Source organism: Neptuniibacter sp. UBA6509 (genome assembly GCA_002435145.1).
Lineage (GTDB): Bacteria > Pseudomonadota > Gammaproteobacteria > Pseudomonadales > Balneatricaceae > Neptuniibacter.
In genome coordinates this window covers 1-57,671 of the sequence record DJLT01000119.1, presented here as the reverse complement: position 1 = coordinate 57,671, position 57,671 = coordinate 1, and the positions used below count along the sequence as shown (strand labels likewise).

Here is a 57,671-nt window from a genome sequence, read left to right as displayed (position 1 = left end):
ACCGAAGGCACCGCTTGAGCGATCATCATCCGCTCCGTCAGGTTACGCGCCAAATAAGCCGTTTGATGCATTTCACCCGGTGATAAGCGCGTCACAACCGTTTTAGGTTTAAACTCCCAAGGCATCGTTTCATTATTGACGGCTACCAGCTGTAACTTAATCTGCCGTGATTCATCTATCACGCTAGATGGTTGAGCGGGTATTAAATCAACTTTGCCATTTAAGCCTGTGATACGACAAAACACGTCATAGATAGGCACTAACGCAAAACCAAACCCGAACATCAGGACACAGCTAGCAACAAGCCACTTAACCGTTCGTGTTTTTTTGTGGATGATTGACATAGCATCCACTCCTCTTTTGAATTATTTAATCTGCGGCGCTTCACTAAAGCTGTGATATGGCGCTGGCGAAGGCAAGGTCCATTCAAGACCATGAGAACCTTCCCAAACCTCATCTGACGCTTTACGCCCCTTACGTATGCAATGGAGAACGTTATAAAGAAAAATTAGCTGAGAGAATCCAAATATGAATGCGCCAACAGTAGCTACCGCATTAAAGTCTGCAAATTGAAGTGCATAATCGGGTATACGTCTGGGCATACCCGCGAGTCCAATAAAATGCATTGGGAAGAAGGTTATATTCACTCCAATAAAGCTACACCAGAAATGCACCTTTCCCATCGTCTCGCTATAGTAATTACCGCACCATTTAGGTAGCCAATAATAAGCACCTGCCATAATTGCAAACACTGCACCCGGCACTAAGACATAATGGAAATGAGCGACAACAAAATAGGTATCGTGATATTGAAAATCAGCGGGAGCTATCGCCAACATAAGTCCTGAAAAGCCACCTATTGTGAACAACACAACAAAAGCCAAGGCAAACAGCATAGGCGTTTCAAAAGTCAGCGAGCCTCTAAACATTGTTGCGACCCAGTTAAATACTTTTACACCTGTAGGCACCGCAATCAGCATCGTAGCGAACATAAAAAAGACTTCGCCAACCAAAGGCATCCCCACCGTAAACATATGATGCGCCCATACAATAAAAGATAAAAAAGCGATCGAGGCGGTGGCATAAACCATCGATGGATAACCAAATAATTTCTTCCGAGCGAACGTAGGTATAATTTCACTGACGATCCCGAAAGCGGGTAAAATCATGATGTAAACTTCAGGATGACCAAAAAACCAGAAAACATGCTGAAACAATACGGGATCTCCACCACCCGCGGCATTAAAGAAACTGGTCCCAAAATGAATATCCATCAACATCATAGTCACCACACCTGCCAACACAGGCATGACAGCAATTAGCAAAAATGCAGTAATCAGCCACGTCCAGACAAATAGAGGTAACTTCATCATATTCATGCCTGGGGCGCGTAAATTTAGGATCGTCGCAATAATGTTGATAGCCCCCATAATCGAGCTAATCCCCATCATATGTACTGCAAAGATAAAAAAAGTCACGCTGGGCGGAGCATAGGTTGTTGAAAGTGGCGCATAAAAAGTCCAACCAAAATTTGGCGCGCCACCCTCCATAAAGAGAGTCGATAACATCATGCTAAAAGCAAATGGCAGTATCCAAAAGCTCCAATTATTCATTCGCGGCAGAGCCATATCCGGAGCCCCGACCATCATCGGAATCATCCAATTTGCCAAGCCTACAAATGCCGGCATAACGGCACCAAACACCATTATTAGGCCGTGCATAGTCGTCATTTGATTGAAGAATTCGGGTTGAATAAGCTGTAAACCGGGCTGAAAAAGCTCTGCACGAATCAGCAAAGCCATACAACCGCCTGTCAAAAACATAACAAAACTAAACCACAGATATAATGTGCCTATATCTTTGTGATTCGTTGTATAGAGCCAACGGCTCAGACCTGAAGCAGGACCGTGATGAGTTGTTGCAACAGAACTATTCATAACCACTCCTACTTTTTAAGCTCAGCAATTTGAGCCGGGGTAACAATATCACCGGTTTTATTTCCCCAAGCATTTCGTTCGTAAGTAATCACAGCCGCTAATTCGACAGCACTGAGTTGGTCTTTAAAAGCTTGCATTGCTGTACCGGATACACCATTGAGGACAACATCAATATGTAACGCTTCATCACCTAAAGCGACAGCGCTATTTTTCAGAGCAGGAAAAATACTTGGCACGCCCTCCCCATTGGCTTGATGACAGGCAAGGCAAGCTTTGCTGTAGACCTGTTCGCCTGTAGCCATCAAGTCAGCCAAATTCCAACTTTTTTCAGCCGCTTGCGATTTAAGCGCATCAGCCTTTTTAAATTCAGCTAACCACTGCTCATAGTCTTCTTGAGATTTAACTTCGACAACAATCGGCATAAAGCCGTGGTCTTTACCACACAACTCTGCGCATTGACCTCGGTAAACCCCCGGCTTATCCACAATCACCCAAGCCTCATTAATAAAACCGGGTATCGCATCTTTCTTAACCGCAAATTCAGGCACCCACCATGAATGGATAACATCATTAGCGGTTAATAAAAAACGTACTTTCTTGCCCACAGGGATGACCAATGGGTTATCCACTTCCAATAGATAATCCGTGCTTTTTTCTTGCGTGTTATTTATCTGTTCGCGAGGAGTAGAGAGGCTTGAGAAAAAATCGATATCTTCTGCAAGATACTGATAACGCCATTTCCACTGATAACCGGTCACTTGAATATCAAGATCAGCTTCAGTGTTATCATACATTTTGATCAGTGTAGCGGTGGCAGGAACAGCCATTGCAATGAGTATAATGAAGGGAACAACAGTCCAAGCGATTTCTACCACTAAGCTTTCGTGGAAATTATGCGCTTTCGCACCTCTGGACTTGCGATGGTAAACAACTGACCAAAGCATAACCCCAAAGACAATAAAACCGATGACTACGCAAATCCAAAAAATGACCATATGCAAGTCATAGATTTCACGGCTGATCTCAGTTACCCCTTTAGTTAGGTTAACTGTCCAATCAGCATGAGCACGTCCAGAAAACAAAAACAGCCCGGACACTCCTAGCAGTAATTTTTCCATTGCAGGCCCCTCGTGTTTTGCACACAAAAAAAACCTGTCTAAATCCTCTCACTATTGGCGTTGTAATACTTATTTCAACGTCGGTAGCGACAGGATTCGGGCAGGCTCTCTTGTGCCAAGACTCCGTCCTATCATTTCCGACCAATCCACTTGGTTGTTAACAGCAAGTATAGCAGTGAAAAATAATATGCAAGAAAAGAACGCTTAGAGATAAGCTAAAGTAAGTTTGACTAAGAGGTAGATCACAGCAATAAAGGCAAGCAATAACACAAGGCCTATAACTATGTATCGCCAATAACTATCCGTCATAGAATCACGTTCATGATTACGCTTTGTTTGAACCCCGAAGAAAGCTGCCAACACACTCAATATGACATCAATCCAGCGAGGCTCATTTTGTATCCGGGACACTAATCAGATCTCGGTGAGCATAAATATTGAGCTCATTAACAACATGATAGAAAGCAAAAAAATAACGGTTAAAAATAAAATCCGTGACGCTCTTTTTACTTCGAGAGAGAACTTCATCAATACGGCCCTCCTAATATGTAATCTACATAAAGGTATAGGACAAAATTGATGAAGGTGTGGGAAATAAAAAAACGGCCTTCATATGAAGGCCGTTTTTTAAAAATTATGCACTCGGCTTCTGCTTGGTTTTCCGCATCACCCATAACAAGGGACCTGATACGGCATAAGCCAGAAAGATTATCCAAAGAATAACGGGAGGACTTATAGAAATAACCGCTAATGCCAAAACAATTCCAGCTAAAATAAGGAAAGGTACCTTTTCTTTTAAGCTTACATCCTTAAAACTGTAATAAAGGACATTACTCACCATCAATACACCGACTAAAGCAACATAACCTGCCACTAAATAAGCATATGGAGCACCATCAACTTCATATTCCGTTGCAGCCCAAACCAAACCGGCAACGGCCGCTGCCGCTGCCGGACTCGGCAAACCAATAAAATAACGTTTATCTGTTGAGCCAATTTGGGTATTAAAGCGAGCCAACCTCAGTGCGGCACCCGCTACATATAAAAATGCGGCAAACCAGCCTAACTTGCCAATATCATCTAATACCCAATTAAATACGACTAACGAGGGCGCGACACCAAAAGACACCATATCCGCTAATGAATCATACTCTGCACCAAAAGCACTGGATGTATTAGTCATACGCGCAACTCGGCCATCCAGACCATCCAGAACCATTGCCACAAAAATAGCCACTGCTGCATTTTCAAAATGGCCATTCATGCTCGCAACAACGGCGTAAAAACCAGAAAATAGTGCACCCGTTGTAAACAAATTGGGCAGTAAATAAATGCCTCGACTACGGGGCTTTATCGGTTCCTGATTATCATTATTCTGAGATTCACTCATTGCTATTTAAGTCATCCAGTTAGCAAGAAAAAGGGTATTCTACTGCGCACTGCGCTAGGAAGCTATTTTCATCAAAAAAATTCAACTTTCAAGGTGCTCTTGATCAATTAGAATCCGCTGAACAAACTTTCCTAACAGAGCATTAGATTGCGGTGTTTCCTCAGCAGTAGCAAGCACTAACTCTAGGTGATTATCATTTTCAGTATATTTATTTTTGTAGAACGTTAATCGCTCCACCAAGGTTTTTTTATCAACCTCTGGATGAAACTGAAATCCCCAAAAAGGCTTCCCTTCCACTTTAAATGCATGGATACACTGGTCGGTGTACGCCAGAGATATACAAGATTTAGGTAATCTTGCTGCGTACTGTTTATGTACGGAGACGGCGTAGAAGTTATCCGGAGTGTCTCGAAAGATGGAGTCTTGCCATACACTATATTCTAGCGAAATAGGCACTGTACCCATTTCATAATCATTCTCTTTATGCTGAATTTCGCCACCGAGTGCTAAAACAGCTAATTGAAATCCAAAACAAGATGCAAACACCGGCTTAGCCTGTTCTGCACAATGGGCTAATAATAACTGGCAATCCATCACAAACGGATACTTCTCAGGCATTAGAACATTTGCATCACTGGCACCACCGACAAGTAGGCCATCATATTCATCTGCTACGTACTCAGAGAAATTCGGTGTCTCAAATACGTTTAACACATCTATTTGCTCTATATTCACATCACAGAAACGCGCGAAGCTTGCCAGTTCCTCATTACAAACTTGCTCATCATTGCGTATTTGAAGCAATAGGAGCTTCAACATATGACGCTTTGTTGCCATCTATACACCCTATATAATAAAACTGGTTATCTATAAAAAAAGTGACTTAAGATCACAAGTCGAGCGCTGTCCGATATCTCGCCAGTTACTGTCGATCCAATGCTCTGCTTTCAAGCGTCCAAAGGCTTTCAATTCCTGCAGAAATGCCTGACGAGTATCGTATTTACTTGACTGCTCCAATGAAGATAACACCTCATCTGATTCAATCAAATGAAAGCGTAGGCGCCTAAAGCGTCGTTCTATTCCACTTAACGCAAAATACTGCTCTTTCGCTTGCTCTACGGTATAGCTAATTGCACGCATCTCACGTAAAAAAGTACTATGGAAACCTAATTCAGTTATGCGCTGATTAATAGCATGTGAGCTAGTCGGTAACTCCCTTCCTTGTATTGGCTGTAATAAAACCATCAAAATATCATCTTCATGACAGTCATAGATGAGAGGATAAACCGCTGGATTTCCCGAAAAGCCACCATCCCAATAGTGCTTTCCATCGATTTCTATTGCCTGATGCAATGTAGGTAAACACGCAGAAGCTAAAGCGTGCTCTACTGTTAATTCATGCTCTCGAAACAATCTGATTTTGCCACTGGCAACATCTGTGGCAGCAATAAATAACTTAATAGCATTACTTTCTCTAAGCGCTTCAAAATCAACAATCTCATCAAGTAAGTAACGTAATGGGTTTATATCCAATGGGTTCAGGTCATAGGGAGATATGTAACGTAAAACATCCATTACCCAACCTGTCATAGAGGTCACTTGCGCATCAGGAAGTTGTGATCCAAGCAACTCTGAAGGTGAGTTCAGAGACACCTCTAACCAAAACTTATCTAATAATGCCTTGGCGCCTAGAGCTCCTCCATTTTGCCACCCCTGAGCTAAGAGAATTGCATTCATAGCGCCTGCACTTGTTCCTGAAATCGCCTTAGGTTTAAAATCCTCTTCTAATAGACGATCTAATACACCCCAAGCAAATGCACCATGAGCCCCGCCACCTTGTAATGCTAAGTTCAATGATTTAGCCATCCTAAGCCCCCATTAAGTTATTGTGCACTGCACAACACTAGCATAACAAAACACAAAAGCTGTATAAAAAACACACAATTAATAATTTAAAACGCCAAGATCCCGATAATCAGCATAAACCATGACTTATATTTCGTTATACGCAATAATAGATAGATGGATATCAAACAACTACGCCAGTTCATTCAATTAGCTGACACCCTGCACTTTGGCCGTGCAAGCGAAGCTTCTCATATCAGCCCGTCAGCTCTAAGTCGCAGCATCAAACAGCTTGAAGAGGAAGCTGGCTCTTGCTTATTTGAAAGAGATAACAGAAGCGTAGCTTTAACGCCTGAAGGAGAGATTTTTTTAACCTATGCACGCGACTCTCTTGCTCAATGGGACACTTTACGCACCCAGCTGATGGAACGGACCGGTGAACTGCAAGGTGAAATCAGCATGTATTGCTCAGTCACTGCTAGCTACAGCTTCCTATTTAATATATTGAGTGAATTCAGACGAAACTATCCAAAAATCGAAATCAAACTCCATACAGGAGATCCTGATCCAGCCATTAACCGCGTTATTTCAGGTGATGAAGATTTTGCAATTGCAGCAAAACCCGATACATTGCCTACAGGCTTGGCCTTCAAAAGCATTGCACTCTCCCCTTTACTCTTTATCGCACCTAAACAAGGAATCGAGGGTAAGCACTCAACTTTACCTATACTCGATGACAAAACACCCATGATTTTGTCAGAAGAGGGGGTCGCACGAAAACGAGTCGATCGCTGGTTTAAAGAACAAAACTGCAAGCCTTTAATTTACGCTCAAGTAGCAGGCAACGAGGCGATTGTTAGTATGGTCAGTCTAGGTTTCGGAGTGGGTGTTGTACCGAAAATAGTCTTAGAAAATAGTCCGCTTGCGAATACAGTCGAAGTCCTAGATATAACGCCATCACTCAAACCTTATGAGGTAGGCATCGTTACTTTAGAAAAGAAACTAAAAAGCCCTCTCATTAGGGCTTTCTGGGCACAACTCAAATCGGAACTGTAAAAAATCATTTTGAAGGACGTTTAAACGGTAGGATTAACATACCCCTAAGTGAACAAATAGACTCTGGGGCTTGTAATTCAGTTAAACCGATCTTCATTCCTAGCTGCCCATCTTCCGGGTAAGGCCTGTAGGTTTTAAAAATCCGATCCCAGCAAGACAAAGAAAAACCATAATTACTATCTGTTTCATACCTTTTCTGCGAATGATGAACTCGGTGCATATCAGGGGTTACAAATAGAATACGAACAAACTTATCCACAAGAGTAGGTAAACTAATATTACTATGATTGAACATTGCAGATCCGTTTAACAATATCTCAAACACTATCACTGCAACCGCTGAAGGACCCAATGCAACAATGGCCAGCATCTTAATCAGCATCGATAGAATGATTTCGATCGGATGAAAGCGTGCCCCCGTCGTTACATCATAATCAGGGTCCGCATGATGAACCTTATGCAGCGCCCATAATATCGGAACTTTATGGAACAACACATGTTGAGCGTAAATCAAAAAATCTAATAGAATGACAGCTACGAAAACACTAATCACCAACGGCAGTTCAAATTGATTCAATAACCCATACCCTTGCCGCTCCATTGAGAGAGCAACACCCGCTGCCGCAACAGGGAAGAGAAGCCTGAGTATCAAACTATTAACAAACACTAATGCCAGATTATTACGCCATCGATACCAACGCGAATAGTGCAACTCGCGACAAGGTTTAAGCCCTTCCCAAGTCGCCATCAAACATAAGATGCCAAAGAAAAAAAACAAGCGCACACTCAATTCATTTTCTAATAACCAAGCATCCCAGCTAAGCATTAATCTACAGCCCCTATCATCGTCTCTATCTCCGGCAGAATAAAAGGCCTGCCTCTCTCATTCAGAGCGGTACCAATAACAAGTGCCTGCAATGCAACCTTTCCATCACTTAGTCGAATCACCTCTTGCCTAAAACCAAATTTCACTTTGCTCACACGCTCAACAGATACGCGAACTTCAAAACGATCACCACTTGTAAGTGACTGCTTATAATCCATCTCAGAACGCACCACGACTAAATGAATTTTTTTAGCCGTCAACTCCGCAAAATCAATTCCTTGCGCCAACAGATACTCATGACGAGCATGTTCCAAATAATTAAAATAAACACCATTATTAACAATACCTTGCAGATCACATTCGTAATCACGTACCTTAAATTCTAGACAAAATGACATCTGCTACCCCTAAATTATTACTATTTAACTATTCACAGAGCTTCAACAAAACATAAATATATAAATATTTTCACATTATGGAGCCTTTATTCTATTTTCTTGTAAGCGAAATAAGTAAAAAACAGCTATAACTATTATCTATATCAGGGAAACGATACTGTTTAATGTGCAAACTTACGTTTTTCCCAACTGTTCATTTATTACATTTATACAATATTCGCCTAGCTGACAATTAAGGACTTAATCTATGAAAAAAATGCCGGTCACTGGACGTGAAGTTATTTTGCCTGAAGGCCAACGAATTATATCAACAACAGACCTTAAAGGCCGTATCACCTACGTCAACCAAGTATTTTGTGACATATCGGGGTTTGTAGAAGAGGAACTTATAGGCAAAGCACATAATATTGTCCGCCATCCCGATGTCCCGCCTGCTGCATTTGGCAACCTATGGGATTCCTTAAAAGGTGATCAAGCTTGGCGAGGCATTGTAAAGAATCGCTGCAAAAACGGAGATCACTATTGGGTTGACGCATATGTCACCCCTCTTTATGAAAAAGGCCAAAAAGTAGGCTATCAATCTGTACGCTTTAAACCCAGTGCGGCTCAAGTTGCCAAAGCAGAAGTAATTTACGCAGTCGCTAATGCAGGTAAAGCGGGCAAGGCTTTGAAGCTTAGATCCACCAGTTCACAAACCTTAATGCTTTTTGCCCTTATCTGCATACTTAGCTTAGTAGGAGCATGGACTGCAGGCGCTAGCTTAACTGTACTAGGAATTGTGGCTGCAACAGAAGTACTTCTATCAGGTTTACTGTTTCGCCTTATTTCGCCTATTAACGAACTCTCTTCACGAGCGAGATCTAGATTCAGCAACCCCCTTATCCAATTAATGTATTGCCCACGCCAAGATGAATTTGGTGAAGTTGATCTTGCTCTACAGATGAATGAAGCACGTAATACAACCGTTCTTACCCGTTTAGGCGATGTAAGCCACACAATAGATCAAGCCATTAATGTAACAGAAAGCGCTATTCGCCAAACAAACGAAGGCATCAGTCAGCAAGATAAAGAGAGTGATATGGTAGCGGCAGCCGTTCACCAAATGGCCTGCGCTTCACAAGAAATTGCAGGCAATACCAATGACATGTCGACGAAAACCCAAGAGGCAAGACAAACCTCTGAAGAGGGAAGAGAATCCCTATTTAATACAATCAATCACATAAAAGACCTATCCTCAGAAGTTAAAGCCGCCACAGAAGCAACGACTGAACTTAAACAACACACGGATACAATCGGAAATGTTGTCACTGTTATCAATGAGATTGCAGAACAAACTAACCTATTAGCCCTTAATGCAGCGATTGAAGCAGCAAGAGCAGGTGATTCAGGGCGAGGGTTTGCCGTTGTAGCGGATGAAGTACGTACACTTGCAACACGTACTCAAAATTCAACTCAAGAGATCGAAGCTTCAATTGACCGAGTTCAATCGGCGGTGAGTAAAACCGTACAGATAATGGAACAAAGCAGGGACCATGCACAACAAAGTGTTGAAGTCGCTAATGATGCAGATGAAGCTTTCCAAAAATTGCAAAATTCAATGAATGATATTTCTGATCGCTGTATACAAGTCGCAAGCAGCTCTGAGGAACAATCATCTGTTGTCGATGAGATACAAGCAAACATTGTTGCAATCCGAGATTTAGCCCGCCGTAATAGCGAAGCCTCTGACGAAACAGCTGCCGCGAGCCAAGAACTGCATGAGCTGGTTAAACAACTGGATTCAATGGTCGCAGCCTTTGACAGATAAAAAAAACAGGGCGATACCTGAACAAGAAAACTATCATGGGAGCTGTTTATGCGACAGCGTTCATTATGAGATTCGCCCTCCCTACTTTACTTTTCAATATTGTCACTGCTCCCGCTGCCGAAAAGCAACGGGAAGCTCACATGCCAGCAATATAATTTTACCTCCAAAACAGTTTAGCTGGACACAAGGGGAAAACCTGGTCGCGCGTTATGAACCCGCATCTAGCAAACACTTCGCAACATCATTTTGCAAAAACTGCGGTTCGACACTGCCTTGGTTAGCCAAAACTGGCAAGGCTATTGTCATTCCAGCAGGAACCCTAGATGAGCACCCAAATATAACACCAAAACAGAATATATTTTGGGCAAGCCGTGCTCCATGGTTTGAATTACCACACAAACTCAAGGCCTTCCCGACCTTACCGGGGAAAAGTAACGCCTGTTTATTGGACGATGATTAATCTCTATTCTCTAAAAGTAATGAACTCTTCAAACATGTACGAGTCCTAAAAAGATCCATAGGAGTACATGATGAACTGTCGAATAGCACAAACTCTCACATTGCTTGGCTCATTATCTCTAGCATTACCCACTTTTGCAGATCAAGTTTTCCAGCATCAAGGCAAGCCTCCTCAGCTAATTGAGCTATACACATCAGAGGGTTGCTCTAGCTGCCCACCAGCAGATCAGTTTTTAGGAAACTTCTTAAATAACCCAAACTTATGGACTGATTTTGTACCTTTAGCTTTTCATGTCGATTATTGGGATTACTTGGGTTGGAAAGACCCTTTTGCTCAAACTAAATTTAAAGAACAGCAATACAATTACCGACGTAATGGAAATATTAAAAGTGTATACACGCCAGGATGGTTAGTGGATGGAAAGGAATGGAGAGGTTTTTTTCAAAGCCGAAAACTCCCTACTAATACACAAAAAAATGGAGGCCTTCTTCAGGCAACCCTTAGCAATAAGATTAAAAATCAAGAACTGAAAGTAAGTTACCAGCCACCTCAAGAACAACATAAATTGACCGCTCACGTTGCCGTAATAGGTTTTGATCAATACAGTGAAGTAACTGCGGGGGAAAATCGTGGACGAAGTTTTTTGCATCAATTTGTTGTTCTTCACCACCAAAGCAAACAACAAGAAAGCTATGACTGGCAGTTCACACTTCCATCATTACAAGAGAAGCAGCGCTATGCCCTCGCCGTATGGATCACAACAGCTAATAAAGCCCCACTTCAAGCGACTGCTAATTGGATAGAATAAAAAAAGGCGACTAAATTAGTCGCCTATAAAAGCCCACAAGGGGTTATCACAAGTGCATAGCTAAATGATTCAGTCCTCGCCTCCTAGAAACCCTAGAAGGTGTAATAAGCTGGTAAATAAATTGTAGATTGATACATAAAGCGACACCGTTGCCATGATGTAATTAGTCTCGCCACCGTGAAGGATATTGCTGGTTTCATAAAGAATGAAACCAGACATCAGCACAACAAACATCGCTGAAATGGCTAAAGATAGTGCAGGAATTTGAAAAAATATGGCTGCCAAACTACCCACAACACCTAAGATAAGGCCGACCATCAAGAACCCACCCATAAAACTAAAATTCTTCTTGGTCGTTAGTACGTAAGCGGATAAAGATAGAAAGATAATCCCTGTCATGGCAAAGGCATTCATGACGATGGAGGTGCCACCCGGCATAGCTAAGTAATGCCCAACGATTGGCCCTAGCGTGTACCCCATAAACCCAGTCAGTGCGAACACAGATGGAAGAGCCCAAATACTATTTCTCAACTTAGCCGTTAAGAAATACAATCCGATAAAGCCAACTAAAGAGATGATGATGCCGGGGTGAGGTAGCTGCAATAGTAAAGAACCAGCAGCAGTCATAGCACTAAACAGCAGAGTCAGGGATAACAATGCATAGGTATTGCGTAGTACTTTATTTGACTCGAGCGCCGATGATTGCGACCGAGCAGCTGTTGAATTCATAGATGTTTGCATAACACCTCTCCTAAGATAAAAAACAAACAAAAAGCCTAAGCGGCTTTCCGACACCAACAGCACAAAATTTAACCGCCTTTCAAAATTAACTAAAGTCGATTATTCTTAACTAAAGAATCGCTTTTTACGAGCTTATATGATTAATTACAAACATCTACATTATTTCTGGATGGTTGCTAAAGAAGGCAGCATTGTCGCAGCAGCCGAACGCTTAAATGTTACCCCGCATACGATAAGTGCTCAGTTAAGCTTATTGGATGATTACCTTGGCTGCTCTCTGTTCACAAAAGTGGGTCGCCAATTAGAACTGACGGAAACAGGCCATATGGTCCTGAGCTATGCCAGCGATATTTTTTCATTGGGTGGCGAGTTAGAGGAGCGCGTTCGCAACTTAGATAAAGTACGGCCGCTTGTGTTCAAGGTGGGCGTCGTAGATGTTGTTCCTAAATCCATCGCCTATCACCTACTTACACCGGCCATTGACGACCTGAATAATGTCCGAATGATCTGTCATGAAGGCGATATTAATGAGTTACTCGCCGAACTCGCACTTCATCGGCTTGATCTAGTGATTTCCGAATCACCCATCCCTTCCGATGTCAGCGTTAATGGTTTTAGCCATAGCTTAGGGCGCTGTGGAAGTAGCTTTCTTGCTCATCCAGACGTTGTGGATAAGTTATCAGGAGAGTTTCCGCACAACCTAAATGGCGGCCCAATGCTACTCCCTGGCGAAACAACCGTTGTTCGCCGTCAATTATTGCAGTGGTTCAATAAAAACCGAATCCACCCTAGAGTGGTAGGAGAGTTCGATGACAGTGCTCTGATTAAGGCATTTGCGAATGCTGGAAAGGGTATTATGGTCGCTCCAACCCCCATTAAAGATGAAGTCGCTCGCCAGATGAATTTAATCCACCTTGGCGATACAAATGAAATTATCAATAATTTCTATGCTATATCCATTGAGCGGAAGATATCTCATACAGCCGTTGAGAAAATAACAACCTCGGCAAGAGATTGGCTAGATGGGTCAGTCTAAACAAAAAAGCCGCCAAAAATGGCGGCTTTTTTAAGAAACAATCGTATTAAACGATTTTAGGATCCAAAGAACCTGTTTCATATTGATCAGCCATATCTTCTAAAGAGATCGCTGTCATTTTAGATGCATTACCTTCAGTACCGAACGCTTCATAACGCGCGATACAGATATCAGTCATCGCTTCCATCGTTTTCTTCAGGTACTTACGTGGGTCAAACTCAGCCGGGTTTTCAGCAAGGAATTTGCGGATCGCGCCAGTTGATGCCAAACGTAGATCAGTATCAATGTTCACTTTACGAACACCGTACTTAATACCTTCTACGATCTGCTCAACCGGAACACCGTAAGTTTCTGGGATTTCACCACCAAACTCATTGATGATAGCCAACCACTCCTGAGGAACCGAAGATGAGCCGTGCATCACTAAGTGGGTACCAGGGATTCGATCATGGATCGCTTTGATACGATCAATCGCTAAAATGTCGTCTGTAGGTGGGCGTGTGAATTTGTAAGCACCATGAGAAGTACCACAAGCAATCGCCAATGCATCTACACCGGTCTTCTTAACAAAATCAGCTGCTTCATCTGGGTTAGTTAACATCTGCTCTTGTGACAAGATACCTTCTGCACCAACGCCATCTTCTTCACCCGCCTGACCTGTTTCTAATGAACCTAAGCAACCAAGTTCTCCTTCAACAGAAACACCACATGCATGAGCCATTTCAACCGTACGACGCGTAACGTCTACGTTGTACTCATAGCTTGATGGTGTCTTGCCATCGGACATCAATGAACCATCCATCATGACAGATGAAAAGCCCATAGCGATTGAACGCTGGCAGATCGCAGGGGACGTACCGTGATCCTGATGCATACAAACAGGGATATGAGGAAATTCAGCAATCGCTGCTTCGATCATATGACGCAGGAAGTTAGAACCTGCATATTTACGTGCACCTGCAGATGCCTGAACAATCACTGGAGAGTTTGTTTTGTTTGCGGCTTCCATAATAGCCCGCATCTGTTCCAGATTGTTCACATTGAAGGCTGGAATGCCGTAGTTATATTCAGCAGCATGATCCAGCAGTTGACGCATGGAAATTAAAGCCATTTTGTCACCCTTAAAATAATCGTTAACTTTGCCTTACGGCATGAGATGGGCGCAGTGTAGCACCCATCACCCATTAATCCTTAGAATTATGAATTCTTTGCTTCTAATGCAGCAACAGCAGGTAAAACTTTACCTTCAACGAATTCAAGAAACGCACCGCCACCTGTTGAGATGTAAGATACCTTATCAGCGATATCGTACTTATCAACTGCAGCCAACGTATCTCCGCCACCCGCAATAGAGAAACCTTGGTTATCCGCAATAGCAAGAGACAGTGTTTTAGTACCTTCGCCAAACTGATCGAACTCGAAAACACCCACAGGGCCGTTCCAAATAATGGTGCCGGCATCTTTCAATAGCGTAGCTAGTTGTTGTGCAGATTGAGGCCCAATGTCCAAAATCATGTCATCTTCAGCAACATCATCAACCAACTTAATAGTAGCTTCTGCAGTTTCTGAAAAGTCAGTCGCTACAACCACATCTACAGGCAGTGGAATAGATGCTTTTTCCATTAATGCTTGCGCAACAGGAATCAGATCATGTTCGCATAATGACTTACCTACAGGTTTACCCGCCGCAGCTAAGAATGTATTTGCGATACCACCACCGACAATAAGCTGATCCACGCTATCAGACAATGCTGTAAGCACTTCCAACTTTGTAGACACTTTAGATCCACCCACGATCGCTGCTAATGGACGTGCAGGCTTATCTAATGCCTTACCTAACGCATCAAGCTCTCCCGCAAGAAGAGGTCCAGCACAGGCTACAGGTGCAAATTTAGCAACACCATGAGTCGACGCTTGTGCTCGATGAGCTGTACCAAAAGCATCCATTACATAAACGTCACAAAGTGCTGCCATCTGTTTAGACAACGCTTCATTATCTTTTTTCTCGCCGACATTGAAACGTACATTTTCAAGTAAAACCAATTCGCCTTCAGCAACGTCAAAACCGCCGTCTAACCACTCTTTTATAAGCGGCACTTCACGATTTAGTAATTGCCCTAAGTGGTTTGCAACCGGCAGTAGAGAGAACTCTTCGTTATACTCACCTTCCGTTGGACGACCTAGGTGAGACATAATCATCACCTTAGCTCCTGCTTCTAACGCCAGTTTAATGGTTGGCAAAGATGCACGAATACGCGCATCTGATGTTACTTCACCGTTTTTCACTGGTACATTTAGGTCTTCTCGGATCAATACACGTTTACCGCGAAGATCCAGTTCACTCATTTTCAGTACGCTCATTGACGTGCCCTACTTATGTTTTCAAATTAAAATTTAAAGAATTCTGTACTCAAGAAGCTGACTAAATCCCCAGCTTCTTCTATTTATTCTGTTTCTGCTCCAACCAATACAGAGCAACATCTAGCATGCGATTAGCAAAGCCCCATTCATTATCAAACCAACAAACGACTTTAACTAAGTTGCCTTCAGATACCTTTGTCTGCGTTCCATCAACCACGGCTGAACGAGAATCGCGGTTAAAGTCTACCGAAGCATGGGGTTCCTCGGTATAACCTAATAGTCCTTTTAAGGCGCCTTCCTGTGCAGCTCTTTGCAATAGACGATTAATCTCTTCAACTGTCGTTTCCTTCTCCACATTAATTGACATATCCATCATAGATACATTAATTGTGGGTACTCGCACATGCGTACATTGAAACTTCCCTTCTAGATGAGGCAATAGACGATCAATACCTTTATCTAACCCGGTATCAACCGGCACTATAGAGTGCATCGCGCTACGTGTCAGACGCAGATCCGTCTGATGATAGCTATCAATAACCGGCTGATCATTCATCGCCGAATGGATAGTCGTCGTGACACCGCTGATAATGCCCAGCTCTCTATCCAAAAGGTCTAATACGGGAATAACGCAATTCGTTGTGCAGGAAGCAGCTGAGACAACTTTATGTTCTGCTTTTAAAAGTGTCTCATTTAAGCCAAAAACAATCGTTGAATCGACCTCAGGCGTTGCAGGCTGAGAAAATAGCAGCCTTTTTGCACCTTGCTCTATATGAAGGTCAGCCTGTTCTCTTGAATTAAACGAGCCTGAACATTCAAAGATAAGGTCGATATCTAACTCGCCCCACGGCAACGCATTGATATCAGGCTCACTAATCACCTGAATATCATCACCATTAATCAGTAATCGACTTCCATCATGCTCTACTGGCACAGGAAAACGACCATGTGTGGTGTCATATCGCGTTAAATAGGTGACGGTTTCAAGATCTGAAAGCTCGTTAATAGCCACTACCCGAAACTGGTCCTGTAGACCATTTTCATAGATCGCACGTAAAACACTTTGACCTATACGGCCATAGCCGTTAATAGCAACCCGGTAACTCAATCTATTTAACCATCATCTATTTGCAATTAAAGATACTATTCATTAGGTGCCTAGCTAGACTAGACACCTAATGACGATCTTAAAGTACGGACTTCACAGTGCTAACAACATTTTCAGTTGTAAAGCCAAAGTGCTTGAACAAATCGCCAGCCGGTGCAGATTCACCGAAAGAACGCATGCCCACAATTGCCCCATTCAAACCTACATACTTGTACCAGAAATCAGCTTGCAGTGCTTCGACAGCAACACGCGCAGTCACAGCAGCAGGTAGAACCGATTCACGGTACTCTGCAGATTGCTGATCAAAAACGCCAGTTTCAGGCATAGAAACAACACGTACTTTAGTGCCTTCAGCTGTTAGAACATCAGCCGCATCCATTGCCAAACCAACTTCCGAACCTGTAGCAATAAGAATGGCATCTGGCTGGCCATCAGTATCTCGAAGGATATAACCACCTTTTGCGATATTCGCTAGCTGATCAGCACTACGCTGCTGATGAGGTAAACCCTGACGAGAGAATACCATTGCCGTAGGCCCATCAGTACGCTCAAGCGCAGCTTTCCAAGCAACCGCTGATTCAACAGCATCACATGGACGCCAGCAGCTCATATTTGGCGTGTGGCGCAAGTTTGAAACTTGTTCAACTGGCTGATGGGTAGGACCATCTTCACCTAGACCAATAGAGTCATGGGTATAAACATGAATCGCACGCTGCTTCATTAGAGCAGCCATACGTAGAGCATTACGCGCATATTCCATAAATACTAGGAATGTTGCACCGTAAGGAATGAAACCGCCATGAAGGGCAATACCATTCATAATGGCTGACATACCAAACTCACGTACACCGTAGAAAAGATAGTTACCAGAAGCATCATCTGCTGTAACACCCTTACAGTCTGACCATAACGTCAAGTTAGAACCCGCAAGGTCAGCAGAACCACCTAGCAATTCAGGTAGCATTGGACCGTATGCGTTCAATGCATTCTGGGATGCTTTACGAGAAGCAATCGTCTCGCCTTTCTCGTTGATTTCATTAATCCAAGCATCCGCTTTTTCAGCAAAATCTGCAGGTAGATCACCAGAGATACGGCGTAAAAGCTCTGCAGCTTCTTCAGGGAATTCAGCACGGTAAGCAGCGAAACGGTCGTTCCACTCATTTTCAGCATGAACACCCGCTTCTTTAGCATCCCAATCAGATGCAATCTCTTCAGGAATTTCAAAAGCAGGATGAGTCCAGCCTAAACGCTCACGCGTTAGTGCGATTTCATCATCACCTAGTGGAGCACCGTGGCAATCTTCTTTACCTTCTTTATTTGGCGAACCAAAACCAATCACTGTTTTACAGCAGATGAGTGTAGGTTGATCCGTATTTTCCTGCGCCTGTGTAATTGCAGCACGAATCTGATCAGCATCATGACCATCAACCGCTGGAATAACCTGCCAGCCGTAAGATTCAAAACGCTTAACGTTATCGTCGGTATACCAACCTTCAACTTCACCGTCGATTGAGATGCCATTGTCATCCCAAAACGCGATCAACTTACCTAGACCTAGCGTACCCGCTAAAGAACAAGCTTCATGGGAGATACCTTCCATCAAACAACCATCGCCCATAAATACATACGTATTATGATCAACGATGTTGTGCCCCTCACGGTTGAACTGTGCAGCTAACGTTTTTTCAGCAATTGCAAAACCTACAGCATTAGTTACACCCTGCCCCAGAGGGCCTGTTGTTGTTTCAACACCTGGGCAGTAACCATATTCAGGATGACCTGCAGTTTTAGAATGCAGTTGACGGAAACTCTTTAGATCTTCAATAGAAACATCATAACCGGTCAAATGAAGTAGGCTATAGATCAACATAGAGCCATGTCCGTTAGACAGGATAAAACGGTCACGATCAAACCACTGAGGGTTAGATGGGTTATGTGTCATGAAATCGTTCCATAACACTTCGGCGATATCCGCCATACCCATAGGGGCACCCGGGTGACCAGATTTTGCTTTCTGTACGGCATCCATGCTCAGCGCGCGAATCGCGTTGGCAAGTTCTCTACGAGAAGACATTAACTAAGCTCCTGGGCAGATGGCCCAAATTGAAGATTCAGGAAAATTTGGGCGCAATTTTCTCCCAGATAGCGATTCGCATCAAATAAGAATTGGCATTTATCGCTAAAAATGAGTGATTTTCATGCAAAAAGTTAAAATTCTCACCTTAATAGTGCGCTATTGATATGCATTTAACGAAAGTCGCGAGTAGAATACGCCCTTAATTTTTTAGATTGCTCATCCCTGCTAAACTTTTACCCACCATTTACACGTAAATTTAGTGTCAATACGAGCATAACCAGATCATTTGTTCACAATAAGGTATTAAAACCATGAGCGAATACAGCTTATTTACTTCAGAGTCCGTTTCCGAAGGTCACCCGGACAAAATTGCTGACCAGATTTCAGATGCCGTACTTGACGCAATCATTGCTGAAGACAAGTATGCGCGCGTAGCTTGTGAAACGATGGTAAAAACCGGCGTTGCCGTTGTATCAGGTGAAATTAGCACCTCCGCTTGGGTCGATCTCGAAGATCTAGTTCGTAAAGTGATTTGTGATATAGGCTATACATCTTCTGACGTTGGCTACGACGGTGATACTTGTGGTGTTATCAACATTATCGGCAAACAATCGATCGACATTGCTCAAGGTGTTGATCGTTCCAAGCCAGAAGATCAAGGTGCAGGCGACCAGGGTTTAATGTTTGGCTACGCCTCTAACGAAACTGACGTCCTAATGCCTGCACCTATTACATATGCTCATCGTTTGGTTGAACGTCAAGCAGAAGCACGCAAATCAGGTTTATTACCTTGGTTACGTCCGGATGCTAAATCGCAGTTAACTTTCCGTTACGAAAACGGTAAACCGGTTGCTGTAGATGCGCTTGTTCTTTCGACGCAACATAACCCAGAAGTATCCCAAGCAGATCTTCGTGAAGCGGTTATGGAATTGATTGTTAAACACGTTATTCCTGCTGAATGGATCACGAAAGAGACTAAATTCCATATCAACCCAACTGGCAATTTTGTGATCGGCGGCCCTGTGGGTGATTGTGGTCTAACGGGTCGTAAGATTATCGTTGATACATACGGCGGTATGGCACGTCACGGTGGTGGAGCATTCTCAGGTAAAGATCCATCAAAAGTTGACCGTTCAGCTGCTTACGCGGGTCGCTATGTAGCCAAGAACATTGTTGCTGCGGGCTTAGCTGATCGCTGTGAGATTCAAATCTCTTATGCGATAGGAGTTGCACAGCCTACCTCAGTTGCTATCAATACATTTGGAACGGGTAAGATTTCCGACGAAAAAATAATTCAATTGGTTAACGAACATTTTGACCTACGCCCATATGCGATTACAACGATGCTTGATCTATTGCATCCGATGTATCAAGCGACAGCAGCTTATGGTCACTTCGGACGTAACCCATTTGAAATGGAACACAAAGGCGAAACTTTTACCGCCTTCACTTGGGAAAGAACGGACAAAGCCGAAGCTTTACGCCAATCAGCAGGAATTTAACTCTTCCATTACCCGTTATTCGTTAATAAAAAAGCACCTTATGGTGCTTTTTTATTGCCTCTAAGTTGTTATCTGTCAATAATGTGAATCCTATTCAGCTATTGTTAAAAAACATGTCTCTAAGCAATTTTAGTATCAGACAAAAACTAATTGGTCTTGTGTGCCTCCTAACCTTAGGCATTATCACAACATCTTGCTTAGCTTTTTATTTTTCTTATCAAGACACTTTGGCTGGAAAAAAAGAACAAATTCGCAGCGTTATTCAATCAGCTAGTTCACAAGTCCAACTGTTGCGTCAAAAAAACAGTTCCTACGAAATTACTGATGACGAATACCAAGAACGGCTACATGATCTGATTTATGGAACATCCTATGCTGAAGATGGCTACATTTACCTTATTCAACAGGAAACACGTATATCCCTACATCCCAAGCGCCCAGATTTAGAGGGCACTTACTTAGAAAATATCGATAACTCAGCGAACATTGAGCAGATGATTAAAGGTTTCATGCAAGTGAAGCTTAACCCTGACAAAGCTCATTACTGGTTATTTCGCTGGCCCAAGCCTGATGGCGGTCCAGCCATTGAAAAGCTAACCTATGCTCAACTCGTTCCAGATTCAGATCTAATCATTGGTACAGGGATCTATTTAGACGACCTAACCCCTTTGTATACCCAAAGAGCATTAAGCTATGTTGCGATTACCCTCGTAGTGCTATTAGCAGCGCTCAGTGCTGCTCTTTTAATTTCAAAAAATATCGTCCGCCCCATCATCTCTCTTTCCTCTCATATGAAGAGGTTATCTAATGAGGATTTTGATCAAACCATTGAGTTTACTGATCATAAAGATGAGATTGGACAGATGGCTAGGACGCTTGAACTCTTTAGAGAGCACCTTATAGAAAATAAGCGCCTGCGCCACATCCAAGAACATGTACAGTTTTTAGAAAGATTTGATCCAGTAACGAGGCTATACAATCGCCGATCTATGGGAGAGTCTTTAGAGCGTGAAATTATTCGTAACTTTGAAAGCCAAGAGAAAGTTTATTTTCTTTTCATTCGCTTAGATCTACTAAGAAATTTGACCATTGAATTGGGCGATGAGCAACGAGATCAAATCTTAGTAGAAACGGCAAACCGCTTACGTAATTTATTATCCCTGAACCACCGATTAGCCAAGCTTTCTGAAGGTTGTTTTGGCCTCATGCTAATCAATAAGCCTCACGATATTGAAATTGATACGCTTATCGATTCGATCCTAGATTCGATTGTGCAACCGATACAACTTGACCATATTCAGGTGCAAATTGTTGCCCGCATTGGTGTTACCTCTTTCCCCGAAGATGGAGACCAGCAATTTGAACTCATAGGGCGAGCAGAAATTGCAGCAAAAACAGCACGAAAACATGAACAGAGCTGGCTGTATTTCAATCGTATCAAAGGACAACAAACGGAACCCAAAATGGAACTATGGCAAGATCTATCTACCGCGATGGATCAGGATCAGTTCTATCTCGTATTCCAGCCCCTATTTGATTTAAACAAAAACACACCTCTTTCTGCTGAAACCTTATTACGCTGGAATCACCCTGAGTTAGGCCCTATATCCCCAGCAGTTTTTGTACCTTTAGCAGAAAAAAGCGGTTTAATTTCTCGTTTAGATAACTGGGTATTAAATGCAGTCGCTAAACAATGTCGTCAATGGATAGACCAAGGAATCAGCTTCCCTCGTGTCGCTATCAACCTTTCGGGTATCAGCTTTTTAAGAAACGAATTTGAGACTAAAATTTATGAGATTTTTGAACGCTATGCAGTACCTCTTCATTACATAGAACTAGAGCTCACGGAGGGCGTCCTGATTGAGGATTTAGCTCGAATTCAAGATAAGCTAAAACGCGTTAGGGAGACCGGCATTAGTATATCAATTGATGATTTCGGGACGGGGTATTCATCCCTAAGCCGCATCAAAAATTTACCGGTTGATCATATTAAAATTGATAAATCATTTATCGATGATCTTGATACAAACAATCAAGATCTTAAAATTGTGCAAGCAATCATATTAATGGCACAAGGGCTACACCTAAAAGTAGTGGCGGAAGGGGTGGAAACAGAACATCAACTTTCCATACTACGCGAGGCCAAATGCGATATTGTGCAAGGTTACCTTCTTAGCCGCCCGCTTTCTGTAATAGATTATGAAGCTCTTCTCGATGAAGACCTCATTATTGAAGGCGAATAAGCAATCATGACTTACAATCGCCACCGAATTAAAGAACATTATGAGAATACCTAGATTTTACGAAGCTCAAGCATTAGCAGAAGGTCTAGAAATAGATTTAAGCGATAATGTTGTTCAACACGTTTCGCGCGCTTTACGCATGAAGGCCGGTGAAGAGATCATTCTCTTCAATGGTGATAGCTTTGACTATAAAGTCATACTTACCCAAGTAGAAAAAAGAGCGGCTAAATGCATTGTTAAAGAAGCACTAATCAGCCAATCGGAAAGCCCTTTAAAAGTATCTATCGGGCAAAGTCTATCGCGTGGCGAACGCATGGACTTTGCCGTTCAAAAGAGCACTGAGATGGGTGTGCAGCATATTACACCGTTATTTTCTGAGCGCTGCGAAGTAAAGCTCCCCAAAGAGAGACAAGAAAAGCGTATTAATCATTGGAAGCAGATCTCTATCAGTGCATGTGAACAATGCGGCAGAACATCCCCCCCTGACATTTTTCCACCCTCTTCTTTGGAAAATTGGCTAAGCTCACAACAAGCTGAACTAAAACTGGTTTTACATCATCACAGTGAGCAACCTTTACAAGAGATCGCTCAGCCTTGCTCTGTTGCGCTATTAATCGGCCCGGAGGGTGGATTAACTGAAGACGAAGTGGAACTTGCAGTAAGCTATGGGTTCAAACCTTTAGCACTGGGACCCAGAGTTATGCGCACAGAGACGGCTCCGGTCGCCGCACTAACGCTATTGAACTATCTTTGGGGCGACTTAAAATAAGTATATTTTAAGTTATTTATCATTTATCAAACTGTTGCGAACAGCAACGAATAGGACTGAATAAAAATGGCAATTAAGCTAGGCATCGTGATGGACCCCATTGATGATATCGCATTTAAAAAAGATAGCTCGTTAGCCATGCTTTGGGCGGCCCAACAAAAGGGTTGGGAGCTATGGTACATGGAGCAACAAGACCTTTTTTCCCTAAACGGTAAAGCTCAAGCGAAAATGGCCCCTTTATCTGTTGCGATGAATGAAGACGACTGGTTTACACGTGATGAGTACCAAACCCGAGACCTGTCTGACCTTGATGTCATTTTAATGCGCAAAGACCCTCCTTTTGACAATGAGTTTATCTACACCACCTACCTTCTGGAACAAGCAGAAAAAGAGGGTACTTTAATAGTCAATAAGCCTCAGAGCCTCAGGGACTACAATGAGAAACTTTTCGCGACTCACTTCCCTGAATGTTGTCCACCGGTCCTAGTAAGCAAGCATGAAGACTTACTACGTGAATTCCATAAAGAGCAAGGCGACGTAATATTTAAGCCACTTGATGGTATGGGGGGCTCCCAGATCTATAGAATCAAAGAGGATGGGCTAAATTTAGGTGTCATCATTGAGACACTGACCAATCATGGCCAGCAAACAATCATGGCACAGAAATACATCCCTGAAATCGTCGATGGGGATAAGCGCATTTTGATGATTGATGGCGAACCTGTTCCTTATGGCCTAGCTCGCATTCCGACCAACGGAGAGACTCGTGGCAACTTAGCCGCAGGCGGCAGAGGTGAAGGTAGAGAGCTTACTGATCGAGAATATTGGATCTGTGAGCAAATAGCTCCTACCCTAAAAGCTAAAGGGTTATTATTTGTAGGACTTGATGTTATCGGTGATTATTTAACCGAGATCAATGTGACAAGCCCAACCTGTATTCGTGAAATTGACAATCAATATGGGCTCGACATTGGTATGCAATTAATGGACGCTATCGAAGCTAAACTTCATTAAGATAGATCAGCGTTCATCCTAATATCATTTAGATAGGGCTATATAAAGAGTGAATACCATTGCGACACAAACCGTCTCAGCTGTAGAGCGCTTCGGTTTCACTCTATTTTTTGCCACAGCACTGCACGCCGTTGCCATTATAGGTATTACTTTTAGCTCAGAAATGGAACGCCCTCCGCAAAAGACAATAGAGATCACACTTGCTCAGCACCAGCAAAAAGAAGCCCCCCTGAACGCGGACTTCATTGCACAAGCCAATCAAACCGGTAGCGGCCAAAGCAGCAAAAAGCATCTCCCTGCGACGAACCAGCAAGCGGCGTTTCAAGACAAGAAAATCAAACCGCAAGCGGCTCAAACAACAACGATAGCCACAGCGACACCCAAACCAATACCAGAATTAGATCGACCACCAAAACCATCCACGAAAAAAAATGATAGTAATAGCGATGGGAAGCTGAACAAAAAAATCGTAACGACAACAGCAACAAAAAATCAAAAATCGATTTCATCGCCAAAAAAGCAAAAAGAAAAAACCGTCACAGCACCTGCAGGCAGTTCGACATCACTGCTAGCGCGCAGTTTGGATATTGCTAGCCTACAAGCGGAAATAGACAACCACCGTGAACTAAGAGCCAAGCAACCCCGGGTTACACGACTCACTTCTGCCTCAACTCAAAAACGTGAAGATGCTCTTTATCTAGACAACTGGCGAAAGAAGATTGAAACCATAGGCAACCTTCATTATCCAGAAGAAGCTAGGCGCAAGAAAATGTATGGCAGCCTTCGCTTATTAGTCGCCATCAAGCCTGATGGCTCAGTTAAAACTATTGAAATTTTAGAATCTTCCGGACGAACGGTTCTTGATGATGCCGCTATCCGAATTGTTCGACTCGGAGCACCCTTCCAACCGTTCCCTGTTGAGATGAGAAAAAGTACAGATATTCTTGAGATTATTAGGACCTGGAAGTTTGAGAAAAGAGCCTATGTAGACTAATCCTTAATACAGTGCATTTAATATAGGCCACTGTTATGACGCCATCATTTTCCTGTTTGCGTAATCACTTCCTCATATCTATGCCGCATCTTCACGACCAAAATTTTTCACAAACGGTCACTTACCTATGTGATCACAGCGAATACGGTGCAATGGGGCTTGTTGTTAATCGTCCCGTAGGCATTGCGCTATCCGAACTCTGTGATCACCTAAACCTACCCTGCTCATCAGTCGCTAATCAACAACAAGAGATTTATAGCGGCGGCCCAATTCACGGCGATCGAGGCTATGTATTACATAAGGCCATTTCACCAATAGAATGGCCATCAAGCCATTGTATTGCTGATGATATTTACATCACCACCTCAATCGATGCGATAGAAGCAGCCGCTGAAGGCCACTTTAATCACAACTATTTAATTGCGCTTGGCTGCGCATGCTGGAGCCCCGGCCAACTAGAACAAGAGATGGCTGACAATGTATGGTTAAGCTGTCTCGCAAATTCAGATATACTCTTCGGCATTCCGGCTGGAGATCGTTTACAGGCAGCCGCTTCCACTTTGGGTGTCAACCTTGATCTGCTCACCGCCCACACCGGACATGCTTAAGAGTTATAGTAATTAATGAGCGATACAGTTAAACAAGCCTTGGCTTTTGACTTTGGTACATCCCGAATAGGCATCGCCTCCGGGCAATCTATCACCGGCACCGCAACTCCATTAGAGCCCATTAAGGCACGCGATGGAATTCCAAATTGGGATCAATTAGGAAAAATCATTTCTGAATGGCAACCTGACGCTCTTATTGTGGGAATCCCTCTCAATTACGATGGCACGATTAGTGACATGGCACACCGTGCTCGCAAGTTTGCCAATCGTTTAAATGAGCGGTATAAAACTCCTTGTTTCCTAATGGATGAGCGACTTTCTACTGCAGAAGCTAAAGAGATACACTTTGCAGCAGGAGGAAGTGACAACTTCAAAGAAGAATCTGTCGATGGAATCGCAGCTCAACTCATACTCGAAAGTTGGTTTAACTGCGATATCCGAATCCCTAGCCACACACGATTGGAAGATGTATATGAGCTCAAACACACCTAACGCAACAGAGCTTTTAGCTAAGACGCAACAAGAGCTTAATGCACTTATTGCCGAAGGAAACCGCCCCAACCCTTTAATGGTAGGTATACATACGGGAGGGGCATGGCTAGCAGAACATCTCTATAATGAGCTATCCATAGATAGCCCATTAGGCTCATTGGACATCTCGTTTCACCGTGATGATTTTGACCAAAGCGGCCTAAACCCAAAAGTCCAACCATCTAATTTGCCATGCTCCACTGAAGGCCGGCATATATTCCTTGTTGATGATGTCATTATGACTGGCAGAACCATCAGAGCCGCAATGAATGAGCTTTTTGATTATGGTCGCCCAGCCTCCATAACCCTCATTGCTCTACTTGATCTGCAGCAAAGAGAGCTGCCAGTACAAGCTGATATTGTAGGCGGAACCTTATCTATCTCTCCAGATCAAACTGTAAAACTTACTGGTCCAGCGCCTCTAGCACTGGAAATCCGAAACAGATCAGAAGATTGAGTACTATCATGTTCGAACAAACTGATCCTAGTCAGGTCCAGCTCACACCCAACGGTGAGCTCAAGCATTTCATAACAACAGAACACCTTAGCCGTGAGATTCTAACTGAGATTTTAGATACGGCAGATTCATTCGTAGATATGAGTGCCAAGCAGGTCAAAAAAGTGCCTTTGCTACGCGGTAAAACCGTTGTTAACCTTTTCTTTGAAGCCAGTACGCGAACACTATCCACTTTTGAATTAGCCGCTAAACGCTTATCTGCAGATGTGCTAAACCTCAACATTAGCACCTCTTCCACCTCCAAAGGTGAAACACTAAAAGATACGCTTATGACGTTACATGCGATGCATTCAGATATGTTTGTCGTACGTCACTCAAGCAGTGGCGCCGCGCACTTTATTGCTGAGCATGTCACCCCTGACGTCGCAGTCATCAATGCAGGTGATGGACGCCACGCCCATCCAACGCAAGCAATGCTAGACATGCTGACCATCCGACAAGCCAAAGGCGAGTTTGCACCCTTATCCGTTGCGATTGTTGGCGACATATTGCATTCGCGCGTAGCCCGCTCACAAATTCATGCACTGCGCACACTGGGGGTTACAGATATTCGCGTTATCGCTCCGAATACCCTACTACCAAGTCATATCGAGAGTTTAGGGGTTAAGGTCTATACCAACATGCAGCAAGGCATCAAAGATGTTGATGTTGTAATGATGCTCCGCCTACAAAAAGAGCGAATGAATAGTGCACTTCTCCCTAGTGAGAGTGAGTTTTATAGGCTCTACGGCCTCACTATGGATAAATTAGCATTAGCTAAGCCTGATGCTATCGTCATGCACCCTGGCCCAATTAATAGGGGCGTAGAGATTGCTTCATCTGTAGCTGACTGCGAACGATCACTTATTCTAGATCAAGTTACAAACGGCATCGCTGTTCGAATGGCCGTTATGTCTATGGCAATGAGTGGACAAGCTAAAAGTCGCCCAATTTTGACTGGCGAGGAACTATAAGAACCATGAACATTCTTATTAAAAACGGTCGTGTTATTGACCCAGCCAACAATGTTGATGCCAACACCAACCTGTTTATATCTAATGGCACTATTGCAGGTATAGGGGAAGCCTTAGATGACTTTACGGCCGATCAAATTATCGATGCGAGCAATCAAATCGTTTGCCCAGGCCTGGTTGATATATGTGCCCATGCTCGAGAGCCCGGCCCTTCACAAAAAGGGTCTATCAAAACGGAATCTATGGCGGCTATTGCAGGGGGGATAACAACATTTATTACCCCTCCAACTACCAGCCCTATTGTAGATACCCCTGCCGTGGCCGAATTAATCAAAGACCGCTGCGCTGAAGCTGGGAAAATGACCATTCGCCCGATGGGTGCTCTCACAAAAGGACTTAAAGGCGAACAACTAGCGCCTATGGCAGCATTGGCTTCGTCTGGCTGTATCGCATTTACCAATACCCGAAAGGCCTTCGCTAACTCGCTCGTCATGATGCGCTGCCTCGAGTACGCAGCCACCCATGACCTACTCGTTATCTTCCAAGCTCAGGATGAATCTTTAGCCGATGGCGGCTGCATGCATGACGGCAGCACTTGTACCCATCTTGGCTTAAACGGTATACCGGAGTCCGCAGAAACCATTGAAGTGGCTCGCTGCTTACTGCTCACAGAACAAACCGGTGTTCGCGCACACTTTGGTCAATTATCTTGTGAACGCTCTGTACGCATGATTACTGAAGCACAGGATAAAGGGCTCCCAGTCACCGCTGATGTTTCAATACAGAACCTATTACTCACCGATGAAAACCTTAACGGTTTCAATAACGACTTTCATCTTATTCCGCCTCTGCGCAGCCAACTTGACCGAGCGGGGCTGATTCAAGGTCTATTAAGTGGCTGCATACAAGCTATTTGCTCAGACCACCAACCTCATGAGCGCGCGGCGAAAGAAGCACCGTTCGCTGATACAGAATCAGGAATGATCGGGTTAGAAACTCTGCTACCACTCTCATTGTTGCTGGTTGAACAGAAGATGCTTGATCTGCCACAGTTGATTGCAAAACTCACCTCGGCCCCAGCCAAAATTTTAGGCTTACCAGAGGGATGTTTAACCGTTGGCAGCACGGCTAATGTTTGTATTTTCAATACGGAAGAAGAGTGGAGTTTAACAGCTGATACAAGTCACTCCCGTGGGAAAAACACGCCATTTATGGATTACCCACTTAAAGGCCGTGTGACTCACACTGTGCACAAAGGCGAAGTGGTTTACAGCCCATCTTAATTAGAGAGTTATATTCAACAACAAAAAAGCCGTAGTAATCACTACGGCTTTTTTATTATCTAAATTTATAATTAAGGCCACTACATCCCTTTGATGTTTGCGTCGCCCTCATTGTGCAAATAATCTTCCTCCTCCTGAAGGTGGAACGCTTGAGATTCCTCCTCAACCGCTAACTCAGGGTTAGTATCCGCATTAAGCTTAATCATTAAGCGAAGATCGTTAGGGGAATCAGCATGAGCAAGGGCTACATCGTAAGTAATCTCGCCATCTTTATAAAGCGTAAACAGCGCTTGGTCGAAGGTCTGCATACCCAAGTTTGTAGACTTTTTAACAACCTCTTTAATTTCATGTACCTCACCCTTACGGATCAGATCTTGAATCAATGGGGTGTTAATCAAAACCTCAATGGCAGCACGACGCCCTTTACCATCTTTTGTCGGTAACAACTGCTGTGCGATGATTGCCTTAAGGTTCAGTGATAGATCCATCCACAGTTGATCATGGTGCTCTGGGGGGAAGAAGCTAATTACACGGTCTAACGCTTGGTTAGCATTGTTCGCATGCAAGGTTGCTAAGGTAAGATGGCCCGTTTCCGCAAACACGATACCGTGCTGCATCGTTTCTCGAGTTCGAATCTCACCCATCAAAATAACATCAGGCGCCTGACGTAATGTATTCTTCAAAGCCGTATCAAAAGAATCCGTATCGATACCCACTTCACGCTGAGTAATAATGCTCTGCTTATGCTCATGGATATACTCAATAGGGTCCTCAATGGTAATGATATGCCCACGATGATTGGTATTACGATAATCAATCATCGACGCTAACGAAGTTGATTTACCCGTAGAGGTCCCACCAACAAAAAGAATCAGCCCTCGCTTTGTCATTGATAAATCGCGAAGAATAGGCGGTAAATTCAGCTCTTCTAAACTCGGAATATAGTTATTGATCTTTCGAAGAACCATACCTGCAGAGTTACGCTGAAAGAACGCAGAAACACGAAAACGTCCTAAGCCTGGCGCACTGATAGCGAAATTACACTCATGAGACCCTTCAAATTCAGCCAACTGCTTATCATTCATCGTGCTATAAACAAGTGCACGTGCCTGCGAAGGCTTTAACGTATCTTTAGTTAATGGCTTTAATGTGCCATCAACTTTAATCGTAGGACGAGCCCCTGCGGTGACAAAAAGATCCGAAGCATCCCTCTCCACCATTACTTTCAGTAATTGCGTAAAATCCACGCCTATCTCCTAGATAACAAATTAGAACTGCTGCGGATTTGCTGCACGTTCCCTTGCAGTTTCACGTGATATCATACCTTTTTGCACTAATTCTTGTAGCGATTGATCCAGTGTTTTCATACCGTATGAAGCCCCCGTCTGAATAGCTGAATACATCTGCGCAACTTTGGCTTCACGGATAAGGTTACGGATAGCTGGCGTACCAATCATAATTTCATGGGCTGCTACACGACCACCTTTAGGCATTTTCAGTAACGTTTGAGAAATTACTCCCATCAACGACTCAGAAAGCATTGAACGCACCATATCTTTCTCAGCTGCTGGGAACACATCGATTACACGGTCAATAGTTTTAGCCGCTGATGTGGTGTGCAATGTGCCAAAGACCAAGTGTCCAGTCTCCGCTGCGGTCAACGCTAGGCGAATAGTTTCTAGGTCACGCATCTCACCGACCAATATAATATCTGGATCTTCACGCAATGCTGAACGCAGCGCATGCGAGAAGCTATGGGTATCACGATGAACTTCACGCTGGTTAACAAGACATTTTTTACTTTCGTGTACAAACTCAATCGGATCCTCAATGGTAAGGATATGATCTGCTCGCGTATCATTCACATAATCGATCATTGCCGCAAGCGTAGTACTTTTACCAGAGCCCGTTGGCCCAGTTACAAGCACAAGTCCGCGCGGTAGCTCAGAAAGATCTTGGAATACTTTACCCATGCCTAGATCATCTAATGTAAGCACTTTACTTGGGATAGTACGGAAAACAGCACCCGCACCTCTATTCTGGTTAAAAGCGTTAACACGAAAACGCGCTAGGCCTGGAACCTCAAAAGAGAAATCGGTTTCTAAAACATCTTCATACTCTTTACGCTGCTTATCATTCATAATGTCATAAATCAGCGTATGTACCTGTTTATGATCTAACGAAGGGAGTTTAATTCGACGTACCTCACCATCAACGCGAATAATGGGAGGCATTCCAGCAGAAATATGCAGGTCAGATGCACCTTGCTGTACGGTAAATGATAAAAGTTCGGTAATATCCATAATGTTCCTGTAAACCGGTGCTGCTTTAGATATGTTAGTTCTAGCAGAAAGTCAGGCTCAATCCAATTCCTTAGGCCTCTATTATATGTCAAGAATAGCAGAGAACCTGACTCAGGTTCGTCAACAAATAGATATTAGTGCAGTAAAGTCTGAAAGAAACAAAGAAAACATCACTCTACTCGCCGTTAGCAAAACCCGCCCAGCCAGCGATTTGAAAGATGCCTACGATAATGGCCAAAGAGATTTCGGTGAAAACTATCTACAAGAAAGTCTAGATAAAATTGAGGTTCTGAAGTCTCTAGATATTACATGGCACTTTATTGGACCAATACAATCGAATAAGACGAAACCTATTGCCGAAAATTTTGACTGGGTGCATACCGTAGACCGGTTTAAAATTGCCCAACGCTTATCGAGCCAAAGGCCTAACGATTTAACGCCTCTTAATATCTGCATTCAAGTTAACATTAGCGAAGAAGCGAGCAAGTCAGGCTGCCTTCCCCTAGAATTGCCTAAATTAGCTGAAGAGATCAGCAAGCTCCCTAATATCAATTTACGTGGTTTAATGGCTATCCCTAAAGCCACCAAGAATGAAGATGAACAGCACCTCGCTTTTAGAAAAATGAAGGCGCTACAACTTGAATTACAAAAGCGTCACCCTCATTTAGATACCTTATCCATGGGTATGTCTGGAGACATCGATGCGGCAATTTCCGAAGGTGCAACGATTGTAAGAATCGGCACCGCCATATTTGGCCAACGGGTAAAAACCGTTTCCAGCAACTAAGAACTTAGCAAATACAGTCGTAAGGAATTCAAAGTGAACACACAACCTGTTCTCGCATTTATTGGTGCTGGCAATATGGCCCGCGCAATCATTGGTGGTCTGCTAAGTAACGGCTACCCTGCAGATAAGATTTGGGCAAGCGAACCTAACGCAGAACGCCTCACTGATTTAGCTGATCAAGGTCTAAAGACAACAACAGATAACAATCAAGCGGTGAGCGCTGCAAATGTGGTAGTGCTCGCAGTCAAACCTCAAGTACTAAAAACAGTCTCTTTAGCGATTGCACCAAGCGTTCAACAGAATCAGCCTCTGATCGTATCAGTTGCGGCTGGCATAATGACTGACAGTATGGAACGATGGCTAGGCGGTAATACCGCAATTGTTCGCTGCATGCCAAACACACCCTCTTTAGTACAAACAGGCGCTAGCGGTTTATTTGCCAACCCTCATGTAAAAGCCGAGCAAAAACAACAGGCCGAAACTGTTTTAAAAGCAGCAGGCATCACATTATGGGTAGAAGAAGAAACCCAATTAGATGCGGTTACAGCCGTGTCCGGATCGGGCCCCGCTTATTTTTTCCTTGTTATGGAATCAATGATAGATGCGGGCAAGAAACTAGGTCTTACAGAAAACACGGCGACTCAGCTTACATTACAAACCGCTTTAGGTGCGGCTAAAATGGCCCAAAGCAGCGATGTAGCCCCAGATGAACTGCGCCGCCGTGTGACTTCACCCAACGGCACAACAGAACAAGCTATTCTTAATTTTATTGACGGTGGCTTACCTGAACTTTTTGATAAAGCGATGAAAGCATGCAATGACCGCTCCGAAGAACTGGCCGTAGAGCTAGGAAAAGATTAATACATAGAAACTTTAATCAATTAAGGTAGCAGTTCAACTTCACCAAACAAGACTCTATACTTTACTGTCATATAGAGAAGATATTGAACTGCTCAACCCTTTTAACTACTTATATTATAGGCATTGTTATGGCACAGGATCCAATCATTCTGATTATCCGAACACTTGGTGAAATGTATGCATTTGTCATCATACTGCGTTTTCTACTCCAAGTGTCTCATGCAGACTATTACAATCCCATTTCTCAAGCCATTGCCAAGATAACCAATGTTCCCGTGCTCGCAATTAGCAGGGTTTTCCCTAAAATTGGCAAGGTAGATTTATCAGCATTATTTTATGCTGTAGCGATCAAGCTGTTAGTACTCACACTAATTATCCTAGTCGCAGGCATGGCAATGCCTAATATTCTTCAGCTGATTGTACTTTCAGTTGTCGGCGTACTAGATGCCATTCTGACCATCTATTTTTGGGCAGTACTGGCTTCCGTTATTATCAGCTGGGTAGCTCCAGGTAGCTACCATCCGGGCCCCCAACTTATTCAACAATTAACAGAGCCTCTATTTAAACTAGCCCGCAAGGTTATTCCGTCCATTGGAGGCCTTGATCTTTCACCGATACTGATTTTCTTGGTGATTCAGATAGTACAATCTCAATTAGGCCGCTTATTATACTAAACCCTAATACTCCGTTTGTGGCAGTCAGAGTTCTGCTCTGCCACAAACAATTCATAAACTAAAAACGTCTATCCAGCGATATAAATATTCATCTCATAAAACTGCTTGCCAAATAGTTCTGGGTAGCTAAAAATGCAGTCACAATGATCAAGGGCGAGCTTGCGCGTCCAAAACGCGTTAAAATAGCAGAACCTAAATAGATACAACCTAAGCAACTGAATATTGAGACTCCTGAACATGGCAGCCTTTTCTTACATTCCTCAGAGCCACCTCCTCATTTTTTATGAAATGTGAAGCTCAATACTGTGTTAAAACGCACAACACTATGAAACGTTGATAGTTAGTATTTTTAAGAGTCGAGTTAAGAAATGCCCGCAGTTATTCCAGAAGATTCTGTCGGAATCGTCCAAGCCCAATCAATCGAGTTTACTGAGCCTCTACATTTAAGCTGTGGACGCACCTTAGATGCTTACCATCTAACAGTTGAAACCTACGGTGAGCTCAATAGCGATTGTTCAAACGCTATTTTAATTTGCCATGCTCTTTCCGGTAATCACCATGTAGCAGGTTATTACAGCATGGATGATAAAAAACCGGGGTGGTGGGATTCGGCTATCGGGCCAGGCAAAGTCATTGATACCAATAAATTCTTTGTTATCGCTCTCAATAACCTAGGCGGTTGCCACGGATCCACAGGACCTAACCAAGTTAACCCTAAAACGGGCAAACCTTATGGCCCTGACTTCCCTATTATGACGGTTGATGACTGGGTAGAGAGCCAAGCACGTCTTGCAGATTATTATAAAATTGAACAGTTTGCCGCCATCATTGGTGGCAGCCTTGGCGGTATGCAGGCATTGCAATGGTCAATTAATTACCCTGATCGTTTACGTCACTGCATGGTGATTGCCGCAGCACCTAAGCTATCTGCACAAAACATTGCATTTAATGAAGTGGCTCGCCAAGCGATTAGTAAAGACTCTCAATTTCATGGGGGTCATTACTATGAACAAAATGAAGTCCCTAAAGTCGGACTCATGCTAGCCCGCATGTTAGGCCATATTACATATCTTTCAGATGACGGAATGAAAAGTAAGTTTGGCCGCGATCTTCGTTCAGGTGAAATTAGTTACGATTTCACTCCACAATTCGAAATTGAATCTTATCTACGCTATCAAGGTGAACGTTTCTCGACAGAGTTTGATGCCAACACCTATTTGTTAATGACCAAAGCATTGGATTATTTTGATCCCACTGCAAAAACGGGGGAATCACTTTCCCAGGTGCTTTCCAAAGCCACTGCGAAATTCATGGTAATTTCATTCACGACTGACTGGCGTTTCTCACCCGAACGTTCTCAAGAGATCGTGGACGCATTAGTATACGCAGACAAGCAAGTCAGCTATGCCGAAATCGAAGCAGCGCAAGGGCATGATGCGTTTTTGATACCCATTCCGCGCTATCTCGATGTATTTAAAGCCTATATGCAGCGAGTTGAAGGGGATACACCCTCCCTTAACAGCCAGGAGACGATCTAATGCGCGCCGATTTAGACTTAATTAAAGATTGGGTTGAGCCCGGAAAACGTGTTCTGGATCTATGCTGTGGCGATGGAGAGCTATTGCATCACTTGCAAACAGAGAAGCAAGCCTCTGGATATGGTTTAGAAATTGGCCCTGAAAATATTACGCAATGTATCAGCAAGGGCGTGAATGTTATCGAACAAGATATTGAGGAAGGGCTAGCCTCGATCAAGGACAATACATTCGATACGGTCATCATGACACAAGCGATACAGATCATGATGCGTCCTGACGAAATCGTAGAAGAGATGCTGCGTATCGGAAAAGAGTGCATAGTCACCTTCCCCAACTTCGGTCATTGGCGCGCGCGTGGCTATCTTGCATTTCGTGGGCAGATGCCTGTATCTAAATTTCTACCCTATACTTGGTATAACACTCCCAATACACATTTCTGTACATTTAAAGATTTCGAGCGTTTGTGTGTAGAAAAAAACATTTACATTATGGATCGCACTGTTGTCGACAATAGCCATCAACATCGCTGGTGGATTCATCTATGGCCAAATATGCTAGGTGAAATTGCAATCTACCGTATTACTAAATAAGCGAGACAGATAATGAAGCAACTAACTAAATGGGCAGCCACAGTACTGATAGCGGCGGTAACGCTAATCAGCCAATCCGCACTGGCTGAGCAGTTCGTCGTTCATGGTGATTACGAAATTCACTACAACGCGTTTAACAGCACATTTGTTCAACCCAATGTAGCGAAGAATTTAGATATTCAACGCAGCAAGCGTAGAGCGTTTTTGAATGTATCAGTCCTCAAAATGGAGGGCGATAAAAAAGTACCCGTTAGCGCACTTGTGAGTGGCGAAGCTTCAAACCTGGCTGGGCAAGTTCAAAAGATGTCGTTTAAAAAGATCGATGAAGGCGATGCAATTTATTACCTAGGTCAGTTTGGGTTTACAAACAGACAGGTTTTTCGCATCACGTTTGATGTACAACCAGACCCAAATAATCCAGCCTTCACTATTAAATTTGAACAGCAGTTTTATGAAGATTAGCTCTAAATAAAACCGTATAGATCAAAGGTGCTCGGTGATGGCACCTTTTTTATATTCAGCCAACAAATGACATTCTACGCGTCTAAATGAGTAACAGCATGATTAACAAAATTGTTTTAGCCAGTGGTAATAAAGGAAAGCTTAAAGAGTTCAATCATGTCCTCAAAGATCTACATGTTGAAGTTATTCCTCAATCAGAATTCAATGTTATCGACGCTGAAGAGACTGGGCTAAGTTTTGTTGAGAATGCCATTTTAAAGGCGCGCCACGCGGCTACTGAAACGGGGTTTGCAGCCTTAGCGGATGACTCTGGGCTAGAAGTGGATGCACTCGATGGATCACCCGGCATTTATTCTGCACGTTTTTCCGGCGAGCAAGCAACCGATGAGAAAAACAATGCGCTCTTACTAGAAAAACTGGAAGGCATTCCTGCTAAAAAAAGAACTGCGCGCTTTCGCTGTGTACTTGCCTTTATGCGCCACGCCAACGACCCAACCCCTCTAATCTGCCAAGGCACTTGGGAAGGCGTTATTCTGGAAGAATCTTGCGGCGACAATGGCTTTGGCTATGATCCGCTTTTCTGGATCTCTGAACTTGATAAAGCCTCTGCGCAACTGCCACCTGAGCAGAAAAACCAGCTGAGTCACCGAGGCCAGGCCGTAGCCTTACTTAAAAAGACGATTGAGCCTTACCTTAAATAGCCTTAAAGAAGCGCACCAATAGGATAATAATGAGTTTAGAACTGCCACCACTCTCCCTATATATTCATGTCCCTTGGTGCGTACGTAAATGCCCCTACTGTGATTTTAATTCACATGCTCAGCGTGGTGAGCTACCTGAAGCGGAATACATACAATGCCTTCTGGAAGATCTAAAGGAAGAGCAGCATTTAGCCCAAGGCCGGACTATCCAAACGATTTTTATAGGCGGAGGCACACCGAGTCTGTTTTCTGCTGATAGTTTCAAAAAACTACTCGACCAAATCGATCAGATTATCCCTATCGATAAAGATGCAGAGATCACCCTCGAAGCAAACCCGGGGACATTTGAGCAGGCTAAATTTATCGGTTTCCTTGATGCCGGTATTAATCGTCTATCTATAGGTATACAGAGCTTTAACGACTCGCACCTGACCTCCCTAGGCAGAATTCATAGCGCAGAAGAAGCGATCAAAGCGGCCACAATGGCCCGTGAATTATTTCCTAGGTTTAACCTTGATTTAATGCATGGACTGCCGGGACAAGACTGCTCAGGAGCTTTGGCCGATCTAAAACAAGCGATAGCACTCCAACCCGATCACCTTTCTTGGTATCAACTAACTATTGAGCCTAATACTGAGTTTCATACCCATACCCCTATTCTTCCAATAGATGAAACCCTTTGGGATATACAAGAACAAGGACTCGCACTTATCCAGAGTGCGGGGTACAAGCAATATGAAGTATCCGCATATGCAAAATCACCTGAGCAGCAATCTCGTCATAATTTAAACTATTGGCGCTTTGGTGATTATTTAGGCATAGGCGCTGGAGCCCATGGCAAGATTACTCTTCTGCAAGAACAGAAAATTATCCGACGCTGGAAACAGAAACAACCCAAAGCCTACATGCAGAAGTCGACAAGGTTAGCAGGGGAGACGGAAATCACTCGAGAAGAGCTTCCTTTCGAATTTATGCTTAATACCTTAAGGCTCTGTCAGGGCGTGCCAGCTGAGCTATTCCCTAAGCGTACTGGGCTCTGCTTAGACTTCATCGAAGCAGAACTAAAAGAAGCTCGCGACAAAGAATTACTGAGCAAAAGACCCGAGATGCTTCAACCAACGAATAATGGGCAATATTTTTTAAATGACTTATTGTCAATTTTCATCAAGTAATTAATAAAATTCTGAGCAATATTGATCTATTTGTACTAAGTTTTAAAATAATAAATTAGTAACATGTAACAAGGATGGGTTAAACGTAATAGTGTACTTACTTAGGCATTATATTCATGACAATCAAAACAAAACTAAGCGCTTTAATTTTATTCATCATCATCTCTATCGCCTCGATGTACGGCCTACTCCATTTAGCCATTACAAATGTTGCAAGCCTTAAAAGTGCCGAAACAGAAGTAAGTAACTTACAAAGTACGATGCTCACACTAAGACGTCATGAGAAAGACTTTTTGGCCCGTAATGATGAAAAGTATGTAAAGCGATTTGATGAAACCACCGATCGTTTCCAACAGCAACTGATGACACTTGTAGAACACTTAGATCACTCTGAAATTCCGCATGACAAAACCAAAAAGTTACAAGAGGTTATCTACCAGTACAACAAGGTTTTTCATAAATTAGTTGATCTAAAAAAAAAGATCGGTCTCTCCCATGAATCTGGGCTACACGGCGCACTACGCAATGCAGTACACGGTGCCGAAACTAAAGTTAAAGAATATAATAGTTTCAGATTATTAGCAGACATCCTTCAATTACGCCGTAATGAGAAAGACTTTCTATTAAGAAAAGACTTAAGATACCGCGACAAATTTGAAGCGAATATCGAAAAACTCTTAAGCAGTGTTGAAGAAACGCTAATAAACCCAGAAGAGATAGAACAAACCAACGCCCTATTAATTGAATATCGCACCAAATTTAATGCCTTAATTGATAACTACGACAAGCTTGGGCTTAGCAGTAAAGAAGGCCTTCATGGGGAACTTCGGGAAATCATACATCAATCAGAAGAGATACTCGCGGGTCAAGCAATCGAGATAACAGAACGTCTTGATAATGAGATCACCTCAATCCAGCTATTATCCTCTATTCAAGCGATCATCATTGCCATCATCGTTTCCACTATTGCGCTCTGGATTACCCGCAACATTGTCACCCGCCTACAAAGATTAAAAGAGGTGATGGTAAACGCGAAAGAAAATAAAGACCTGTCTATCCGCTACAAAGTGATTGCCAATGATGAATTGGGCGAAATGGGGAATAGCTTCAATGAGATGATGGAGGAGTTTCAATCACTTCTTGAACAAGTTAGTCAGTCCGCCACTCAACTTAGTGCGGCAGCAGAACAAGTATCTACCATAAGCGTTAAAACGTCTCAGGGACTAGAAGAGCAAAAAACTGAGATTGTTCAAGTATCAGCGGCAGTACAGGAAATGGAAGGTGCGATGCGTGAGATCTCTCACAACACCGAGTTGACGGCTCAAACAGCAAATAACTCGCAGAGCAGTGCCCAAGAAGGGCAACGCATTATCACACTGGCAATCGACAATATAAACAACCTTGCTGAAGGTGCAAACCAAAGCTCAGGCGCCGTGACACTTCTGGAAGAAAACAGTACTAAGATTGGTACCGTTCTTGATGTTATTAAAGGCATTGCAGAACAGACAAACCTTCTAGCATTAAACGCCTCAATTGAGGCAGCTAGAGCGGGTGACCATGGCAGAGGGTTCTCAGTAGTTGCTGATGAAGTGCGGGGACTAGCTGGCCGAAGCCAAGAATCAGCGACTGAAATTGACACCATGATTAATGACCTTCAACAGCAAACGGCCCAGGTTTCGAGCCTTATGCAGCGCAGTGTTGAGCTGAGTGCCTTAAGTGCTGACGAAGCAGGATCCAGCATCAGCGCACTGGATACCATCATGAATGATGCAACCCATATCGTTGACATGACTGCTCAAGTTGCAGCAGCCGTCGAACAGCAAACAGCAGTAGCGAGTGAAATAAATAGCAATGCTGAGCGTATACAAAGCATCGTTGAAGTCGCTAACGAACAGGTTGGGCAGAATGCAGAAGCGAGTGAAGAAGTTGCGAAACAGGCATCTTATCTACAACAGATCATCAGCCAATTTAAAGTAAACTAACTTAGAAAAAGCGATAGATACGCTAACGGGCTTGCTGTGTAATATCAGCAACCCGTTGCGGCAACTGACTTAAACAAGAAATTTCTGCAGAAGCCAATCTTTGGCTCTCCTCACCCTTAATATTTACCCATACAGTCCAAAGCCCTTCCGCATTAGCACCCTCCACATCATGTTGATAATTATCACCTACATGGATGACCTGCTCAGGCTTAAGCTTTGTATGTGCTAGCATCTGCTGAAACATTAAGGGATGAGGTTTCATCTGACCCACATCATCAGCTTTAAACTGAAAATCGATCAGATCGCCTAAGCCCACCTTATGGATATCTGCATTGCCGTTACTTAAGGCGCCCAAAATGTACCCTTGCTGTTTTAATTGAGCTAACACCTCGCGCGCATGCTCAAAGAATTCAACTTGTTGACGCGCATGCAAAAAAACTTCGAAGGCTTTATCAGTTAAAACATCTGCATCACTTTTTGAATAGCCCGCTTTTTCTAAACCGAATTTCAGCTGTGCGATACGTATCAATGACACACTGTGTTCGATCTCAGGCTGCGCAGTTAACACGGTCTTGCGTAAAGTCATTAAGTCATTAATCTGAAAACAGCGAGTAAACTCAGGCGCATGTATCGCTAACCATTCGAACATAGTTTTGTTCGCCTGCGTAATAACAGGGTCAACCGCCCAGAGCGTGTCATCTAAATCAAAGGTGATACAACGAATCATTTTTTACCCTTCTTATGAGCCCGGGGATGCGCCCCTTCATACACTTGCATTAAATGCTGAAAATCCAAATGCGTATAGATTTGAGTCGTAGAGATGTCTTCATGCCCTAAAAGTTGTTGTACGGCACGTAGATCCCCACTGGATTCAAGCATATGACTAGCAAAGCTATGCCTTAAACGATGGGGATGCACTTTCCCCTGCACCCCAAGCCGTTTACCCCAATAATCCATACGCTGCTGTACCGCCCTCACGCCTATACGTGTGCCCCGTTTACTGACAAACAAAGCGGTCTCAATATAATCGGCCAACTCATAGCGATAATCTAACCAACGCTCTATCGCAGCACTTGCCTTAGCACCTATAGGCAGCATGCGTGTTTTACTGCCTTTACCCGTCACTCTTAAGCTATGATCTGAAAGATCGATAGAATGCATATCTAAGCTCACTAGCTCAGATATACGCAACCCTGACGAATAGATAAGCTCCATAATGGCCGCGTCTCTTACTGACACTGCATCAATAATAGGAATATCCAGTAACTGCCCCATTTGATCGGCATCAAGGGTGCTTGGAAGTTTTCTTGGAGATTTAGGGGCTTGTACCGCTAAAGCTGGGTTTTGCTCAACAAGGCCTTCACGTGACAAGAAGCGGTAGAAACTACGAATCGCAGATAAAACTCGCTGAATGCTACTTCCTGCTAAGCCCTGCCTATGAATCGTGGCAACAAATTGACGTACATGCTTAGTTTCTAACTCTGCCCATTCGGATAAAGATTGCTCTTCTGCGAACTCAAAGAAACGTAAAAGGTCTCTTCCATAGTTATCAAGCGTATGAGGAGAAAGCTGACGTTCGGTCGCGAGATAGTGTAAAAACTGCTCTAACTGAGCTTCTTTCAAACTACCTCCTCCCGAATACTAACGCCTTAAGATAAAAAATTAGTGAAATGTGACTCTATTAATCTGTCTGACGTAGGATTCGACTTGCTACACGGCTAAGTACTTCACCCACATAGCTTAGAAGAACGGTCCCTTGATTACTTGAGAAATAATCAGGATCAAAACTTCCGACAGAGAGTAAACCTAAGGTCTCCCCCTGAACCAAAGGAACTACTGCCGCAGACTGAACCTTTGCCGCATCATGACTAAAAATGAAGCTATTTTCAGCCTCACTTAAGCGACCACAACTAGGCAAGTTAGTACCAATTAAACCGCTTATCACACCTGCATCTTCACGATTCATCAAACGCAAGTTATTCACATCTAATGGTTTATGTGTGAACAAGATCAGGGATGTCGCATCACTAGCAAAATCTTGGCAAAGACTTTCATCAATCGCTACAGCAATATCATCCAGTGTTTCAGACTCCAGCAATGCCAAAACCATACGCTTGGTTTTCTCAAACTGAGCGTCGTTATGTCTCGCGATATCAATTAAGTCTGACAGATGCGAAGTTAAGTTCTGGTTCTTCTCTCGCAATACCGTAGTCTGACGTTCAATCAGAGACACTGCCCTGCCCGTTTGATGAGGAACCTGTAACTTTTCCAGCAACTTCTCATTGCGAGTAAAAAAGTCTGGGTGCATCTGTAAAAAAGCAGCAACTTGCGCTTCTGTCAGGGGTTCTTGTTGATCACTCATACAAATATCTGTCCTTCATAAACAGTCGTAGCAGGCCCCGTCATAATGACCGGTTGTCCCTCTCCTGACCATTCTATTTCTAAATCACCACCAGGCAAATGTACGGTGACTGGCATATCCAATTCACCACGAAGTGCTCCTGCTACAACCGCAGCACAAGCTCCCGTTCCACACGCCTTAGTTTCACCCACTCCACGCTCAAAAACGCGCAAGTTAACTTCTGTGCGGTTAAGTACCTGCATAAAGCCAATATTAGCTTTTGCTGGGAAAGCTTCGTGAGATTCCAATACCGGCCCTAAACTTTCAACAGGGGCCGTTTCTACATCATCCACCAGCAAGACCCCATGAGGGTTACCCATTGAAACCGCACTCAATTCTATCTGAGAAGCCTGACCATTCATCTCGACATCAACACTGTACGTTTTAGACTGTGCATCAGCATTAAAGGGAATAGCCTCCGGCACCAATACAGGCGCCCCCATATCCACTTCAATTCTTTTATCAGGATGAATTTTGAGTAACGCACGCCCGTTTGCCGTTTGCACTGTCACTTCGGTTTTACCCGTTAAACGCTTATCTCGGACAAACTTTGCAAAACAACGAGCTCCGTTACCGCAATTCTCAACTTCAGAGCCATCCTGATTAAAAATGCGATAGCAAAAATCAACATCAGGCTCTGTAGGGGGCTCAACAATCAATAACTGATCAAAACCCACCCCTAAATTCCTATCACCTAACTTCTTTACAAGTTTAGGCGTCACTTTTACGCGCTGGGTTACAAGATCCAGCACCATAAAGTCATTACCTAAGCCATGCATTTTGGTGAAACGAACCAACATAATAAACTGCTCCTAACGATCCTTAGGTAAAAGCTGCTCGCCTCTGATAAGATCAGCTACCGATTCACGCTTACGGATCAGATGATACTGACTGTCATCAACCATCACTTCAGCAGGACGCCCGCGACTATTGTAATTGGACGCCATCACAAAACCGTACGCACCGGCTGAACAAACAGCTAACAGGTCTGAAGGCTCTAAGTTTAACTGACGATCTTTACCTAAGAAGTCACCAGTTTCACATACAGGTCCAACTAAATCCCAGGCTTTGGTTTCACCGCCATCACGTAGCATCACCGGAATAATTTCCTGATAAGCGCTATACAATGCAGGGCGGATAAGGTCATTCATCGCACCATCAATAATGGCGAAGTTTTTCTCACCGGTGCATTTTAAAAACTCAACGCGCGTCAACATCACACCCGCATTCGCAGCAATGGAACGACCCGGCTCAAAAATCAGTTCAAGATCACGCTCACCTAATTTTTCTAGCACGGCAGCAATGTATTCCTGCGGCGTAGGCGGTACTTCATCGGTGTAACACACACCTAAACCACCACCTAAATCTAGATGTTTAATTGCGATACCCTGCTCTGCCAAAGTATCCACAAGAACAAGAACGCGATCCATGGCATCGAGGAAAGGCGCAACCTCTGTTAGCTGACTGCCAATATGGCAATCCATACCAACAACATCAACACTCTTCATGTCAGCAGCACGTTGATAAATACGCACAGCGTCATCAATATCAATACCAAACTTATTCTCTTTTAAGCCTGTTGATATATAAGGGTGTGTGCCCGCATCCACATCGGGATTAACACGGAAAGAGATTGCAGCGACTTTACCTTCTGATTCAGCAACAGCATTAACACGCTCAAGCTCTGACTCTGATTCAATGTTAAAGCATCGAATACCCGCATCTAAAGCTTGGACAATCTCATGCGGCTGTTTGCCTACACCAGAGAAAACAACTTTTGAGGCGTCTCCACCTGCACGCAAAACACGCTCTAACTCACCGGCAGATACAATATCGAAACCTGCACCTAAGCGAGCCAATACATTAAGCACTGCGATATTAGAGTTAGCCTTAACCGCGTAACAAACTAAATCATTGCGGCCTTCCAACGCTTCTGCATAAGCGAGATAAACACGCTCGATCGCATCACGGGAATAAACGTAAGTTGGGGTACCGTGCTCTTCTGCGATCCGCGTCAAAGCTACTTCTTCACAGCAAAGCTGCTCATTTCTATACTCAAATGTGTCCATCAAACTTCTCTTAAATTCTACTTACTTCTGCTGTGTTTTTTTCTCTGCCTGGTCATCAGGCAAGTACAGAGGCCCTTTTTGACCACAACCGCCTAAGATTAAAAGGCTTAACAACGTGACTATTCCAATACATTTTGTCTGTGTTTTCACAGCAGGTATCCCCAAATAAACAACCGAATATACCGATTATACCTGTAACCCGAAAATTTCATAAAACGTTTTCCAAATTACTGTAAAAACCTTATATCTACCAATAAATACGGACTTTTTTATAAGATAAACAGGAAAATTCCGCGTTAATGATAACCATTCTTCGGCTTTTCTTCAGAGCTTGATATACTCTTGCGCCTATTATCAAGTTTTAGTGACCGGAGTAAGGTATGACAGAAAGCGAATTTAACGATCTGGTTGACCAAACTTTAGAACAGATTGAAGAAGTTTTAGATGATGCAGAAACCGATATTGATGTGCAATTAGGCGGCGGCATCCTAACAATTATCTGTGAAAACCATTCTCAAATTATCTTCACTCGCCAAGCACCCGTACAACAACTTTGGCTGGCGACAAAAAGCGGTGGTTTCCACTTCGACTATGACAATGAACAATCCTGCTGGATCCGTGATAGCAACGGCGATCGTCTCGATCAGTTTCTAAGCCAAGCTTATACAGAGCAAGCGGGTGAGACACTCGAATTCGATCTTACAGGTGCCTAAAATGTCTTTTGAAAATGCTCTACAACGCCATTTTGATACCTTCAATCAACTTCAATTAGTGCGTGAAGACACAGAACAATTAGCCGACCAAATTGAAGCTTCGTTGAAGCAGGGTGGCAAACTCATTTTTATGGGGAATGGGGGTAGTGCAGCTGATAGCCAACATTTAGCGGCTGAATTTGTTGTGCGTTATAAAGCTGAACGTCACCCGCTAGCAGCAATTTCGCTTACTGTGGATACATCTATACTCACCGCTCACAGTAACGACTATAGCTTTGATTCTGTTTTTACACGTCAAATCCAAGCCCTTGCAAAACCTGAAGACCTTATTATCGGTATTTCAACGTCAGGCAACAGCGGCAATATTATTGATGCTATAGAAGCGGCAAAAGATATTGGTTGTAAAACATGGGCTTGGACAGGCTCTAAAGGCGGCAAGCTAAATGATATCGCAGATCATTTAATCCGAATCCCTTCGGATGAAACCGCACGTATTCAAGAAGCCCACATTTTTGTCGGCCATTGGTTATGCGAGGAGATGGATCGTCGCACGACACAAGCATAAATCACTCAAGATTATTTATGCAGATCTCATCAGTCAGGGTGTAAAGCTTTTCTAAAGCACCCTGATTCTTCAATACAAACTCATACCCTGCCTGCCCCTGTTCAACTCTACTATCCTGATCACCCAGTAAACGCTTAAACTCGGTTAGAAGCGCATCAGAGTTTTCAACAACGGATAAACCACCCGCTTGCTGAAGAGAATCACAGATCAATTGAAAGTTATAAAAATGCGCACCCATGATGACCGGTTTTTTCATTACCGCAGGTTCTAACGGGTTATGCCCACCGCGCTCAATCAGGCTTCCACCAACAAAAGCCATATCCGCTGCCGCTAACAGCTTCATCAATTCACCCATAGTATCACCGAGATACACTTGAGTTTTCTCATTCGGCTGCTGACCTAAACTCCTACGAGCACATTTCAGTTTATTCTCTTTGATAAGTTCTGCTACATCATCAAAACGTTCAGGATGGCGAGGAACAATCACCAGAAGCAAACTGGGGTCTGACTCAAGCAATTTATTAAATACCAATAACAGTTCAGACTCTTCCCCTTCATGGGTACTCGCAGCAATAATGACCTTTCTAGATTCACCCCATAACTGACGCAGCGCATAAGCTAAACGCTCACTACCTTCCGGTGCTTTTACATCAAATTTGATCGACCCGGTTACAGTCATTGCCTTTTTAGGCAGCCCTAAATCTAAAAAACGCTGACCATCAGTCCCATTCTGAACAGCCACTTGATTTATCTTCTGTAGCATAGGAGTGGCTAATGATTTTAAGCGTTTATAACCTTTGGCAGAACGTTGGGACAAACGCGCATTAGCAACAAGAATAGGGACTTGCTTGCGACTACAGCTGTGAATTAAGTTTGGCCAAAGTTCTGTCTCGACGATGACACAACCACGTGGATTCACTTTCTCTATAAAACGGCTAAGTGCACAAGGGATATCATAAGGACAGTAATAGTGGGTTACAGAGTCACCGAACGTCGCCCTTACCCGCTCAGCCCCCGTCACCGTCATAGTCGTCATAACAATAGGCACATTTGGGTGACGCGCTTGAATCAATTTTATCAAAGGGACAATCGCTAAAGTCTCACCGACCGAAACCGCATGAATCCAAATGGGCTTAGCATTAAACACCTTATCAGACAGCGAGAAACCTAAACGCTCACGCCAACGCAGACGATAAGCCGGCGCTTTGATACCTCGCCACCATAATTTGCATAAAATGATGGGAACCAACATATAAAACACTAACGTATAAATAAAACGAGCCATAGGAGCTAAAACTACTTGATCACTTATAAGAACGGGAAAGTATACCATGCTTATTTTCAGCTCCCCTAGTCACAGGAATAGCCCACGCCTATAATGCGGTCTATGAAAACTCTTAAATTAGATCTTATTATCATTGGCGGCGGCATCGCAGGCTTATGGACATTAAACCGTGCGGTCGAAGCTGGTTTCAATGCCATTCTCCTTGAAAAAGACAGCTTAGGTGGCGGACAGTCTGTTCGCTCCCAAGGCATCATTCACGGTGGAACCAAATATGCTTTAAGCGGTGTATTAACCCAAGCGTCCAATACAATCAAAGAGATGCCACAACGCTGGCGTGATTGTTTAGCAGGCCAAGGTGAAATCGATCTAACAAGTGTAAATATACTTTCTGAAGCGCATTACATGTGGTCAAAGGGCTCTTTAGGTTCACGCATGACCACTTTCTTTGCCACTAAGGCATTTACTGGCAGAGTAGAAGAGGTCTCCTCTAAAGATAGGCCTGAAGTATTCAGCCATAAGAAATTTAAAGGCTCCCTCTATCGTTTGAATGAGCTTGTTCTGGATGTTCCTTCTGTCGTTGATGCACTGCGAAATCCACTTGAAGACCGTATTTATAAAGCAGACATCAACACTGCGAAGATAGAGATGGAAGGAGACCAAATCAAAGCAGTCTCTTTTGGTGATGAACAGTTACGTTTGGAACCACAACATATCGTACTCACTTCCGGTGAAGGTTTTGAGCCTTTAGCGGACAAACTCAATATTAAGCAACCAGAGATGCAGCGCCGCCCTTTACATATGGTCATGGTTAAACATCAGCACAACCTCCCCATGTTTGCCCACTGCATAGGCGCGGGCAGCAAACCTGTCGCCACGATTACGACCCACCCTTGTCAAGATGGAGGCCAAGTATGGTATCTCGGTGGCAATGTGGCAGAAACTGGATTGGAAAGATCAGAAGAGCAACAGATCACGTTTGCAAAAAAAGAGCTAACAGCGTTACTGCCTTGGGTCGATCTATCGGACGCACAATGGGCTAGCTTTCATATCAACCGCGCAGAACCCAAACAGTCCTCTCTAACACGACCTGATGCAGCTTTTGCGCAAAAGGTAGGAAACTGCATTGTCGCTTGGCCAACAAAGCTTGCCTTATCACCTGATTTAGCCGATCAAGTACTTCCCTTATGCGGCACGCCAAGTTCAACAACCGAAACGCAGCATTTAGATTTACTCAATTCGTTGCCAAAACCTGAAACAGCCCAACCCATCTGGGAGACAAGCTTTTGATAAAACGTCAATTAGCAGACACAGGAGTAGCTATCTCTCCTTTAGGTCTTGGCACCGTTAAACTGGGCAGAAATAAAGGCGTAAAATATCCAACCGATTTTGAAATCCCTGATGATCCAGCAGCACTAGACCTTCTTGCTCTAGCAAAAGAGCTAGGGATCAACCTAATAGATACCGCCCCTGCTTATGGTAATAGTGAAGAACGCTTAGGCCCTCTACTCCAGGGGCAGCGGCACGACTGGGTGATCTGTTCAAAAGTAGGCGAGGAGTTCGATAACATCAGCGGCGATTCCAGCTTCAACTTTACCCCTGAACATGTACAGTTCAGCGTTGAACGCAGTTTACAGCGATTACAAACAGATTATATTGATATGCTACTCGTTCATTCGGACGGCAATGATATCGGTATCATCCAACAGTATGGCATTTTGGACGTTTTAGAAGAGCTTAAACAAGCAGGAAAGATCCGCGCTACTGGAATGTCCACTAAAACAGTCGACGGTGGTTTATTAGCATTAGAAAAATCAGACTGCGCGATGGTCACTTATAATCTGAATCATCGAGAGGAAGAAGCCGTGTTGGATTATGCAGCCCAGCACAACAAGGGAGTTCTACTTAAGAAAGCCCTCGCTTCAGGTCATATTTGCCAAGACCAATCAATCGATCCCATAAAAGCGAGTTTCGACTTTATCTATAGTCACCCAGGAGTTACTTCAGCCATTATCGGTACAATTAACCCACAGCATCTAAGAAGTAATGTACGTGCAGCAGAGAAAGCCATTAAGCAACAATGGCTTTCTCAATGAAAACCCTTATTCGTTATCGCTTTGGATCTTCTCAACTATCGCCGTTGTAGAGCAGTTATCAAGGAAAGAAAGGACTCTAACCTCTCCCCCATAGCTGCTAACAAATTCACCACCGACAACACCGTCAATACCGTAATCACCACCCTTAACTAGCACATCGGGACGAACCTGTTCTAAGAGGCGTTCTGGGGTATCTTCATCAAAATATAGAACCCAATCAACCGCCTCTAGGCCAGACAATACCGCCATACGACGCTCAACTGGATTTATAGGGCGACCAGGACCTTTAAGTCGACTCACCGATTCATCGCTATTAATCGCTAACACTAAGCGATCCCCTTGAGCACGGGCTTGCTCTAGATACCCAACGTGACCCGCATGCAAGATATCAAAACAACCATTTGTAAAAACAATGGATTCACCCGCAGCTCTCGCATCGGCTAATGAGATAAGTAATTGCTCTTCCGATACAACACCTTTCTCCGCACCCTGCTCTTTACTCACGGCACGTCGCAGCTCTGGCGCACTGATTGCCGCAGTTCCCAATTTACCCACCACAATACTCGCGGCAATGTTGGAAAGGGCAACAGCGTTAGGAAGATCTTCACCCGCAGCTAACGCAGCGGCTAAGGTTGAGATTACTGTATCTCCAGCGCCTGTGACATCAAAAACTTCTCGCGCTCTCGCTGGAAAATGCAGCTCATCTTTATCAACCCTAATTAGGGTCATACCTTGCTCGCTTCGTGTCACTAAAAGAGCATCTAATTCCAGTTCTTTTGTTAAATCTTTACCACGGCGCACTAACTCTTCTTCTGTTTTACACGGACCTACTATCGCTTCAAATTCAGACAAGTTAGGCGTTAACAGTGTCGCGCCTCGATAACGCGCAAAATCACTACCTTTCGGGTCGACCATAATGGCGACATTTTGAGCCTTTGCTTGCTGAATCAATCTCTGACAATCAGACAGTGTTCCTTTGCCGTAATCAGATAGCACAATCACGCCGACATTAGATAAGAGAGGATCAGTTGCCTCAGCTATTTGATCTGCATAATCATTAGAAAATGGCTCTTCAAAATCTAAACGTATCAACTGCTGATGACGGCTAATAACACGTAATTTAGTGATAGTCGGCTCGCCGGACGTTTTAGAAAAAGCGCAGTTCACACGGGCAGACTGAAGCTGTTTTTCTAACGCAGCTCCGGCTTCATCTTCACCTACCAGACCAACCAGAGAGACTCCCGCACCTAAAGCGGTGACATTCAACGCCACATTAGCCGCACCGCCAGGACGATCTTCATGCTGCTCGACTTTTACAACCGGAACAGGCGCTTCGGGAGAAATACGAGACGTAGGCCCTTGCCAATAACGATCTAGCATCAGGTCACCTACCACTAACACCTGTGCTTTATCAAAACGTGGCATATGGATTTTCATTCAACTTCTCCGCGACTCATATTATCAGTCATTTTCAGTAAACTGTTTCTGGTACAAACCTGCATAAATATTCCCTTGAGTTAGCAACTCAGTATGAGTTCCTTTCTCAACAATCTCACCACGATCCATAACAACGATCTGATCCGCGGATTCAATGGTCGATAAGCGATGCGCGATCACTAGGGTAGTTCGGTCTTTCATTACATTTTCTAATGCAGCCTGAATATGGCGCTCTGATTCAGTATCAAGTGCAGAGGTAGCTTCATCAAGAATAAGGACTGGAGCATTTTTTAAGATGGCGCGTGCTATTGCTATACGCTGACGCTGCCCACCAGATAATTTAGTGCCTTTTTCACCCACCTGGGTATCCAAACCATCACTTAAATGATTAACAAATTCCATAACATGCGCAGCTTCTGCTGCATGAATAACAGCTTCATCACTCACATCAGGCATCGCGCCGTATGCAATATTATCGCGAATAGAGCCATCAAACAGGACAACATTCTGAGTCACCAACGCTATTTGTGAACGTAGAGAGGTCAATTCATATTCGGATAATTCATGACCATTTAACAGAATACTTCCTGACGTAGGCTCATAAAAACGAGGGAGTAAATTAGCCAATGTAGACTTACCACTGCCAGATTTACCCACAAACGCAACCGTTTGACCTGGAGATATCGTTAAATTTAGATTTTTAAGTATCGGCTTATTTTGAATATACGAAAAGCACAGGTCTTGCAGTTCAATACAACCCTCTTCCTGCTTAGCAATCAACTGGCCCGTATCAGACTCGACAATCTCATCAATCAATTCAAAAATACTTTGAGCCGCTGCAATGCCCCTCTGAATAGCCCCATTCACTTCAGTGAGTGAGCGTAACGGTTTAGCAATCAAGCCCGCCGCCGTAATAAATGCAATAAACTGCCCAGCACTCATACCTGTACTCATTAATGGATGAAGTGCCAAAAAAATCAATAAAGCTAAAGCGCTCGATACTATTATTTGAACGATCGGCACACTTAACGCTTCAGTAAGCGCCATTTTTAAGCTTTGACGTAAGTTTTGCCCACTGGCATCAGCAAACCGCTCACGCTCTTTATCACCACCACCAAACACGCGTACAACTTGTACACCTTGCACATTTTCCGAAGCAACATGGGTCACTTCGCCCATAGAATCCTGTATACGATGCCCTAAACGACGAAAACGTTTAGATGCCATCGCCACAACCAATGCAATTAGCGGTGATACAGCGGCAAAAACGAGCGTTAACTGCCAATTCAAATACAGTAAATAACCAAGCAATCCAACAACTGTCATCCCTTCTCGTACACTAATTTTCAGCGAGTCAGTTGCTGCAGTTGTTACCTGCTCAACGTTATAAGATATTTTAGAAAGGATATGACCGGAAGCGTGGTTATGAAAATAGTCCAGCGGTATAAGTAACAGTTTTTCAAACATTACTATTCTTAATTGATGAACAATATTTCTGGCCACATACGCCGTGAAAAAGTTACCCATAAAGGTGCCAATTCCACGAGCTATAGCAATCCCCATTAACGCGAGAGGACCAAAAATATAAGCATCTTCTTTCTGCTGGCCAATCGCATCAACCAAGTATTCCATTAAGGCTGCGAAACCGGTTTGCGTACTGGCATAAAGAATAAAACCAATAATCCCCAGCGTAAAAGGAAGCCAGTAAGGACGAACATAAGTCAAAAGACGAAAATAAATTTTCATCCCTGCACCTTTCTCTTGGACCCGCTCGGACATGGTAATCTATCTTAATTTCAAATAATTAAACGCCATTATAACCTGACGGCGTGATGAGCCCAACCTCCTAACCGTGGATCAGAGAAACAAGTACTAAACAACGTATAGCAACGCAAAGATAGAACCTTAATATCTAGGTTCCCTAGCTGAGGATTAAGTACACGGGTATAATCCCCTTATGTTGATAGAGATATAACTGACCGTGAAAAAAACTAACTCCTTTTTAGCACCAAAATATTGGCCAACCTGGCTGGTTATTTTACTGCTACGCTTATTAGCCTTACTTCCCTTTAAGCTCGGTTTAGCATTCGGTCGTTTGATAGGTATTACTCTGTACTATCTACTGCCTAAGCGCCGACACATCACCGAGGTAAATTGTTCACTTTGCTTTCCAGAGCTAACACAAGAAGAACAAGTCACGTTTGTTAGAGATGTCTTCAAAAACAACAGCATTGGTTTGATCGAAGCGGCATGGTCATATTGGGGTAATAAACAAGCCCTTCAAGAGCGTACCGAGTACTTAGGCTTTGAATTACTGGACGAGGCTTTATCTCAAGGACGTGGAGTCATTTTACTCGGTGCCCATTACTCCCATTTAGACTTGGGCGGCATGCTCTTTTCAAGATATGGAGCACCACTTATTTCTATGTACCGACAACACAACAACCCACTTATGGAAAAAGCCATTTGTGAAGGACGCGCATCGTTCAGCACTCCCGTGGAGCGCAAAAAACTACGAGAAGTCATACGCCAGCTCAGAAAAAACCATGTTATCTGGTATGGACCCGACCAAGACATGGGCCACAAAACATCAGTATTCGTTCCCTTCTTCGGCCAAACAGCCGCAACTGTTACTGCAACAACAAGAATGGTTAAGTTAAACAATTCCCCTATTCTTTCCATGCAGCAGCGTCGAAAGGAAGATGATTCTGGCTATATTATAGAGATCGTGCCAGTAGAGAATTTCCCCAGCGGAGATGAAACAAAAGACGCACATCTCATGAATCTAGCCATTGAAGCTGGAGTCAGAAAAGCACCAACACAATATATGTGGGTTCACAAACGCTTCAAAACCCAACAAGATGGTCATACCAGCCCATACCAAAAAGCCTCTAAGCAATAGGATAATCAATGAAAATGCCTTTTAAGATCATACTCGCCAATCGATTGCTTAAGCTCACTGGAGCCCTGATAAAAGCATTCTCTTTTCTTTTCCACTTTGTATTCCCGAAGAAAAGATTCACTATCCCCAAACAAAGTGACCCTTTAATAAAATCTAAGAAAAGCACCAAGATTCCCAAAATCATTTGGCAAACAAATTATACAAATAGCGTCAGTTTTCCGGTGTATTGCAACTACTTATGTAATCGTCTGATTTCACCCGATTTTGAATATCGATATGTAAGCACCGAAGATCGCCTAGAATTTATCAAGGAACACGCACCCAAAGAGATCTCAGAAGCGTATGAAAAGCTAACAGACGGAGCCGCTCAGGCTGATCTATGGCGCATGATCACCCTTAATTATCACGGCGGCATTTATATGGATATTGATGCCCATGCGGTATGGCCAATTTCTAAAATGATCAATGAAGATGATGAAGAGGTGTTTCTTTTAAACAAAGAACATTACACCAATTACTTCATTGCTAGCACTAAAAACAACCGTTTCTTAGAAAAAACCATTGAAATAATTATTAGCAATATCCAGAACAAAAACATTGGACGCGGAGTTTATGACCTAACCGGACCTGCTGTCTTCAACGATGCGATTGGCGAAGAGCAAGTCAATCATCGATATTATAAAATCACTTGTATCCAAGGTAGCTTCACCAATGAGCACTTCCAATATATAGATAAACCAAGAGGCAAGTGGACTCACGCAAAAAAAGAAGACCTGCTAAAAGACTAAAGCAACTCAGTGAAAGTAAGCATTTACTCACCAAGAAATTATTTTCAGGGATATGCACATGAATACTCGAATCTTGCAACTATGCTTATCCCCAAATCTTGGCGGCTTAGAATTATACATGCAGCGCTTGAGCCTATTCCTTCATTCGCATGCTCAAACGCACCTTTGTATAGCTGAACATAGCAAGCTTGATGCTGCGTTCTGTGAATTCCCTGCGATCCCAAAACTTCAGCTACGAAAACACGCCTGGAAAAATATATTTAAAAATGCAAAGCGCCTGGCAAACTATATCGATACAAATAAGATCGATGTAGTACATATGCATTGGACTAAGGATCTTCCCTTATGTGTCTTTGCAAAGCACTTAAGTCAACGTAAGCCAAAGCTTATACAAAGCAGACATATGAACATGACACGCTTTAAAAGCGACTTTTACCACCGTCATCTTTATAAAAACATTGACCTTATGATTGCGGTAACTGAGCAAGTTAAGCAGCAAATAACCCGCTTTGTTCCTGATGAAATTTGCCCCCCAGTTAAAGTATCTTATATTGGCGCACCTAAGTACAAACAGCTCAGTAAAGACGCTATTCAAGCACTGCGTCAACAGTATAACCTTGATAATAACTTTGTAATTGCACTCGCCGGCAGGATTGAACCAGCTAAAGGGCAAGCCCTTTTAGTTGAGGCTTTAGAAATATTAGATAAGCCAAATGTTAAAATCATGCTAATTGGTGATGCGATGGAGGAGGAGTATCTTCAACAATTCAAAAGCAGCATTGATATCAAAGGGTTGACCTCTCAAGCCGTTTTCACTGGTTTTGTTAACAATGTTCAGGATCTAATGGCTATAAGCGATTGCGTAGTACTCGCCACAGATAAAGAGACATTTGGTATGGTGCTTATTGAAGCAATGCATACTGGTACAGCTGTTTTGGCAAGCAACTCTGGAGGCCCTTTAGAAATAATAACACCAAATGAAGATGGGCTTCTTTTTAATAGTGGAGATGCTGCAGATTTAGCTGCTCAGCTGGCATGCTATATTGAAAATGAAGCGATTAGACAGCAACTAGCACATGAAGGGAAAGCCAAAGCTCTATCAAAGTTTGAAAGCAACCAACAATTCTCCGAACTCTTAACTCATGTAAAGCAATGCACAAAATAAGTTACACATTGAGATAAAACAAATTGCATCAACTTAAGCAATAATCCTAATCGAAATTACATCTGTAAAAAAAGCACTTTTCCCTATAGAATAACGGCGCCTTTTTCGGATGATCAGGCTACCTTTTTCTAGCTAAGTGCAGATTTATACCTAAATAACACGTGTCAAGCTAAGCCCTTCCAGCAAGCTTAATAGTAAAATTTATTGAGAACCAAATGCTCGCGTACATACAAAAAATGGATACATTTGACTGGGCAAAATTCTACTTAACGACTGTAACTTGTTGTTTCATAATTTTTTCGGTCACATTCCTTAATAGCTATAACATTTTTTCGGCGCTATTAGTCTGTTCTTATGTTTTCTTTCTTAGCCCTAAAGTCCGTCAAAACATCCGACTAAGCAATATCGAAAAAGCTCTGATTTGTATTATGTTCTGCTATATAGCATCTTTTTTTATGGAAGTAATTCTTTATGATGCAAAAATACGCATATTAGATAAACCTGCAAAAGTTCTCTTATTAATCCCCCTAATACCAATGCTAAATGCAGTCAAAATTAATTATAGATATCTCATAGCCGCATTTATCATTAGCTCAGGGTTACTTTTTTGCTTAGCGGGATATGAAAAACTTATTCTTAGACAATTAAGACCTGGTAGCTTAATTAACGCCATTCAATTTAGTGCGATAGCTATCGCAATTGCCTCAGCGGCAATCGCACTTGTCGCTACATTTATACAACACTATCAAAAGAAAAGTTTCTATCTAATTCTATTAGTATTCATCGCTGCTAGCGGTTTATGGGCTGGAATTCTTAGTCAGAGCAGAGGAAGCATCATAGCTATACCCGTTACTATCTTCTTAATTGGCTTACTTTATTTCCCTAAATTCAATTTAAACAAAACTAAAACAACGCTAGCTATTAGTATCACGCTAATACTTAGCACTACAATAATTTACAATAGCCCCGTAATGAAGCGCTTTCAACATTTCACAGACAATCTAATTGCCTATAGTGAAGGCGATACAACCAGAAACTCTACGAGCATTCGCTTAAACCTCTGGAAAGTTGCTTTAGAAGCAGGGCTCTCAGCTCCGATCGTTGGTGTAGGACATAAACAATTAGTTGCTTATAAAAAACAACAAATCGAGCATGGTAATTACGGTAAAGAATTATTCCGTTATGATAACTCCCATAGCAGCTATGCCAATGCCTTTGCCCGCAGAGGATTAATCGGCTTAATCGCCGTAGTACTATTCCTAGGCTTCCCTATCTACTACGGTATTAAATATTGGCGCCGAGAGCCCCAAAAGATAGCACCCTATACCGTAGGATTAACAGTATTTGGCAGTGTGTTTTTCATTTCAAATATAACCCAAGAAGTAATATTCCTTAATACGGGTATCATCATGTATACAGGCTTATTAGTCATACTAACAAGCCTATTATCGGAGCGAATCAAAACAACAAAGAGCGAAGAAGCTAGGGGGTAGTTTCTTCACGGACGCTATGAAGGAAGATCTTTATAGATAGATCAATCAAACCACATAGATAGGACTATCTGAAATGGTACTATCTCGAACGTCAAGTTGAAGACCCAACTTATCTACTACTTTCAATCCGTCTGAATCCATCCCTCTTCTATACATATACTCTGACAATGAAAGTTCACTTTCATTACTCCAGAGCACTAAAACATCTTTAGCCAAAACACGATCGAAGCAAGATAGCTCATAGACATTATCTTGCTTAAGGTAACGGCGAACTTCGACATTGCCTAAGAGCGCTGTCATAGTTTTGA

The 57,671-nt window shown here is 43.2% G+C and carries 58 protein-coding genes (1 of these 58 running past the window's edge); 32 read left to right on the top strand and 26 right to left on the bottom strand.

The genetic code is table 11. From position 1 onward, the window contains the following. From B4K11_RS15745 to B4K11_RS15720, 7 genes are all read right to left on the bottom strand, one after another. Positions 1–344, bottom strand: partial view of a cytochrome c oxidase assembly protein gene (locus tag B4K11_RS15745; RefSeq protein WP_292954806.1) — the 5' portion only. It extends 220 nt beyond the left edge of the window; 344 of the gene's 564 nt are visible here — the first part of the coding sequence; the start codon lies at positions 342–344; its stop codon lies off the left edge, out of view. 21 nt (positions 345–365) lie between these two features. Next, positions 366–1,937, bottom strand: a complete 1,572-nt coding sequence (ctaD, locus tag B4K11_RS15740; RefSeq protein ID WP_292954808.1) for a cytochrome c oxidase subunit I — start codon at positions 1,935–1,937, stop codon at positions 366–368. 8 nt (positions 1,938–1,945) lie between these two features. Beyond that, entirely contained in the window at positions 1,946–3,055 is a 1,110-nt protein-coding gene (coxB, locus tag B4K11_RS15735; RefSeq protein ID WP_292954811.1) for a cytochrome c oxidase subunit II, read from the bottom strand. Between the two features lie 204 nt (positions 3,056–3,259). Continuing rightward, complete coding sequence (locus B4K11_RS18635; RefSeq protein WP_414689245.1) at positions 3,260–3,466, bottom strand: DUF2970 domain-containing protein; 207 nt, start codon at positions 3,464–3,466, stop codon at positions 3,260–3,262. A gap of 223 nt (positions 3,467–3,689) precedes the next feature. After that, positions 3,690–4,445, bottom strand: a complete 756-nt coding sequence (gene pssA / locus B4K11_RS15730) for a CDP-diacylglycerol--serine O-phosphatidyltransferase (protein ID WP_292954814.1) — start codon at positions 4,443–4,445, stop codon at positions 3,690–3,692. Between the two features lie 81 nt (positions 4,446–4,526). Continuing rightward, positions 4,527–5,282: a type 1 glutamine amidotransferase gene (locus B4K11_RS15725; RefSeq protein ID WP_292954817.1), complete on the bottom strand. Its 756-nt coding sequence runs from the start codon at positions 5,280–5,282 to the stop codon at positions 4,527–4,529. A gap of 30 nt (positions 5,283–5,312) precedes the next feature. After that, the gene (locus B4K11_RS15720; protein ID WP_292954820.1) at positions 5,313–6,311 is read right to left on the bottom strand and encodes a patatin-like phospholipase family protein; all 999 of its coding nucleotides are present in this window, start codon (positions 6,309–6,311) and stop codon (positions 5,313–5,315) included. 156 nt (positions 6,312–6,467) lie between these two features. Here B4K11_RS15720 and ilvY point away from each other — a divergent pair, with 156 nt between their 5' ends. Next, on the top strand, positions 6,468–7,346 hold the full coding sequence (gene ilvY, locus B4K11_RS15715) for an HTH-type transcriptional activator IlvY (RefSeq protein WP_292954823.1): 879 nt from the start codon (positions 6,468–6,470) through the stop codon (positions 7,344–7,346). Positions 7,347–7,350: 4 nt separating this feature from the next. Here ilvY and B4K11_RS15710 read toward each other — a convergent pair whose 3' ends face one another. Both B4K11_RS15710 and B4K11_RS15705 read right to left on the bottom strand, forming a co-directional pair. After that, entirely contained in the window at positions 7,351–8,172 is an 822-nt protein-coding gene (locus B4K11_RS15710; protein ID WP_292954826.1) for a sterol desaturase family protein, read from the bottom strand. Beyond that, positions 8,172–8,570 (bottom strand): acyl-CoA thioesterase, encoded by a 399-nt coding sequence (locus B4K11_RS15705; RefSeq protein WP_292954829.1) that lies wholly within the window; start codon positions 8,568–8,570, stop codon positions 8,172–8,174. Before B4K11_RS15705 ends, B4K11_RS15710 begins: the two co-directional genes overlap by 1 nt. Positions 8,571–8,817: 247 nt before the next feature. Between B4K11_RS15705 and B4K11_RS15700 the strand changes: the two genes are divergently transcribed. The 3 genes from B4K11_RS15700 (at position 8,818) to B4K11_RS15690 (ending at position 11,645) form a co-directional block, all read left to right on the top strand. Further along, the gene (locus B4K11_RS15700; protein WP_292954832.1) at positions 8,818–10,377 is read left to right on the top strand and encodes a methyl-accepting chemotaxis protein; all 1,560 of its coding nucleotides are present in this window, start codon (positions 8,818–8,820) and stop codon (positions 10,375–10,377) included. Beyond that, the gene (locus B4K11_RS15695; RefSeq protein ID WP_292954835.1) at positions 10,367–10,837 is read left to right on the top strand and encodes a GFA family protein; all 471 of its coding nucleotides are present in this window, start codon (positions 10,367–10,369) and stop codon (positions 10,835–10,837) included. Before B4K11_RS15700 ends, B4K11_RS15695 begins: the two co-directional genes overlap by 11 nt. A gap of 70 nt (positions 10,838–10,907) precedes the next feature. After that, positions 10,908–11,645, top strand: coding sequence for a DUF1223 domain-containing protein (locus tag B4K11_RS15690; RefSeq protein ID WP_292959460.1), 738 nt, complete (start codon positions 10,908–10,910; stop codon positions 11,643–11,645). A 69-nt stretch (positions 11,646–11,714) separates the two neighbouring features. On the opposite strand, the gene B4K11_RS15685 is transcribed toward B4K11_RS15690, so the two are convergent. Next, the gene (locus tag B4K11_RS15685; protein WP_292954841.1) at positions 11,715–12,386 is read right to left on the bottom strand and encodes a Bax inhibitor-1/YccA family protein; all 672 of its coding nucleotides are present in this window, start codon (positions 12,384–12,386) and stop codon (positions 11,715–11,717) included. Between the two features lie 136 nt (positions 12,387–12,522). On the opposite strand from B4K11_RS15685, the gene nhaR reads away from it, so the two are divergent. After that, positions 12,523–13,422 (top strand): transcriptional activator NhaR, encoded by a 900-nt coding sequence (gene nhaR, locus B4K11_RS15680; protein WP_292954844.1) that lies wholly within the window; start codon positions 12,523–12,525, stop codon positions 13,420–13,422. A 46-nt stretch (positions 13,423–13,468) separates the two neighbouring features. On the opposite strand, the gene fba is transcribed toward nhaR, so the two are convergent. From fba to tkt, 4 genes are all read right to left on the bottom strand, one after another. Then, the gene (gene fba, locus B4K11_RS15675) at positions 13,469–14,533 is read right to left on the bottom strand and encodes a class II fructose-bisphosphate aldolase (protein WP_292954847.1); all 1,065 of its coding nucleotides are present in this window, start codon (positions 14,531–14,533) and stop codon (positions 13,469–13,471) included. Positions 14,534–14,619: 86 nt separating this feature from the next. Beyond that, positions 14,620–15,783, bottom strand: a complete 1,164-nt coding sequence (locus B4K11_RS15670; RefSeq protein ID WP_292954850.1) for a phosphoglycerate kinase — start codon at positions 15,781–15,783, stop codon at positions 14,620–14,622. Positions 15,784–15,862: 79 nt separating this feature from the next. Then, positions 15,863–16,891 (bottom strand): type I glyceraldehyde-3-phosphate dehydrogenase, encoded by a 1,029-nt coding sequence (locus tag B4K11_RS15665; RefSeq protein ID WP_292954853.1) that lies wholly within the window; start codon positions 16,889–16,891, stop codon positions 15,863–15,865. A 79-nt stretch (positions 16,892–16,970) separates the two neighbouring features. After that, positions 16,971–18,965: a transketolase gene (tkt, locus tag B4K11_RS15660; RefSeq protein ID WP_292954856.1), complete on the bottom strand. Its 1,995-nt coding sequence runs from the start codon at positions 18,963–18,965 to the stop codon at positions 16,971–16,973. 314 nt (positions 18,966–19,279) lie between these two features. Here tkt and metK point away from each other — a divergent pair, with 314 nt between their 5' ends. The 10 genes from metK to B4K11_RS15610 all read left to right on the top strand — a co-directional run bounded on the left by metK (position 19,280) and on the right by B4K11_RS15610 (position 29,382). Then, positions 19,280–20,470: a methionine adenosyltransferase gene (gene metK, locus B4K11_RS15655; RefSeq protein ID WP_292954859.1), complete on the top strand. Its 1,191-nt coding sequence runs from the start codon at positions 19,280–19,282 to the stop codon at positions 20,468–20,470. 113 nt (positions 20,471–20,583) lie between these two features. Continuing rightward, positions 20,584–22,713: an EAL domain-containing protein gene (locus tag B4K11_RS15650; RefSeq protein ID WP_348703167.1), complete on the top strand. Its 2,130-nt coding sequence runs from the start codon at positions 20,584–20,586 to the stop codon at positions 22,711–22,713. A 40-nt stretch (positions 22,714–22,753) separates the two neighbouring features. After that, positions 22,754–23,482: a 16S rRNA (uracil(1498)-N(3))-methyltransferase gene (locus B4K11_RS15645; protein WP_292954865.1), complete on the top strand. Its 729-nt coding sequence runs from the start codon at positions 22,754–22,756 to the stop codon at positions 23,480–23,482. Positions 23,483–23,548: 66 nt separating this feature from the next. Beyond that, the gene (gshB, locus tag B4K11_RS15640) at positions 23,549–24,496 is read left to right on the top strand and encodes a glutathione synthase (protein WP_292954868.1); all 948 of its coding nucleotides are present in this window, start codon (positions 23,549–23,551) and stop codon (positions 24,494–24,496) included. A gap of 49 nt (positions 24,497–24,545) precedes the next feature. Next, the gene (locus B4K11_RS15635; protein WP_292954871.1) at positions 24,546–25,490 is read left to right on the top strand and encodes an energy transducer TonB; all 945 of its coding nucleotides are present in this window, start codon (positions 24,546–24,548) and stop codon (positions 25,488–25,490) included. Positions 25,491–25,525: 35 nt separating this feature from the next. After that, positions 25,526–26,098, top strand: coding sequence for a YqgE/AlgH family protein (locus B4K11_RS15630; protein WP_292954874.1), 573 nt, complete (start codon positions 25,526–25,528; stop codon positions 26,096–26,098). 15 nt (positions 26,099–26,113) lie between these two features. Next, positions 26,114–26,590 carry a Holliday junction resolvase RuvX gene (gene ruvX / locus B4K11_RS15625; protein WP_292954877.1) on the top strand — a complete coding sequence of 159 codons (477 nt, stop codon included), beginning with the start codon at positions 26,114–26,116 and terminating at the stop codon, positions 26,588–26,590. Then, positions 26,571–27,086, top strand: a complete 516-nt coding sequence (pyrR, locus tag B4K11_RS15620; protein ID WP_292954880.1) for a bifunctional pyr operon transcriptional regulator/uracil phosphoribosyltransferase PyrR — start codon at positions 26,571–26,573, stop codon at positions 27,084–27,086. The genes ruvX and pyrR overlap by 20 nt, the downstream gene beginning before the upstream one ends. Before the next feature lie 8 nt (positions 27,087–27,094). Continuing rightward, positions 27,095–28,099 carry an aspartate carbamoyltransferase catalytic subunit gene (locus B4K11_RS15615; protein ID WP_292954883.1) on the top strand — a complete coding sequence of 335 codons (1,005 nt, stop codon included), beginning with the start codon at positions 27,095–27,097 and terminating at the stop codon, positions 28,097–28,099. Positions 28,100–28,104: 5 nt separating this feature from the next. Further along, complete coding sequence (locus B4K11_RS15610; protein WP_292954886.1) at positions 28,105–29,382, top strand: dihydroorotase; 1,278 nt, start codon at positions 28,105–28,107, stop codon at positions 29,380–29,382. Between the two features lie 80 nt (positions 29,383–29,462). On the opposite strand, the gene B4K11_RS15605 is transcribed toward B4K11_RS15610, so the two are convergent. Beyond that, entirely contained in the window at positions 29,463–30,629 is a 1,167-nt protein-coding gene (locus tag B4K11_RS15605) for a PilT/PilU family type 4a pilus ATPase (RefSeq protein ID WP_292954889.1), read from the bottom strand. A 21-nt stretch (positions 30,630–30,650) separates the two neighbouring features. Continuing rightward, positions 30,651–31,685 (bottom strand): type IV pilus twitching motility protein PilT, encoded by a 1,035-nt coding sequence (locus B4K11_RS15600; RefSeq protein ID WP_292954892.1) that lies wholly within the window; start codon positions 31,683–31,685, stop codon positions 30,651–30,653. Positions 31,686–31,770: 85 nt separating this feature from the next. On the opposite strand from B4K11_RS15600, the gene B4K11_RS15595 reads away from it, so the two are divergent. The 9 genes from B4K11_RS15595 to B4K11_RS15555 all read left to right on the top strand — a co-directional run bounded on the left by B4K11_RS15595 (position 31,771) and on the right by B4K11_RS15555 (position 40,452). Then, positions 31,771–32,472, top strand: coding sequence for a YggS family pyridoxal phosphate-dependent enzyme (locus B4K11_RS15595; RefSeq protein ID WP_292954895.1), 702 nt, complete (start codon positions 31,771–31,773; stop codon positions 32,470–32,472). Positions 32,473–32,505: 33 nt separating this feature from the next. Beyond that, on the top strand, positions 32,506–33,333 hold the full coding sequence (proC, locus tag B4K11_RS15590; RefSeq protein ID WP_292954899.1) for a pyrroline-5-carboxylate reductase: 828 nt from the start codon (positions 32,506–32,508) through the stop codon (positions 33,331–33,333). Positions 33,334–33,461: 128 nt separating this feature from the next. After that, positions 33,462–34,007, top strand: a complete 546-nt coding sequence (locus B4K11_RS15585; RefSeq protein WP_292954902.1) for a YggT family protein — start codon at positions 33,462–33,464, stop codon at positions 34,005–34,007. A gap of 368 nt (positions 34,008–34,375) precedes the next feature. Next, entirely contained in the window at positions 34,376–35,545 is a 1,170-nt protein-coding gene (gene metX, locus B4K11_RS15580) for a homoserine O-succinyltransferase MetX (RefSeq protein WP_292954905.1), read from the top strand. Next, positions 35,545–36,135 carry a methionine biosynthesis protein MetW gene (gene metW / locus B4K11_RS15575; RefSeq protein ID WP_292954908.1) on the top strand — a complete coding sequence of 197 codons (591 nt, stop codon included), beginning with the start codon at positions 35,545–35,547 and terminating at the stop codon, positions 36,133–36,135. The genes metX and metW overlap by 1 nt, the downstream gene beginning before the upstream one ends. A 12-nt stretch (positions 36,136–36,147) precedes the next feature. Then, the gene (locus B4K11_RS15570) at positions 36,148–36,597 is read left to right on the top strand and encodes a DUF4426 domain-containing protein (protein ID WP_292954911.1); all 450 of its coding nucleotides are present in this window, start codon (positions 36,148–36,150) and stop codon (positions 36,595–36,597) included. Between the two features lie 98 nt (positions 36,598–36,695). Continuing rightward, complete coding sequence (locus B4K11_RS15565; protein ID WP_292954914.1) at positions 36,696–37,298, top strand: XTP/dITP diphosphatase; 603 nt, start codon at positions 36,696–36,698, stop codon at positions 37,296–37,298. 29 nt (positions 37,299–37,327) lie between these two features. Continuing rightward, a complete protein-coding gene (hemW, locus tag B4K11_RS15560) occupies positions 37,328–38,470 on the top strand; it encodes a radical SAM family heme chaperone HemW (RefSeq protein WP_292954916.1) in 1,143 nt (380 codons plus the stop codon). Positions 38,471–38,586: 116 nt separating this feature from the next. Then, positions 38,587–40,452, top strand: a complete 1,866-nt coding sequence (locus tag B4K11_RS15555) for a methyl-accepting chemotaxis protein (protein WP_292959459.1) — start codon at positions 38,587–38,589, stop codon at positions 40,450–40,452. Between the two features lie 22 nt (positions 40,453–40,474). Here the strand turns inward: B4K11_RS15555 and B4K11_RS15550 are convergent, their stop codons facing one another. Genes B4K11_RS15550 through lptM form a run of 6 tightly spaced genes read right to left on the bottom strand, consistent with a single transcriptional unit; the run spans position 40,475 to position 45,072 of the window. Next, the gene (locus B4K11_RS15550; protein ID WP_292950416.1) at positions 40,475–41,179 is read right to left on the bottom strand and encodes an HAD family hydrolase; all 705 of its coding nucleotides are present in this window, start codon (positions 41,177–41,179) and stop codon (positions 40,475–40,477) included. After that, entirely contained in the window at positions 41,176–42,075 is a 900-nt protein-coding gene (xerC, locus tag B4K11_RS15545; protein WP_292950417.1) for a tyrosine recombinase XerC, read from the bottom strand. The genes B4K11_RS15550 and xerC overlap by 4 nt, the downstream gene beginning before the upstream one ends. Positions 42,076–42,133: 58 nt before the next feature. After that, positions 42,134–42,814, bottom strand: a complete 681-nt coding sequence (locus B4K11_RS15540; RefSeq protein WP_292950418.1) for a DUF484 family protein — start codon at positions 42,812–42,814, stop codon at positions 42,134–42,136. Beyond that, on the bottom strand, positions 42,811–43,653 hold the full coding sequence (gene dapF / locus B4K11_RS15535) for a diaminopimelate epimerase (protein WP_292950419.1): 843 nt from the start codon (positions 43,651–43,653) through the stop codon (positions 42,811–42,813). The genes B4K11_RS15540 and dapF overlap by 4 nt, the downstream gene beginning before the upstream one ends. 12 nt (positions 43,654–43,665) lie before the next feature. Then, positions 43,666–44,922 (bottom strand): diaminopimelate decarboxylase, encoded by a 1,257-nt coding sequence (lysA, locus tag B4K11_RS15530; RefSeq protein WP_292950420.1) that lies wholly within the window; start codon positions 44,920–44,922, stop codon positions 43,666–43,668. 21 nt (positions 44,923–44,943) lie between these two features. Next, a complete protein-coding gene (gene lptM, locus B4K11_RS15525) occupies positions 44,944–45,072 on the bottom strand; it encodes an LPS translocon maturation chaperone LptM (protein WP_414689227.1) in 129 nt (42 codons plus the stop codon). 230 nt (positions 45,073–45,302) lie between these two features. Here lptM and cyaY point away from each other — a divergent pair, with 230 nt between their 5' ends. Beyond that, positions 45,303–45,635: an iron donor protein CyaY gene (cyaY, locus tag B4K11_RS15520; RefSeq protein WP_292950421.1), complete on the top strand. Its 333-nt coding sequence runs from the start codon at positions 45,303–45,305 to the stop codon at positions 45,633–45,635. 1 nt (position 45,636) lies between these two features. Then, positions 45,637–46,200, top strand: a complete 564-nt coding sequence (locus B4K11_RS15515) for a D-sedoheptulose-7-phosphate isomerase (protein ID WP_292950422.1) — start codon at positions 45,637–45,639, stop codon at positions 46,198–46,200. Position 46,201: 1 nt separating this feature from the next. Here B4K11_RS15515 and waaA read toward each other — a convergent pair whose 3' ends face one another. Further along, on the bottom strand, positions 46,202–47,485 hold the full coding sequence (gene waaA / locus B4K11_RS15510) for a lipid IV(A) 3-deoxy-D-manno-octulosonic acid transferase (RefSeq protein ID WP_292950423.1): 1,284 nt from the start codon (positions 47,483–47,485) through the stop codon (positions 46,202–46,204). Positions 47,486–47,587: 102 nt separating this feature from the next. Here waaA and B4K11_RS15505 point away from each other — a divergent pair, with 102 nt between their 5' ends. Together B4K11_RS15505 and B4K11_RS15500 are read left to right on the top strand one after the other, a co-directional pair. Next, positions 47,588–48,772 (top strand): FAD-dependent oxidoreductase, encoded by a 1,185-nt coding sequence (locus B4K11_RS15505; RefSeq protein WP_292950424.1) that lies wholly within the window; start codon positions 47,588–47,590, stop codon positions 48,770–48,772. Beyond that, positions 48,769–49,578 (top strand): aldo/keto reductase, encoded by an 810-nt coding sequence (locus tag B4K11_RS15500; RefSeq protein WP_292950425.1) that lies wholly within the window; start codon positions 48,769–48,771, stop codon positions 49,576–49,578. Before B4K11_RS15505 ends, B4K11_RS15500 begins: the two co-directional genes overlap by 4 nt. Positions 49,579–49,584: 6 nt before the next feature. Here B4K11_RS15500 and hldE read toward each other — a convergent pair whose 3' ends face one another. Together hldE and msbA are read right to left on the bottom strand one after the other, a co-directional pair. Further along, complete coding sequence (gene hldE / locus B4K11_RS15495; protein WP_292950426.1) at positions 49,585–51,015, bottom strand: bifunctional D-glycero-beta-D-manno-heptose-7-phosphate kinase/D-glycero-beta-D-manno-heptose 1-phosphate adenylyltransferase HldE; 1,431 nt, start codon at positions 51,013–51,015, stop codon at positions 49,585–49,587. 24 nt (positions 51,016–51,039) lie between these two features. Next, entirely contained in the window at positions 51,040–52,761 is a 1,722-nt protein-coding gene (gene msbA, locus B4K11_RS15490) for a lipid A export permease/ATP-binding protein MsbA (protein WP_292959458.1), read from the bottom strand. 235 nt (positions 52,762–52,996) lie between these two features. On the opposite strand from msbA, the gene B4K11_RS15485 reads away from it, so the two are divergent. From B4K11_RS15485 to B4K11_RS15470, 4 genes are all read left to right on the top strand, one after another. Continuing rightward, positions 52,997–53,917: a lysophospholipid acyltransferase family protein gene (locus B4K11_RS15485; RefSeq protein WP_292950428.1), complete on the top strand. Its 921-nt coding sequence runs from the start codon at positions 52,997–52,999 to the stop codon at positions 53,915–53,917. An 8-nt stretch (positions 53,918–53,925) separates the two neighbouring features. After that, positions 53,926–54,705, top strand: coding sequence for a glycosyltransferase family 32 protein (locus B4K11_RS15480; protein ID WP_292950429.1), 780 nt, complete (start codon positions 53,926–53,928; stop codon positions 54,703–54,705). A 58-nt stretch (positions 54,706–54,763) separates the two neighbouring features. Further along, a complete protein-coding gene (locus B4K11_RS15475; RefSeq protein ID WP_292950430.1) occupies positions 54,764–55,870 on the top strand; it encodes a glycosyltransferase in 1,107 nt (368 codons plus the stop codon). Between the two features lie 455 nt (positions 55,871–56,325). Beyond that, positions 56,326–57,363 (top strand): O-antigen ligase family protein, encoded by a 1,038-nt coding sequence (locus tag B4K11_RS15470; RefSeq protein ID WP_292950431.1) that lies wholly within the window; start codon positions 56,326–56,328, stop codon positions 57,361–57,363. Between the two features lie 45 nt (positions 57,364–57,408). Here B4K11_RS15470 and B4K11_RS15465 read toward each other — a convergent pair. Further along, on the bottom strand, positions 57,409–57,671 hold a 263-nt coding region (locus B4K11_RS15465; RefSeq protein WP_292959457.1), incomplete at its 5' end, for a hypothetical protein.

Excerpts from the sequence above, each read along its gene's own strand:
- ctaD (WP_292954808.1), bottom strand. The coding sequence starts at position 1,937 with ATGAATAGTTCTGTTGCAACAACTCATCACGGTCCTGCTTCAGGTCTG.
- coxB (WP_292954811.1), bottom strand. The coding sequence starts at position 3,055 with ATGGAAAAATTACTGCTAGGAGTGTCCGGGCTGTTTTTGTTTTCTGGA.
- pssA (WP_292954814.1), bottom strand. The coding sequence starts at position 4,445 with ATGAGTGAATCTCAGAATAATGATAATCAGGAACCGATAAAGCCCCGT.
- B4K11_RS15725 (WP_292954817.1), bottom strand. The coding sequence starts at position 5,282 with ATGGCAACAAAGCGTCATATGTTGAAGCTCCTATTGCTTCAAATACGC.
- B4K11_RS15720 (WP_292954820.1), bottom strand. The coding sequence starts at position 6,311 with ATGGCTAAATCATTGAACTTAGCATTACAAGGTGGCGGGGCTCATGGT.
- ilvY (WP_292954823.1), top strand. The coding sequence starts at position 6,468 with ATGGATATCAAACAACTACGCCAGTTCATTCAATTAGCTGACACCCTG.
- B4K11_RS15710 (WP_292954826.1), bottom strand. The coding sequence starts at position 8,172 with ATGCTTAGCTGGGATGCTTGGTTATTAGAAAATGAATTGAGTGTGCGC.
- B4K11_RS15705 (WP_292954829.1), bottom strand. The coding sequence starts at position 8,570 with ATGTCATTTTGTCTAGAATTTAAGGTACGTGATTACGAATGTGATCTG.
- B4K11_RS15700 (WP_292954832.1), top strand. The coding sequence starts at position 8,818 with ATGAAAAAAATGCCGGTCACTGGACGTGAAGTTATTTTGCCTGAAGGC.
- B4K11_RS15690 (WP_292959460.1), top strand. The coding sequence starts at position 10,908 with ATGAACTGTCGAATAGCACAAACTCTCACATTGCTTGGCTCATTATCT.
- B4K11_RS15685 (WP_292954841.1), bottom strand. The coding sequence starts at position 12,386 with ATGCAAACATCTATGAATTCAACAGCTGCTCGGTCGCAATCATCGGCG.
- nhaR (WP_292954844.1), top strand. The coding sequence starts at position 12,523 with ATGATTAATTACAAACATCTACATTATTTCTGGATGGTTGCTAAAGAA.
- fba (WP_292954847.1), bottom strand. The coding sequence starts at position 14,533 with ATGGCTTTAATTTCCATGCGTCAACTGCTGGATCATGCTGCTGAATAT.
- B4K11_RS15670 (WP_292954850.1), bottom strand. The coding sequence starts at position 15,783 with ATGAGCGTACTGAAAATGAGTGAACTGGATCTTCGCGGTAAACGTGTA.
- tkt (WP_292954856.1), bottom strand. The coding sequence starts at position 18,965 with ATGTCTTCTCGTAGAGAACTTGCCAACGCGATTCGCGCGCTGAGCATG.
- metK (WP_292954859.1), top strand. The coding sequence starts at position 19,280 with ATGAGCGAATACAGCTTATTTACTTCAGAGTCCGTTTCCGAAGGTCAC.
- B4K11_RS15650 (WP_348703167.1), top strand. The coding sequence starts at position 20,584 with ATGTCTCTAAGCAATTTTAGTATCAGACAAAAACTAATTGGTCTTGTG.
- B4K11_RS15645 (WP_292954865.1), top strand. The coding sequence starts at position 22,754 with ATGAGAATACCTAGATTTTACGAAGCTCAAGCATTAGCAGAAGGTCTA.
- gshB (WP_292954868.1), top strand. The coding sequence starts at position 23,549 with ATGGCAATTAAGCTAGGCATCGTGATGGACCCCATTGATGATATCGCA.
- B4K11_RS15630 (WP_292954874.1), top strand. The coding sequence starts at position 25,526 with ATGACGCCATCATTTTCCTGTTTGCGTAATCACTTCCTCATATCTATG.
- ruvX (WP_292954877.1), top strand. The coding sequence starts at position 26,114 with ATGAGCGATACAGTTAAACAAGCCTTGGCTTTTGACTTTGGTACATCC.
- pyrR (WP_292954880.1), top strand. The coding sequence starts at position 26,571 with ATGAGCTCAAACACACCTAACGCAACAGAGCTTTTAGCTAAGACGCAA.
- B4K11_RS15615 (WP_292954883.1), top strand. The coding sequence starts at position 27,095 with ATGTTCGAACAAACTGATCCTAGTCAGGTCCAGCTCACACCCAACGGT.
- B4K11_RS15610 (WP_292954886.1), top strand. The coding sequence starts at position 28,105 with ATGAACATTCTTATTAAAAACGGTCGTGTTATTGACCCAGCCAACAAT.
- B4K11_RS15600 (WP_292954892.1), bottom strand. The coding sequence starts at position 31,685 with ATGGATATTACCGAACTTTTATCATTTACCGTACAGCAAGGTGCATCT.
- B4K11_RS15595 (WP_292954895.1), top strand. The coding sequence starts at position 31,771 with ATGTCAAGAATAGCAGAGAACCTGACTCAGGTTCGTCAACAAATAGAT.
- B4K11_RS15585 (WP_292954902.1), top strand. The coding sequence starts at position 33,462 with ATGGCACAGGATCCAATCATTCTGATTATCCGAACACTTGGTGAAATG.
- metX (WP_292954905.1), top strand. The coding sequence starts at position 34,376 with ATGCCCGCAGTTATTCCAGAAGATTCTGTCGGAATCGTCCAAGCCCAA.
- metW (WP_292954908.1), top strand. The coding sequence starts at position 35,545 with ATGCGCGCCGATTTAGACTTAATTAAAGATTGGGTTGAGCCCGGAAAA.
- B4K11_RS15570 (WP_292954911.1), top strand. The coding sequence starts at position 36,148 with ATGAAGCAACTAACTAAATGGGCAGCCACAGTACTGATAGCGGCGGTA.
- B4K11_RS15565 (WP_292954914.1), top strand. The coding sequence starts at position 36,696 with ATGATTAACAAAATTGTTTTAGCCAGTGGTAATAAAGGAAAGCTTAAA.
- hemW (WP_292954916.1), top strand. The coding sequence starts at position 37,328 with ATGAGTTTAGAACTGCCACCACTCTCCCTATATATTCATGTCCCTTGG.
- B4K11_RS15555 (WP_292959459.1), top strand. The coding sequence starts at position 38,587 with ATGACAATCAAAACAAAACTAAGCGCTTTAATTTTATTCATCATCATC.
- B4K11_RS15550 (WP_292950416.1), bottom strand. The coding sequence starts at position 41,179 with ATGATTCGTTGTATCACCTTTGATTTAGATGACACGCTCTGGGCGGTT.
- B4K11_RS15540 (WP_292950418.1), bottom strand. The coding sequence starts at position 42,814 with ATGAGTGATCAACAAGAACCCCTGACAGAAGCGCAAGTTGCTGCTTTT.
- dapF (WP_292950419.1), bottom strand. The coding sequence starts at position 43,653 with ATGTTGGTTCGTTTCACCAAAATGCATGGCTTAGGTAATGACTTTATG.
- lysA (WP_292950420.1), bottom strand. The coding sequence starts at position 44,922 with ATGGACACATTTGAGTATAGAAATGAGCAGCTTTGCTGTGAAGAAGTA.
- cyaY (WP_292950421.1), top strand. The coding sequence starts at position 45,303 with ATGACAGAAAGCGAATTTAACGATCTGGTTGACCAAACTTTAGAACAG.
- B4K11_RS15515 (WP_292950422.1), top strand. The coding sequence starts at position 45,637 with ATGTCTTTTGAAAATGCTCTACAACGCCATTTTGATACCTTCAATCAA.
- waaA (WP_292950423.1), bottom strand. The coding sequence starts at position 47,485 with ATGGCTCGTTTTATTTATACGTTAGTGTTTTATATGTTGGTTCCCATC.
- B4K11_RS15505 (WP_292950424.1), top strand. The coding sequence starts at position 47,588 with ATGAAAACTCTTAAATTAGATCTTATTATCATTGGCGGCGGCATCGCA.
- hldE (WP_292950426.1), bottom strand. The coding sequence starts at position 51,015 with ATGAAAATCCATATGCCACGTTTTGATAAAGCACAGGTGTTAGTGGTA.
- msbA (WP_292959458.1), bottom strand. The coding sequence starts at position 52,761 with ATGAAAATTTATTTTCGTCTTTTGACTTATGTTCGTCCTTACTGGCTT.
- B4K11_RS15480 (WP_292950429.1), top strand. The coding sequence starts at position 53,926 with ATGAAAATGCCTTTTAAGATCATACTCGCCAATCGATTGCTTAAGCTC.
- B4K11_RS15475 (WP_292950430.1), top strand. The coding sequence starts at position 54,764 with ATGAATACTCGAATCTTGCAACTATGCTTATCCCCAAATCTTGGCGGC.
- B4K11_RS15470 (WP_292950431.1), top strand. The coding sequence starts at position 56,326 with ATGGAAGTAATTCTTTATGATGCAAAAATACGCATATTAGATAAACCT.